This window comes from Sphingomonas sp. 10B4 (assembly GCF_035019905.1).
Classification (GTDB): domain Bacteria; phylum Pseudomonadota; class Alphaproteobacteria; order Sphingomonadales; family Sphingomonadaceae; genus Sphingomonas; species Sphingomonas glacialis.
Genome location: NZ_JASJVC010000028.1, coordinates 1 through 45,081 on the forward strand (window position 1 = coordinate 1; position 45,081 = coordinate 45,081).

Annotated in this window: 52 protein-coding genes; 31 read left to right on the plus strand and 21 right to left on the minus strand. The window is 66.1% G+C overall.

Features of this window, described 5'->3' with window-relative positions; translation table 11 throughout:
• Positions 1-48 precede the first annotated feature (48 nt).
• Complete coding sequence (locus QN347_RS10150) at positions 49-198, plus strand: hypothetical protein (protein WP_322163198.1); 150 nt, start codon at positions 49-51, stop codon at positions 196-198.
• Positions 199-323: 125 nt separating this feature from the next.
• Complete coding sequence (locus QN347_RS10155; protein WP_322163200.1) at positions 324-542, plus strand: helix-turn-helix transcriptional regulator; 219 nt, start codon at positions 324-326, stop codon at positions 540-542.
• Here QN347_RS10155 and QN347_RS10160 read toward each other — a convergent pair.
• Entirely contained in the window at positions 530-1,822 is a 1,293-nt protein-coding gene (locus tag QN347_RS10160; protein WP_322163201.1) for a tyrosine-type recombinase/integrase, read from the minus strand. The two genes, QN347_RS10155 and QN347_RS10160, sit on opposite strands and share 13 nt — an antisense overlap.
• A 245-nt stretch (positions 1,823-2,067) precedes the next feature.
• On the opposite strand from QN347_RS10160, the gene QN347_RS10165 reads away from it, so the two are divergent.
• The gene (locus tag QN347_RS10165) at positions 2,068-2,451 is read left to right on the plus strand and encodes a VOC family protein (RefSeq protein ID WP_322163203.1); all 384 of its coding nucleotides are present in this window, start codon (positions 2,068-2,070) and stop codon (positions 2,449-2,451) included.
• 103 nt (positions 2,452-2,554) lie between these two features.
• Positions 2,555-2,722, plus strand: a complete 168-nt coding sequence (locus tag QN347_RS10170; RefSeq protein WP_322163205.1) for a hypothetical protein — start codon at positions 2,555-2,557, stop codon at positions 2,720-2,722.
• A 16-nt stretch (positions 2,723-2,738) separates the two neighbouring features.
• On the opposite strand, the gene QN347_RS10175 is transcribed toward QN347_RS10170, so the two are convergent.
• Positions 2,739-4,028: an MFS transporter gene (locus QN347_RS10175; protein WP_189674990.1), complete on the minus strand. Its 1,290-nt coding sequence runs from the start codon at positions 4,026-4,028 to the stop codon at positions 2,739-2,741.
• Positions 4,029-4,165: 137 nt separating this feature from the next.
• On the opposite strand from QN347_RS10175, the gene pgsA reads away from it, so the two are divergent.
• Positions 4,166-4,732, plus strand: a complete 567-nt coding sequence (gene pgsA / locus QN347_RS10180) for a CDP-diacylglycerol--glycerol-3-phosphate 3-phosphatidyltransferase (RefSeq protein ID WP_322163207.1) — start codon at positions 4,166-4,168, stop codon at positions 4,730-4,732.
• A 40-nt stretch (positions 4,733-4,772) separates the two neighbouring features.
• On the opposite strand, the gene QN347_RS10185 is transcribed toward pgsA, so the two are convergent.
• Both QN347_RS10185 and QN347_RS10190 read right to left on the minus strand, forming a co-directional pair.
• Entirely contained in the window at positions 4,773-5,408 is a 636-nt protein-coding gene (locus QN347_RS10185) for a fasciclin domain-containing protein (protein WP_189674988.1), read from the minus strand.
• Positions 5,409-5,486: 78 nt separating this feature from the next.
• Positions 5,487-6,386 (minus strand): hydrogen peroxide-inducible genes activator, encoded by a 900-nt coding sequence (locus QN347_RS10190; RefSeq protein WP_322163209.1) that lies wholly within the window; start codon positions 6,384-6,386, stop codon positions 5,487-5,489.
• A gap of 145 nt (positions 6,387-6,531) precedes the next feature.
• Between QN347_RS10190 and QN347_RS10195 the strand changes: the two genes are divergently transcribed.
• Together QN347_RS10195 and QN347_RS10200 are read left to right on the plus strand one after the other, a co-directional pair.
• Positions 6,532-7,074, plus strand: coding sequence for a peroxiredoxin (locus QN347_RS10195; protein WP_133188907.1), 543 nt, complete (start codon positions 6,532-6,534; stop codon positions 7,072-7,074).
• Positions 7,075-7,224: 150 nt separating this feature from the next.
• Positions 7,225-7,746 carry a carboxymuconolactone decarboxylase family protein gene (locus tag QN347_RS10200; RefSeq protein WP_322163211.1) on the plus strand — a complete coding sequence of 174 codons (522 nt, stop codon included), beginning with the start codon at positions 7,225-7,227 and terminating at the stop codon, positions 7,744-7,746.
• Between the two features lie 3 nt (positions 7,747-7,749).
• Here the strand turns inward: QN347_RS10200 and QN347_RS10205 are convergent, their stop codons facing one another.
• Positions 7,750-8,532 carry a sulfite exporter TauE/SafE family protein gene (locus QN347_RS10205; RefSeq protein WP_133188903.1) on the minus strand — a complete coding sequence of 261 codons (783 nt, stop codon included), beginning with the start codon at positions 8,530-8,532 and terminating at the stop codon, positions 7,750-7,752.
• 133 nt (positions 8,533-8,665) lie between these two features.
• Between QN347_RS10205 and epsC the strand changes: the two genes are divergently transcribed.
• Together epsC and QN347_RS10215 are read left to right on the plus strand one after the other, a co-directional pair.
• Positions 8,666-9,346 carry a serine O-acetyltransferase EpsC gene (epsC, locus tag QN347_RS10210; RefSeq protein ID WP_206365662.1) on the plus strand — a complete coding sequence of 227 codons (681 nt, stop codon included), beginning with the start codon at positions 8,666-8,668 and terminating at the stop codon, positions 9,344-9,346.
• Positions 9,346-9,687 carry a DUF2794 domain-containing protein gene (locus QN347_RS10215; protein ID WP_322163214.1) on the plus strand — a complete coding sequence of 114 codons (342 nt, stop codon included), beginning with the start codon at positions 9,346-9,348 and terminating at the stop codon, positions 9,685-9,687. The genes epsC and QN347_RS10215 overlap by 1 nt, the downstream gene beginning before the upstream one ends.
• Positions 9,688-9,691: 4 nt before the next feature.
• On the opposite strand, the gene QN347_RS10220 is transcribed toward QN347_RS10215, so the two are convergent.
• The 11 genes from QN347_RS10220 to QN347_RS10270 form a co-directional block, all read right to left on the minus strand.
• Positions 9,692-10,810: an ATP-binding protein gene (locus QN347_RS10220; protein ID WP_322163216.1), complete on the minus strand. Its 1,119-nt coding sequence runs from the start codon at positions 10,808-10,810 to the stop codon at positions 9,692-9,694.
• Between the two features lie 124 nt (positions 10,811-10,934).
• Positions 10,935-11,966, minus strand: a complete 1,032-nt coding sequence (locus QN347_RS10225; protein ID WP_322163218.1) for a hypothetical protein — start codon at positions 11,964-11,966, stop codon at positions 10,935-10,937.
• Between the two features lie 98 nt (positions 11,967-12,064).
• Positions 12,065-12,964: an SDR family NAD(P)-dependent oxidoreductase gene (locus QN347_RS10230; protein ID WP_133188895.1), complete on the minus strand. Its 900-nt coding sequence runs from the start codon at positions 12,962-12,964 to the stop codon at positions 12,065-12,067.
• A 167-nt stretch (positions 12,965-13,131) separates the two neighbouring features.
• A complete protein-coding gene (locus QN347_RS10235; protein WP_322163221.1) occupies positions 13,132-13,497 on the minus strand; it encodes a hypothetical protein in 366 nt (121 codons plus the stop codon).
• Between the two features lie 82 nt (positions 13,498-13,579).
• A complete protein-coding gene (gene phoB, locus QN347_RS10240; RefSeq protein ID WP_133188891.1) occupies positions 13,580-14,272 on the minus strand; it encodes a phosphate regulon transcriptional regulator PhoB in 693 nt (230 codons plus the stop codon).
• A 5-nt stretch (positions 14,273-14,277) separates the two neighbouring features.
• Positions 14,278-14,976, minus strand: coding sequence for a phosphate signaling complex protein PhoU (gene phoU, locus QN347_RS10245; RefSeq protein WP_133188889.1), 699 nt, complete (start codon positions 14,974-14,976; stop codon positions 14,278-14,280).
• A 7-nt stretch (positions 14,977-14,983) separates the two neighbouring features.
• The gene (gene pstB / locus QN347_RS10250) at positions 14,984-15,754 is read right to left on the minus strand and encodes a phosphate ABC transporter ATP-binding protein PstB (protein WP_133188887.1); all 771 of its coding nucleotides are present in this window, start codon (positions 15,752-15,754) and stop codon (positions 14,984-14,986) included.
• The gene (gene pstA / locus QN347_RS10255) at positions 15,751-16,965 is read right to left on the minus strand and encodes a phosphate ABC transporter permease PstA (RefSeq protein ID WP_189675570.1); all 1,215 of its coding nucleotides are present in this window, start codon (positions 16,963-16,965) and stop codon (positions 15,751-15,753) included. Before pstA ends, pstB begins: the two co-directional genes overlap by 4 nt.
• Before the next feature lie 91 nt (positions 16,966-17,056).
• Positions 17,057-18,433 (minus strand): phosphate ABC transporter permease subunit PstC, encoded by a 1,377-nt coding sequence (gene pstC / locus QN347_RS10260; protein ID WP_322163226.1) that lies wholly within the window; start codon positions 18,431-18,433, stop codon positions 17,057-17,059.
• 42 nt (positions 18,434-18,475) lie between these two features.
• The gene (locus tag QN347_RS10265) at positions 18,476-19,540 is read right to left on the minus strand and encodes a substrate-binding domain-containing protein (RefSeq protein ID WP_322163227.1); all 1,065 of its coding nucleotides are present in this window, start codon (positions 19,538-19,540) and stop codon (positions 18,476-18,478) included.
• A 74-nt stretch (positions 19,541-19,614) separates the two neighbouring features.
• Positions 19,615-20,850 (minus strand): ATP-binding protein, encoded by a 1,236-nt coding sequence (locus QN347_RS10270; RefSeq protein WP_322163229.1) that lies wholly within the window; start codon positions 20,848-20,850, stop codon positions 19,615-19,617.
• Positions 20,851-20,929: 79 nt separating this feature from the next.
• On the opposite strand from QN347_RS10270, the gene QN347_RS10275 reads away from it, so the two are divergent.
• From QN347_RS10275 to QN347_RS10290, 4 genes are read left to right on the plus strand one after another with little or no spacing between them, the layout of a single operon-like run.
• Positions 20,930-21,322 carry a hypothetical protein gene (locus QN347_RS10275; protein WP_133188879.1) on the plus strand — a complete coding sequence of 131 codons (393 nt, stop codon included), beginning with the start codon at positions 20,930-20,932 and terminating at the stop codon, positions 21,320-21,322.
• Between the two features lie 4 nt (positions 21,323-21,326).
• Positions 21,327-21,614: an HPr-rel-A system PqqD family peptide chaperone gene (locus tag QN347_RS10280; RefSeq protein ID WP_322163232.1), complete on the plus strand. Its 288-nt coding sequence runs from the start codon at positions 21,327-21,329 to the stop codon at positions 21,612-21,614.
• The gene (locus QN347_RS10285) at positions 21,611-22,471 is read left to right on the plus strand and encodes an HprK-related kinase A (protein ID WP_322163234.1); all 861 of its coding nucleotides are present in this window, start codon (positions 21,611-21,613) and stop codon (positions 22,469-22,471) included. The genes QN347_RS10280 and QN347_RS10285 overlap by 4 nt, the downstream gene beginning before the upstream one ends.
• Positions 22,471-23,481, plus strand: coding sequence for a nucleotidyltransferase family protein (locus QN347_RS10290; protein ID WP_322164194.1), 1,011 nt, complete (start codon positions 22,471-22,473; stop codon positions 23,479-23,481). Before QN347_RS10285 ends, QN347_RS10290 begins: the two co-directional genes overlap by 1 nt.
• Here QN347_RS10290 and QN347_RS10295 read toward each other — a convergent pair.
• Entirely contained in the window at positions 23,473-24,159 is a 687-nt protein-coding gene (locus QN347_RS10295) for an HAD hydrolase-like protein (protein WP_322163236.1), read from the minus strand. The two genes, QN347_RS10290 and QN347_RS10295, sit on opposite strands and share 9 nt — an antisense overlap.
• A 61-nt stretch (positions 24,160-24,220) precedes the next feature.
• On the opposite strand from QN347_RS10295, the gene glmU reads away from it, so the two are divergent.
• The 7 genes from glmU (at position 24,221) to QN347_RS10330 (ending at position 32,926) form a co-directional block, all read left to right on the plus strand.
• Positions 24,221-25,582, plus strand: a complete 1,362-nt coding sequence (glmU, locus tag QN347_RS10300) for a bifunctional UDP-N-acetylglucosamine diphosphorylase/glucosamine-1-phosphate N-acetyltransferase GlmU (protein ID WP_322163238.1) — start codon at positions 24,221-24,223, stop codon at positions 25,580-25,582.
• Between the two features lie 25 nt (positions 25,583-25,607).
• Entirely contained in the window at positions 25,608-25,988 is a 381-nt protein-coding gene (locus QN347_RS10305; protein ID WP_322163240.1) for a ribbon-helix-helix protein, CopG family, read from the plus strand.
• Positions 25,985-26,350, plus strand: coding sequence for a type II toxin-antitoxin system VapC family toxin (locus tag QN347_RS10310; RefSeq protein ID WP_133188869.1), 366 nt, complete (start codon positions 25,985-25,987; stop codon positions 26,348-26,350). Before QN347_RS10305 ends, QN347_RS10310 begins: the two co-directional genes overlap by 4 nt.
• Positions 26,351-26,364: 14 nt before the next feature.
• Positions 26,365-28,188: a glutamine--fructose-6-phosphate transaminase (isomerizing) gene (glmS, locus tag QN347_RS10315; RefSeq protein WP_322163242.1), complete on the plus strand. Its 1,824-nt coding sequence runs from the start codon at positions 26,365-26,367 to the stop codon at positions 28,186-28,188.
• Positions 28,185-29,075, plus strand: a complete 891-nt coding sequence (locus QN347_RS10320) for an ROK family protein (protein WP_133188865.1) — start codon at positions 28,185-28,187, stop codon at positions 29,073-29,075. The genes glmS and QN347_RS10320 overlap by 4 nt, the downstream gene beginning before the upstream one ends.
• Before the next feature lie 93 nt (positions 29,076-29,168).
• Entirely contained in the window at positions 29,169-31,064 is a 1,896-nt protein-coding gene (locus QN347_RS10325) for a putative bifunctional diguanylate cyclase/phosphodiesterase (protein ID WP_322163244.1), read from the plus strand.
• Entirely contained in the window at positions 31,064-32,926 is a 1,863-nt protein-coding gene (locus tag QN347_RS10330) for a CHASE4 domain-containing protein (RefSeq protein ID WP_322163246.1), read from the plus strand. Before QN347_RS10325 ends, QN347_RS10330 begins: the two co-directional genes overlap by 1 nt.
• Positions 32,927-32,933: 7 nt before the next feature.
• Here QN347_RS10330 and QN347_RS10335 read toward each other — a convergent pair whose 3' ends face one another.
• Positions 32,934-33,356 (minus strand): copper chaperone PCu(A)C, encoded by a 423-nt coding sequence (locus tag QN347_RS10335; RefSeq protein WP_322163248.1) that lies wholly within the window; start codon positions 33,354-33,356, stop codon positions 32,934-32,936.
• A 182-nt stretch (positions 33,357-33,538) separates the two neighbouring features.
• Here QN347_RS10335 and dnaK point away from each other — a divergent pair, with 182 nt between their 5' ends.
• From dnaK to QN347_RS20980, 3 genes are all read left to right on the plus strand, one after another.
• Positions 33,539-35,449 carry a molecular chaperone DnaK gene (gene dnaK / locus QN347_RS10340; RefSeq protein WP_322163250.1) on the plus strand — a complete coding sequence of 637 codons (1,911 nt, stop codon included), beginning with the start codon at positions 33,539-33,541 and terminating at the stop codon, positions 35,447-35,449.
• 131 nt (positions 35,450-35,580) lie between these two features.
• Positions 35,581-36,696, plus strand: a complete 1,116-nt coding sequence (dnaJ, locus tag QN347_RS10345; protein WP_322163252.1) for a molecular chaperone DnaJ — start codon at positions 35,581-35,583, stop codon at positions 36,694-36,696.
• Positions 36,697-36,895: 199 nt separating this feature from the next.
• On the plus strand, positions 36,896-37,021 hold the full coding sequence (locus tag QN347_RS20980; RefSeq protein WP_416194496.1) for a (2Fe-2S)-binding protein: 126 nt from the start codon (positions 36,896-36,898) through the stop codon (positions 37,019-37,021).
• Positions 37,022-37,245: 224 nt separating this feature from the next.
• On the opposite strand, the gene purB is transcribed toward QN347_RS20980, so the two are convergent.
• Positions 37,246-38,562, minus strand: a complete 1,317-nt coding sequence (gene purB / locus QN347_RS10350) for an adenylosuccinate lyase (protein ID WP_133188855.1) — start codon at positions 38,560-38,562, stop codon at positions 37,246-37,248.
• A 167-nt stretch (positions 38,563-38,729) separates the two neighbouring features.
• On the opposite strand from purB, the gene QN347_RS10355 reads away from it, so the two are divergent.
• A complete protein-coding gene (locus QN347_RS10355; RefSeq protein ID WP_322163254.1) occupies positions 38,730-39,191 on the plus strand; it encodes an EF-hand domain-containing protein in 462 nt (153 codons plus the stop codon).
• A 3-nt stretch (positions 39,192-39,194) separates the two neighbouring features.
• Here QN347_RS10355 and radC read toward each other — a convergent pair whose 3' ends face one another.
• Positions 39,195-39,878, minus strand: a complete 684-nt coding sequence (radC, locus tag QN347_RS10360) for a RadC family protein (RefSeq protein WP_322163255.1) — start codon at positions 39,876-39,878, stop codon at positions 39,195-39,197.
• A 192-nt stretch (positions 39,879-40,070) separates the two neighbouring features.
• Here radC and QN347_RS10365 point away from each other — a divergent pair, with 192 nt between their 5' ends.
• From QN347_RS10365 to QN347_RS10390, 6 genes are all read left to right on the plus strand, one after another.
• Positions 40,071-40,355: an AtpZ/AtpI family protein gene (locus QN347_RS10365; RefSeq protein WP_133188849.1), complete on the plus strand. Its 285-nt coding sequence runs from the start codon at positions 40,071-40,073 to the stop codon at positions 40,353-40,355.
• A complete protein-coding gene (locus tag QN347_RS10370; protein WP_133188847.1) occupies positions 40,352-41,134 on the plus strand; it encodes a F0F1 ATP synthase subunit A in 783 nt (260 codons plus the stop codon). Before QN347_RS10365 ends, QN347_RS10370 begins: the two co-directional genes overlap by 4 nt.
• A gap of 59 nt (positions 41,135-41,193) precedes the next feature.
• A complete protein-coding gene (locus QN347_RS10375) occupies positions 41,194-41,406 on the plus strand; it encodes a F0F1 ATP synthase subunit C (protein WP_010164404.1) in 213 nt (70 codons plus the stop codon).
• 16 nt (positions 41,407-41,422) lie between these two features.
• Positions 41,423-41,917 carry an ATPase gene (locus tag QN347_RS10380; protein WP_322163258.1) on the plus strand — a complete coding sequence of 165 codons (495 nt, stop codon included), beginning with the start codon at positions 41,423-41,425 and terminating at the stop codon, positions 41,915-41,917.
• Positions 41,910-42,464, plus strand: coding sequence for a hypothetical protein (locus QN347_RS10385; RefSeq protein WP_133188843.1), 555 nt, complete (start codon positions 41,910-41,912; stop codon positions 42,462-42,464). Before QN347_RS10380 ends, QN347_RS10385 begins: the two co-directional genes overlap by 8 nt.
• Before the next feature lie 135 nt (positions 42,465-42,599).
• On the plus strand, positions 42,600-42,926 hold the full coding sequence (locus QN347_RS10390) for a hypothetical protein (protein WP_322163260.1): 327 nt from the start codon (positions 42,600-42,602) through the stop codon (positions 42,924-42,926).
• A 40-nt stretch (positions 42,927-42,966) separates the two neighbouring features.
• Here QN347_RS10390 and QN347_RS10395 read toward each other — a convergent pair whose 3' ends face one another.
• Positions 42,967-43,296, minus strand: a complete 330-nt coding sequence (locus tag QN347_RS10395; RefSeq protein ID WP_322163262.1) for a hypothetical protein — start codon at positions 43,294-43,296, stop codon at positions 42,967-42,969.
• Positions 43,297-43,388: 92 nt separating this feature from the next.
• Between QN347_RS10395 and uvrC the strand changes: the two genes are divergently transcribed.
• The coding region (gene uvrC / locus QN347_RS10400; protein WP_323494022.1) for an excinuclease ABC subunit UvrC at positions 43,389-45,081 on the plus strand (1,693 nt) is incomplete at its 3' end.

Consider the following 45,081-nt stretch of genomic DNA (forward strand, 5'->3'; position numbering starts at 1 on the left):
ACCGGTGACCGTCCGCCTCTCATAACATCTTCAAGTAAAAGCGCGGTTATGCTCTCGCGACGTTATGCAACAAAGCCGGTCGGCGATCGTCTCTATGTGCGCGAGCACTGGAAGACCTCGATCGTCAACGACGGCGTCGCGCCGCGCGATCTGACCTTGCGCGTCGTGCGCGCGAACATCGATCGACCACCACCCTGATCAGATCCGGCCAGGGGGTTCGATCTCAACCCTAGCCAGATGCCCGAACTCGGGGCGCGGATTTAGTCGCCCGCCAAGAGTGACCAGCCGGGAAAGCGGCAGCACCAGATCAACAGGACAGCACCATGAGCCTTCCCGCAAGCAATCCGAAAGACCGCCGCGCCGATAGCCTTCTGCGCATCGCCGACGTGAAGCGTCGCACCGGCCTGTCGACCGCCACCGTCTATCGCCGCGGCGACGCCGGGACCTTCCCGAAGCGGCAGCAGATCGGGCCGAAGATGGTCGCGTGGTACGAGAGCGACATCGCCGACTTCGTCGCTGACCCGATGGGCTACCGGGCTTGACCGCGCAGCAACTCGAACGGCTCATCGAGGCCCGGGGTGATCAGGGCAGCCCACGCCGAGGCAAGCTCGCGCCTGCGCGTCGAGTAGCGGGCGCGGTTGTAGGCGAACTCGCTGGCGCTCATCCCCTTCGGCGCGTGCGCGAGCATCAGGTCGAGCACGAGACGGTCGCCCTCGCGGTCCATCTCGACGGCGCGCTCGTTCATGATCGTCGAGAACGCCGCGCGCCAGCCGTGCGGCACATGCTTTCCCCGATAGCCGCGTCGCTTGTAGAGCGTGCTCAGCGCGGCGTCGGACATCGGTTCGCGCGTGGTTCGCTGGCTCGGAAAGATGAATCGGCCCCGACCGGTCAGCACGCGCATCGCGCGCAGCACCGCGACGGCTTCCGGGGGCAGGGGGACGTCATGGTCGTATCCGGCCTTGCCCTTCTCTTCGACCTCGAGCTTCATCCGCTCCGCCGAGATACGCCACAGCGCGGCGGGCGCGGGCGCGTCGGGATCGTCCCAGTCGATGCCGGTGAACTCGTCCCAGGTCGCGGCGCGCAGCACCCCGATTCGGACGACGGTCAACGCGAGCAGCCGGGACGCCAGCTTGACCGCCGGCCCGGAGGTGGATCGGTCGATCGATTGCTGGAGCGCGATCAGGCCTTCGGGATCGACGATCGCCGGTTGCTTCGCGCCCTTGACCGTGCGGCGCAGCGCGTCGGCGATGTCGGCTGCAGGGTTCACAGCGACGAAGCTCTCGGCTTTCGCGCGCTTGAAGGCGCCGGAGACGTAGCCGCGCACGCGCTTGGCCGTCTCGATCGATCCGCGCGCCTCGATCTTGCGCAGCATCGCGATGATGTCCGGTCCGGTGATGTCGGCTACTGGACGATCGCCCAGGACCGGGAGGACGTCGCGTTCCAGCGCGCGCAGCACCAGCGCCGCTTGTCCCGGCGACCAACGCGGCCGCTCCGCCTCATGCCAGTCGCGTGCGATCGGCTCGAACGTGCGCTTGCGCGAGACCTCGGCCTCGTCCTTCTGTCGCCCCCGCTCGACGCCGGGGTCCTTGCCTTGGCGCAGCAATTCCTTCGCCGCCTCGCGCATCGCGCGGACCTCGGCCAGGCCGACGTCGGACGCAAGCCCGAAGGTCAGCAGCTTCTCCTTTCCGCCGAAGCGATACTTCATGCGCCAGGACCGAGCACCGGTCGGCGTCACGTAGAGATAGAGGCCACCACCGTCGGCGAGCTTGTAGGGCTTTTCACCCTTCCGGGCGTTGCGCACCTCCGCAGCCGTCAGAGCCATTTTGTGCCTACCACAGTACGAATGGGGGTATCCATGGGGGTATCGTACGGTATAGTCTTAGTCACAACAACGCATTTCTGCGCTGGAATGGGAGTAGTTCGATTGCTGCGGCGCGAAGCGTAGCGACCGTAGGAGCCCAGCCGCTTCGACGACATTCGGGGCGGGATACGACGCCAGGTGCCGCGAGGCGCACCTTGCGACGCGACGGCTTGGCCCCGAGGATCCGCCCGCGTAGAGCCACGCGCATGCTCGACTCGCTCCACCATGTCGCCCTGATCTGCACCGATTATGATCGCTCGCGGCGCTTCTATATCGAGCTCCTCGGGCTCGAATTGATCCGCGAAGTGTACCGCGCCGAGCGGCAATCGTGGAAGGCGGACCTGCGGATCGGGACGGCGCAGATCGAGCTGTTCTCCTTCCCCGCACCGGCACCGCGGCCGTCCTATCCCGAGGCGACCGGGCTGCGGCATCTGGCGTTCAGCGTCGCCGCGCTCGACCCGGTCGTCGCTCGGCTCGAGGCTGCGGGAGTTGCTGTCGAGCCGATCCGGATCGATCCCTATACCGATCAGCGCTTCACCTTTTTCAGTGACCCCGACGGATTGCCGCTCGAGCTTTACGAAGCGCACTGACCGGCGGGCGCGGCGCGGGCGGGTAGGGGGCCGTCCCGGATTTAGACATTGCTAACCATAAGAATCGTGCGTCAAAATCGTAAACGGCGCGTTAACTAGCGTCATGCAGGACACGATTTCGCTCAAGGCGCCAAGCGCACGTCACCCGTTCCGCCAGGCTTTCGTCGAATCGCGGATCGCGCGCGCGCGCGATCGCGATGACAGCGACGTGCGGTTGTTCGCGCTGAGCTTCGCGGCGTTCTTCATCTGCTTTTACACCTTCATCTTCTGAAGGCGCCGCGCGCCACTCAGTCGCAGGCGAGGTGGAGCTTATAGGCGAGCCACGCCGAGATCGGGCACATCGCCGCCACGACGAGCAAGGTGTTCTCAGGCGAGACACCCGCGATCGCGAGCCCCTGCACGCCGATCGCACCGATCGTCATCGCGCCGGCATTGACGACATTGTTCGCCGCCACGGTCCGCGCGGTCTCGTCCTTTGCGACGGTCGTCGTAAGGAAAGCGTAGAGCGGCACGACGAACATCCCGCCGGTCACCGCGATGCCGATCAGCGAAGCGATGACGAGCGCGGCGCGCGGCGTCTCGATAAAGGTCATCACGTCGTACAGCGTGCCGGCGGGCGCCGCGGGCCATGAGCGGCACAGGAACGAGAAGGCGACGATAAAGCCGCCCATCGCGAGCACCGAGGCCGGGCCATATCTTGCCGAAGTGTGCCCTTTCAGCAGCGCATTGATCAGCACCGAGCCGATCGCCACGCCGATCGAGAACAGCGCGATCATGAGGGTGAGGACATGCTTGTCGGCGGTCAGCACGTTCTTGGCGAGCGGATTGAAGACGATGATCAGCACCGCGCCCATCGTCCAGAAGAAGCTGATCGCGCAGATTGCAAGGAACAGCCGGCGGATGTGCATCGTGCCCGAAATGAGCCGCCACGACGAGGTGAAGGGATTGTAGCTGACCACCAGCTCCTTGCCTTCGCGCAAGGCGGGCGGAACCTGGAGCGAGACGACCCAGCCGATGACCGCGACGACCAGCACCACGATCGCGGCATGCTGCACCGCCATGAACCCGCCGAGCACGGTGCCGATCAGGATCGCGATATACGTTGCCGATTCGACCAGCCCGGTCCCGCCGAGCACTTCGTCCTCGTGGAGATGCTGCGGCAGGATCGCATATTTGATCGGGCCGAAGAACGCCGAGTGCACGCCGAGAAACAGCACGGCGGCAAGCATCAGGATCAGGCCGGGGACGGTATAGCCGCCCCACGCGATCATCAGACCCGCCGCGCCGACGATCATGATGCCGATCTCGGCCAGCTTGACGATCCGGATGATCTTGGCCTTGTCGTGCGTATCCGCGAGCTGCCCGGCCAGCGCCGAGAGCAGGAAGAAGGGCAGGATCCCGATCGCGGTCGCGAACGCGGTGAAATTCTGTTCGAGCTTGGGGTCTGCAAAAATCTTGTAGATCGCGAATTGCACCATCACGGTCTTGAACAGATTGTCGTTGAACGCGCCCAGGAACTGAGTGACGAACAATGGCAGAAATCGGCGCTCTTTCAGCAAGCCGAGCGCGTTGAGCATGGTGTGTTCACGGCCTCGAAATGGCAGAATAAGGGCTGCCCATAGACTAGGCGGTATGCCGCCAGCAACCTGCTTCTCGATTGCGCGCAGTTCGGATGGGGTTTCACCAAGCCGATCGGACGGTTAGAGCGTAAGGCGTGCTCACCTTGCCCAACCTGCTCACCATGTCGCGGATCGTCGCGGTGCCCTTGCTCGCCTGGTTCCTGTGGTGGCCGGGCTGGTCAGATGGCTATGCCGCCGGGTTCGCTTTGTACTGCCTGATGGGCATCACCGACTATTTCGACGGCTATCTCGCGCGCGCGCAGGGGACGGTATCGAAGCTCGGCGTTTTCCTCGATCCGATCGCCGACAAGATCATGGTCGCGGCGGTGATCCTGTTGCTGGTGGGGACACGCGACGGCAATCCCGCGATGATCCAGGGCGTGCACCAAATCGCGGCGCTCGTCATCTTGCTGCGCGAGATCGCAGTGTCGGGATTGCGCGAGTTCCTCGCGCAATTGCAGGTCTCGGTCCCGGTGTCGAAGCTGGCGAAGTGGAAGACGACGATCCAGCTCGTCGCGCTCGGCGGGTTGATCCTCGGCGGCGGGGTGCCGGCCTATCCGGTCGTGGGTCAGATCGGACTGGCCCTGCTGTGGGTGGCCGCCGCGCTGACCGTCATCACCGGCTGGGATTATCTTCGCGCCGGCCTGAAATATATGGATTGAAGCAAACGCGGGCGGCACCGGAGTGCCGCCCGCGAGAGGCTTAGTTGAGCTTGGGAAGCACAACGCCGTTGACGACGTGGACGACGCCGTTCGACTGCTTGACGTCGGCGGTCTCGATATAGCTCTTGTTGCCGTTGACGTCGGTCAGCTGCACCGCGCTGCCGACCGTTTCGACGACGAGCGGATCGCCCTCGACCGTGACGAGCGAGGCCTTGCCGCCGCCCGCGGTCACCTTCGCCTGAAGATCAGCCAGCGTCAGCGTGCCCGGCACGACATGGTACGTCAGCACCTTGGCGAGCGTCGCCTTGTTTTCCGGCTTCATCAGCGTGTCGACCGTGCCGGGGGCGAGGCGCGTGAAGGCGTCGTTGGTCGGCGCGAACACGGTGAACGGACCGGGGCCCGAGAGTGTCGTCGCGAGGCCAGCGGCCTTCACGGCAGTCACGAGCGTGCTGAGGTTCGGTGCGGCCGAAGCGTTGACGGCAATCGGCTTGGTCGCGTCCATCACGGCGCCGCCGACGGTCGGGTTGGCGCCGGCTGCGGGGGCGGCCGCCATCGGCGCGCCGGCCATCGGGGTCGCGCCAGCGGCGGGGGCGGGCGCGGTTTGCGCGGTCGCTGCGGCACCGATGATCATGGCACCGGCCATCGCCGAAAGATACAGGTTGGTCTTGAAGGTCATCGCGATTCTCCACTCGATTGGGACGCGCGCTCGATGAACGGCGTGTCACAAATACGGTTCAGAGCCGAAATGGTTTCGTCACACCGCTTCGGCGAGTGCAGTGGCAAGCAGCTTGAAGTCCTTTTCGCGCGGAGATCCGCGTCGCCAGACGAGCGCGATCTTGCGCGACGGATTGGCCGCGTCGAGCGGGCGCGCGACCAGGCTGGTATGATCGAGAATGCCCGCCTTGAGCGCCATTTCGGGCAGCATGGTGAGCCCAAGGCCGTTGTCGATCATCTGCACGATCGTGTGGAGCGACGTCCCGAGCATCGTCGCCTCGGCGCGCAATTCGGGACGCGCGCAAGCCGACAGCGCATGGTCCTTCAGACAATGCCCGTCCTCGAGCAGCAGCAGCCGAGTCTCGTCGATCTCGGATGGCGGCATCGCCCGGTCGATATTGCCCATTTCGGCGGGCTGCCCCGCGACGAACAACCGGTCTTCGAACAGCGTCTGCGATGAGACTTCGCCGCACGCGAAGGGCAAAGCGAGCAGCACGCAATCGGCGCGCCCGTGATGCAGCCCCTCGCACGCCGGCCCGCTCGGCTCCTCGCGCAGGAACAGCTTGAGGTCGGGATAATCGCGCCGCAGCCGCGGCAGGATGCGCGGCAGCATGAACGGCGCGATCGTCGGGATGACGCTCATCCGCATCTCGCCCGACAGCGGGCGCCCGGCAGCACGCGCCATGTCGCCCAGTTCCTCGGCCTCGCGCAGCACGCGCCGCGCCTTGTCGGCGATCCGGTCGCCGAGCGGAGTGAAGCGCACGACGCGCCGCGTACGCTCGACCAGCGTCACGCCGATCAGCGTCTCGAGCTCGCGAATCCCCGCCGACAGTGTCGATTGCGTCACGAAGCACGCCTCGGCCGCGCGGCCGAAATGGCCGTGGTCCTGCAGCGCCGCGAGATACTGCAATTGCTTCAAGGTCGGCAGGTACGTTGCCATTTATCGCTCCAATCGATCACACGGCGACAAATAACCCATTGGATCGATAAGAACAGTCCCTATATGGGCCCTGCAACGAGACGGCGTTCAGCGCCGCGCATGAGGATGTCCGACGAGGCCCCAATTTTTCCAGGAGGCCCACAACATGTTGACCATCGGCGACAAGCTCCCCGACTTTACCGTTCCCGTCCAGCAGGGCGTATCCGCGCTCCCCGCCGGTGAGACGCTCAGCCAGGACGCGTTCCCGGGCAAGTGGAAGGTGCTGTTCTACTGGCCGAAGGATTTCACCTTCGTCTGCCCGACCGAGATCGTCGGCTATGCTGGCCTCAAGGGTGACTTCGAGGATCGCGACGCCGTGCTGATCGGCGCATCGACCGACACCGCGCACGTCCACCTCGCCTGGCGCAAGTCGGATCCCGATCTGGCGGCTGCCGACTTCCCGTGGCTGGCCGATAATGGTGGCGTGCTCGCCGCGCAGCTCGGCATTCTCGACAAGGACGAGCATGTCGCGTTCCGTGCGACGTTCATCATCGATCCCGACAACGTGATCCAGGCAGTCCAGGTCAACGGCCTCAACGTCGGCCGCAACCCCGCCGAGACGCTCCGCGTGCTCGACGCGCTGCAGACCGACGAGCTCTGCCCGTGCAACTGGAACAAGGGCGACGACGTCCTCCAGATCGCCGCGTAAAATTGGACGCGCGGGCGCGGCCTGACGGTCGTGCCCGCCATCATCGTCACCCCAGCGTAGGCTGGGGTCTTTATGGGGCGGGCGTGACGCTCGCCCTCGAGAGACCCCAGCCTGCGCTGGGGTGACGTGTTTGTGGATAGGGAAACATCAATGTCGCTCAAGGATTTCGCCGGGACGCTCCCGGATTTCGCCAAGGACATCCGCCTCAACGTCGGCTCGCTGCTCAACGAGGCGCATCTGCCCGACCAGCAGAAGTTCGGCCTGTTCCTGTGCTGCGCGCACGCCACCGGCTATAAGCCGCTGGTCGACGTGACCGAGGCCGAAGTCGCCGCCAAGCTCTCGCCCGAGGCTGCCAACGCCGCTCGCGCCGCCGCTGCGGTGATGGCGATGAACAACGTCTATTACCGCTTCACGCATCTCGCCGGGAACGCCGAGTATCAGACGATGCCCGCCAAGCTGCGCATGAACGTGATCGGCCAGCCGGGAATCGAAAAGGTCGATTTCGAGCTGTTCAGCCTGGCGGTCTCGGCCATCAACGGCTGCGGCATGTGCATCGACAGCCATGAGCAGATCCTCAAGAAGGCCGGCGCCACGGCCGAGGCGATCCAGACCGCGGTGCGGATCGGCGCGGTGATGAAGGCCGTTGCCACGGTGCATTCGGCGATCAACTGACGTTCAGGTGGCGAGCGCCGACCATATCGAATAGGCGCTCGTCACCGTCAGCAGGATCCCGACCATCGCCATCAGCTTGCGCGCCGGGACGCGCTTGGCGACGACCGCGCCGATCGGCGCGGCGATCAGCCCGCCGATCAGGATCCCGAGCGTCTGCAAGGTGAACGCCTTGAGCCCGAGCGTCGCGATGAACGTCGCCGAGATCGTCGCGGTGAGGAAGAATTCGGAAGTATTGACCGTGCCGATCGTGGTGCGCGGCGCCGCGCCCTGGACGAGCAGGTTCGACGTCACCACCGGCCCCCAGCCGCCGCCGCCCGCGGCATCGAGGAAGCCACCGACGAGACCGAGCGGCTCGATGATTTTGGGCTGCCTGGGCGTCACCGGTCCACGATAGGCCCGGTAGAGCAAATAGAGCCCCATCAGCGAGAGATACGCCATCACGAACGGCCGCGCGACCGCGCCGTCGATGTTGCTCAGCACATAGGCACCCAGCGCACCACCGATCATCCCCGGGATCACCAGCCGCCGGAACAGCCGCCAGTCGACGTTGCGATGCACGATATGGCTCACGCCCGAGGCCGCCGTGGTGAAGGTCTCGACCGCGTGGACGCTTGCCGAAGCGAGCGCCGGCGGCATCCCGAGCAGCACGACGAGCAGCGTATTGTTGATCACCCCGAACGCCATGCCGAGCGCACCATCGACCACCTGCGCGGCAAAGCCGATCAGGATGAAGGGCAGCATCGCCGCGAAAATCGCGGGGAAATCGATGGTCGAAACCTCTGGCATGCTAAGCAGATCGCGCCTTTTTTGAAATCCCACAAGAAAGATGGGGTTTTGTTCGATGAAGTTAGCGACCGGACGCGCCTTTAATTCGACCGACCGAAGGACTAGATATCGCGCAGATGAAGGGGAAACCGCAATGATGGGACGATTGATCGCCTATCTCGATTCGATCAAGGCTCGTGATCCCGCCCCGCGTTCGCGGCTCGAGATTCTGACATATCCTGGCGTGTGGGCGCTTGGTTATCACCGTATCGCGCACCGCCTGTTCAAGGCGCGTCTGTTCTTTCTCGCGCGCGCGGTGAACCATTTCTCGCGCTTGATGACCGCGATCGACATCCACCCCGGTGCGACGATCGGCCGCAATTTCTTCATCGATCATGGCTTCGTCGTCATCGGTGAGACGGCCGAGATCGGCGACAACGTCACGATCTATCAATGCGTCACGCTCGGCGGCACGAGCCCGGACAATGGCATTGCCGGCAAGCGCCACCCGACCTTGTGCGACAATGTCATCATCGGGTCTGGTGCTCAGGTGCTCGGCCCGATCACGCTCAACAAGGGCTCGCGCGTCGGCGCGAACGCCGTCGTGACGCGTGACGTGGTCGAGGGCGCGGTCATGGTCGGCATCCCGGCGCGCGCGACGATGGTCGAAGGCGGGCAGAAGCCCGTCGAGTTCCTCGCATACGGCACGCCGTGCAGCGAGATGTTCGATCCTGCGACGCAGAAGGTCGAACTGCTGCGCTGCGAACTCGAGACGATGCGCAAGCGGCTCGACGCCTTGCTGGTGGAAAATCACGACCTGCGCGATCGGGCTTGATGGGGACGATAACACCCTTTCCGGCGCCACGCGGTACGCTGCTGCAGATCGGCTTCGAACGGCTCGAACTCAACCGCATCCTCGATCTCTATGGGCGGATGGTCGCAGCCGGCCTTTGGCGCGATTACGCGATCGATCTCGGCTATGAAGCCGCGGTCTTCGCCGCCTTCCGCCGCGCCGCCGAACGCCCCGAATTCCGGATCGAGAAGCGTCCCGCGTTGCGCCACAAGCAGGGGATGTGGGCGCTGATCGGCGAACATGGCATGGTCCTCAAGCGCGGCCCCGAACTCGGCCCGGTCCTTGCCCCGGTCGAGCGGCGCCTGATGAAGGTGGTCGACTGAGCGCTTAGGCTATACCCGGCACGGTAAAGCACGCGATCGCTCCGCAGGTGGCGCGGTTGCGCAGCGTGATCACCCCGCCTTGCGCTTCGATAATCGCCTTGCAGATCGACAGGCCGATTCCCAGGCTGTCGGCCTTGGTCGTGACGAACGGCTCGAAGACATTGGGGAGCAGCATCCGGTCGACCCCGGGACCCGAATCCGCCACGCAGACCTCGACGACTTGCCCCTTGTCGGACGCGGTGACGAGGATGTCGACCGGCGTGCCGGCGGCGGCCTCGACGGCATTCTGCAAAAGGTTGAGCAGCGTCTGCTGGAGCAGGATCCGATCGCCGAGCACGATAAGCGAGTGCGGCAGGTCGAGCGTGATCCGCGCGTCTGGTCGCCCCAGCGTGACGATATCGGCGGCGTCGCGCAGCGTGTCGGTGAGCGCGACCTGTTCCAGCCGTGCTTCGGGGCGGGTCGTCAGCGATTGCAGGGTGCGGATGATGTGGCCCGCCGTGCGGCTTGCCTCGATCGCTGCCTGCAGCGACTCGAGCACCAGCGCGGAATCCCCCCGGCTTTCGACGACCGCACGCGCGACGGCCAGGTAATTGCCGATCGTCGTCAGCGGCTGGGTGAGTTCGTTGGCGATCGTCGTCGCCATCATCCCCATCGCATTGCGGCGTGATCCGTGAATCAGGTCGTTTCCCAGCGGACCGAGCCGCGCGCGCGCGGTGCCTGACGGACGTTCGCCATGCGGCTCGCCCATCGCTTTCTGGATGCTTGCCGGGCGGCACAAAGCGAGGAAGGCCGCCGTGATCTCGATGGGATCGGACGTCGGCGCATAGACCACGCTGTCCGGGACACCTGACGCTGCCCAGTCGCTGGTCCCCCGCGTCGACAGATAGCCGATCGCGACCGCCGGGTTGGCAGCGCGGGCCTGGCGCGCCACGTCCCACCCGCGCGGCAGCGCATCGTCATCGATTCGAACCAGGACTCCGTCACGGTCGAGTGCCGCGCTCGATACGGCGTCGTCCGCTACGAATGGATCGAGCGTCGCGCAGGCGCCGCCGTCGCGCTCGAACGCCGCTTGGAGCGAAGTGCGCAGGCTGGAATGGCGGTCGACGATCAGAATCGAGGTCACCCGGTGCCTCTTTCGTTGCGTTGAACGGCGCAAACGGCGCAAATATCCGCCTGCGTTCAAAGGAATACGCGAGATTCCGGTTTGCAACAAGGCGCACGACGAACGCCGCCGGGCGAGTCGGCCGCTAGGCGGCGACCAGCGTCGCGACCGGGGGCAGGCGCTCGCCAAGACCGCCGAGCAGGCCGACCACGATCCGCCGCATTGCCGGCCAGAAGGCGGAGAGCGTCAGCAAGGCCGAGCCGATCGCCAGTGCGGTGAACGCCCACGCCAGTTCGACCGCGCCCGCCGTCTGGAACAGCGCGTACAGCGCATAGAGGACATAGGCGAGGCTCGAGACGAGCAGCGCGCGCCGGTCGACCGCGAGCGCGACGAAGGCGAAGGCGAGGTAAAGCGCGAGCACGATCAGCGCGGTGCCGATCGCGATTGCCCCGCCGAACACGCCGAGCATGTGGAACACGGGATGCGCGATCATCGGTGCTGCGGCGAGGTGGAGCCAGAAGGCGACGTCGGCACGCCGCGTGCGGCGCTCGCGGTCCGACAGATCCCACGTCATCGCGAGCGCGAACATGCCGAGCCCACAAATGAAGACGAGTGGATAGACCGCTTCCTTCACCAACGGGATCGCCGCGATCACCAGCGCGACGACGACGCCGACCAAGGCCGATGCGCCGGCGGCGACGGTGATCGGCACCATGAAGCGCCGCCAGTGCAGCCATGCGGCGCCCGCCATCAGCAGGCCGATGCCAGCGCCGATCGCCGCGCCGGCGTGGTCGCTCGAATTGGCGTGCAGCGCGACGAGCACGCCGACCGGCGTCGCGCCGACACCGCCGACAAAAGCGAGCAGCAGCAGGATGCTCGGCAGCGCCATCCGCCGAATGCGCGTGAAATATTCGGCGAGCCCCCAGGCCGCGACCGCGACCAGCGCGCCAGCGAGCGGGGGGGTGATCGACTCGCCGATCCAGCCGACCGCGAGGAGTACCAGCACGATCGCGATCGAGACGAAAATGTCGTTGAAGCCCGACAGCAGCCGGAAGCTCTCTTCATCGACCGCGGGCGCGGCGTTGCGCGCGGCGATATGATTGCGCAGCGCGGCCGCCGCCTCGCGCGAAATCGCGCCTGCCGTTACCGCCCCGTCGATATCGCTTTCGCTGTACATGATCGTCTCCCTGTCGATGGGGAGAGTATCACGCGTGTATCAGTGTAGCAACACAGCAACTATCGTCGCCCCCGCACAGGCCGGGGCGACGCGCGAGGTCAGCCGCCCTGGAGTTTCTTGAGGATGCTCATCGACTGTTCGGCACCGTTCTGCGGGGTCATCTCGCCGGCACGGTCGGTGATCTCGGCCCAGTGCGCGGCGATGCCCTCGGGCGAGAGATCGTCGCCGCTCAGCAGCTTGCCCTGCGTCAGCGTGACATAGGCTGCCTGGAACACGCCGGCGCCCGCGCCGATGATCATGTTGGTCGGCGATTCTTCCGACACGAGATAGAGCGCGGCCGGCGCGACCTTCTCGGGGGCGAAGGCGGCAAACGCCTCGGCCGGGAAGAGGTCTTCGGTCATCCGCGTGCCCGCGGTCGGCGCGATCGTGTTGACCTTGATGTTGTTCTTCGCGCCCTCGATCGCGAGCGTCTTGGTCAGGCCGGCAAGGCCGAGCTTGGCCGCGCCGTAATTCGCCTGGCCGAAATTGCCGTAGAGGCCGGTCGACGATGCGGTCATCAGGATGCGGCCATAATTCTGCGCGCGCATCGTCTCCCACACCGCCTTGGTGACGTTGGCCGAGCCGTTGAGGTGGACGTCGATCACGAACTTGAAATCGGCCGGCTCCATCTTGGCGAAGCTCTTGTCGCGCAGCACGCCGGCATTGTTGATGAGGATGTGGACGCCGCCCCAGGTTTCCTTGGCCTTGGCGACCATTTCGACCATCTGCTCATATTCGGTGACGCTGCCGCCGTTCGAGATCGCCTCGCCGCCAGCCGCCTTGATTTCCTCGACGACCTTCAGCGCCGCGTCGCTATGGCCGGTGCCATCACGCGAGCCGCCGAGATCGTTGACCACGACCTTCGCGCCGCGCTTGGCGAGTTCGAGCGCATAGGCGCGACCGAGACCGCCGCCGGCGCCGGTGACGATGGCGACCTTATCATCGAAACGGATGGACATGGATGGACTCCTCTAGGTGGTTTGAGGCGCGTCCTAGGCAATTGCGCGCGGCGTGCAAGCCGCGATCGGCATACTCCCGATACGAAAAAGCCGGCGTGCAGGGCTTCTGCACGCCGGCCGTAACGGCAAGTCTCGAAGGCTGCGGCCGGAAAAAATCCGGCGCTGCCTCAGCGCTTGTGCATGCGCTTGCCCGAGTGCATCCGCGCGCCGGCAGCGTTCGACCGCTCGGTGCAGCCATCCTTCAGCGTGCGCGAGCAAGGCGGGTAGTCGCCGGTCGCTGCCATCGGTGCCGACGGCGTCGCCATCGATGCATTGGCGGCAGGCGTCGTGGCCGGCTGCGCCATTGCCGGATCAGCGGCGGGGGCGGCGGGCTGTGCCATTGCGGGGTCTGCTGCCGGGGCGGGCTGAGCAGGCATGGTTTGCGCCGGGGCCGGCTGGCTCATCGCGTCGGGGGTCGCCGATGCGGGCGTGGTCTGCGCCAGCGCGGGCATTGCGACGGCAGCGGCGAGCGCCGCAAACATCATGATTTTCATAAACAGTCTCCTGCGAACGGGCAGCATTGTGTGCTGCTCGTCGGGTCAAACGCACATTGTGCCGCATGGGTCCCAATATTCTTTACGCACCCGAATCGAGTGCATAGCCCGCCGAACGCACCGTGCGGATGATATCGGGGCGGTCGCCGCAGTTGATCGCCTTGCGCAGCCGCCGGATGTGCACGTCGACGGTGCGGCTCTCGATGTCGCTGTCATGGCCCCATACCGCATCGAGCAACCGCTCGCGCGAGAACACCCAGCCGGGATGTTCGAGGAAGTGTTTCAGCAGGCGGAACTCGGTCGGCCCGAGCGGGATGACCTCGCCCGAACGGCGGACCTTATGGCCGACGGTATCCATCTCGATGTCCGAATAGGTCAGCTGTTCGCCAGCGAGCGCCGGGCGCACCCGCCGCAGCACCGCGCCGACGCGCGCGACGAGTTCGCGTGGGCTAAACGGCTTGGTGACATAATCGTCGGCACCGGTCTCGAGCCCGCGGACACGATCCTCTTCCTCGCCGCGCGCGGTCAGCATGATGATCGGGACGTTGGCGGTCTCGGGCATGCGGCGCAGGCGGCGGCACACTTCGATCCCCGACAGGCCCTCGACCATCCAGTCGAGCAGCACGATGTCGGGGGTATTCTCCTTGGCCAGCAGCAGCGCCTCCTCGCCGTCGGGCGTCTGCGCGATCTCGAAATCCTCGCGCTTGAAGTGCCAGATCAGCAGCTCGGCGAGCGCGGCGTCGTCTTCAACCAGCAGCATTTTCGCGCGTGCCATATCGTTTACTCCGTCAGGCTGAGAAGGGTGCCGCGGTCACGTTCGACCATGTGCGTACCGGTTGCGGCATAGTAGATCATCTCGGCGATGTTCGTTGCGTGGTCGCCCACGCGTTCGAGATTCTTGGCGATGAAGAGCAATTGCGTGACCTGGCCGATCGTCCGCGGGTTCTCCATCATGTGGGTGACGAGCACGCGGAACAGGCTGTTGTAGAAATCGTCGACCTCGCGGTCGCGCTGGCACACTTCGACCGCGGCGTCGGCGTCGCGCGCGGCGAAGGCGTCGAGCGCGTCGTGCACCATCCGCACCGCGAGCGCCGACATGGCGGGGAGCACCGACAGCGGCTCGATCTCGCCATGGCTGTCGATCGAGGGGACGCGCTTGGCGATGTTCTTGGCATAGTCGCCAATCCGTTCGATCACCCCGGCGATCTTCAGCGCGGCGACGACTTCGCGCAGGTCGTCGGCGAGCGGCGCGCGCAGCGCGATGATGCGGACCGCGAGCTGCTCGACCTCGAGCTCGAGCGCGTCGAGCTTCTTGTCGCCCGCGATGATGAGCTGCGCGCCTTCGAGGTCGTGGCGGCGCAGCGCTTCCATCGCGCCGGCAATCGCGTGTTCGGCCATTCCGCCCATCTGCGCGATGAGGCCGCGCAGCTGGCCGATATCGGCGTCGAACGCCTTAACTGTATGGTCGTTCAATGGCATGTCCTGTTCACCCGTAGCGGCCGGTGATGTAATCCTTGGTGCGTTCCTGCCGAGGATTGGTGAAGATGTCCGAGGTCGCGCCATATTCGATCAGCGTGCCCAGGTGGAAGAAGGCGGTGCGTTGCGACACGCGCGCGGCCTGCTGCATGTTGTGCGTGACGATCACGATCGCGTAGCGGCCTTTGAGCTCGTGAATCAGCTCCTCGATCTTGGCGGTGGCGATCGGGTCGAGCGCCGAGCACGGCTCGTCCATCAGGATCACCTCGGGGTCGACCGCGATCGCGCGCGCGATGCACAGCCGTTGCTGCTGGCCGCCCGACAGCGCAGTGCCGCTGTCGGTGAGGCGGTCCTTGACCTCGTCCCACAGCCCGGCGCGGCGCAACGAGCGTTCGACGATCTCGCCGAGCTGGGTCTTGTTGCCGGCAAGGCCGTGGATGCGCGGGCCGTAGGCGACGTTCTCGAAGATCGACTTGGGGAAGGGGTTTGGCTTCTGGAACACCATGCCGACGCGCGCGCGGAGCTGCACGACGTCCATTTCGGGGGCGTAGATGTCCTCACCGTCGAGCGTGATGTCGCCCTCGACCTTGGCCGCAGGAATTGTGTCGTTCATCCGGTTGAGCGTGCGCAGGAAGGTCGATTTGCCGCAGCCCGACGGGCCGATCAGCGAGGTGACGTGGTCCGAACCGAAATCGAGCGACACGTCGTCGATCGCTTTCTTGGCGCCGTACCAGACGTTCACGTGCTGCGCCGAAATCTTGTGTTGGTTGGGAATGCTCACCAGCGGGTCTCGAATTTGTTACGGAGGTAGATCGCGAAGCCGTTCATCGCGAGCAGGAAGACGAGCAGGACGATGATCGCCGCGCTGGTCTTTTCGACAAAGCCGCGATCGATCTGATCGGACCATAGGAAGATCTGCACCGGCAGCACGGTCGCCGGATCGGTCAGCCGCGCGGGTGGCGAGGCGATGAACGCGCGCATCCCGATCATCAGCAGCGGCGCAGTCTCGCCGAGCGCGCGCGCCATGCCGATGATCGTGCCGGTGAGGATGCCGGGCAGCGCGAGTGGCAGGACGTGGTGGAAGACGACCTGGATCGGGCTCGCCCCGACGCCGAGCGCGGCATCGCGGATCGACGGCGGGACGCCCTTGATCGCATTGCGGCCCGAGATCACGATCACCGGCATCGTCATCAGCGCGAGCGTGAGACCACCGACGATCGACGCCGAGCGCGGCAGCCCGAAGGTGCCGAGGAAGACCGCGAGCCCGAGCAAGCCGAAGATGATCGAGGGCACCGCGGCGAGATTGTTGATCGAGACTTCGATCAGATCGGTCCAGCGGTTCCGCGGCGCATATTCCTCGAGATAGAGCGCCGACAGCACCCCGACCGGGAAGGCGATCAGCAGCGTGACCAGCATCGTGAACAGCGAGCCCTTGAACGCGCCCCAGATCCCCGCGCGCGTCGGATCGTTCGAGTCCGATGCGGTGAGGAAGGGCAGGTTGAAGCCGGTCGAGATCGCCTGGCGCGCCTTGAGTTTCGCGACGATCGCCTCGGAGGCCGGATCGCCCTGGCGCTTGGCGGCGACGTCGATCGCATCGGCGGCGGGCACCCAGATCGTCGCGCGCGCGCCGAGCAGCGCGGGGTCGCGCTTCAACGCTTGGCGCACGCGCAGCCAGCCGCCGTCGGACACCCAGCGATCGCCGTCGGTCCCGAACGCGGCCTTGGCCGACGAATCGGTCAAGCCTTCGATATTGGCGGTCGACAGCGCGAGATCGGCGCCGGGTCCGCGCAGGTCGGCGGGCGTCAGCAACAGCCCTGAATGCGCGAAATCGACCGGCAGCGCGATCTGCGTCTGCAGGAATCCGCTGGCGCCGTTATACACCATCGTCACGAGCAGCACCGCGAGGAAGCCGGCGGAGAGCACGACCGCGCCGAGCCCGAGCCAGCGGAAGCGCCGCTCGGCGGCATAACGCTTGCGGATGCGGCGCTGCATCGACTGCGTCCGCCAGTCGGTCGGCGCGCGCTCGGCCGGGCCGGTCGCGGTGGTCGCGACACCGGGGACGAGCCCGCTCAGGATAGGGGCGTCACTCATAAGCTTCGCGATACCGTTTCACGACCGTCAGTGCGACGATGTTGAGGAGCAGGGTGATGACGAACAGCGTGAGCCCGAGCGCGAACGCGGCGAGCGTCTTGGGGCTGTCGAACTCGGCCTCGCCGGTGAGCAGGTCGACGATCTGCTTGGTCACGGTGGTCGCGCTGGCGAACGGGTTGAGCGTGAGCGTCGCGACGCCGCTCGCCGCCATCACCACGATCATCGTCTCGCCGATCGCGCGGCTGACCGCGAGCAAGACGCCACCGACGACACCGGGAAGCGCCGCGGGAAGCAATACGCGGCTGATCGTCTCGGACGAGGTCGCGCCCATCGCCAGGCTCCCGTCGCGCATCGCACCCGGCACCGCCGCCAGCGAATCGTCGGCCATCGAGGAGACGAACGGGATGATCATCACCCCCATCACCAGCCCCGCGGCGAGCGCGCTCTCCGAGCTCGCCCAGGTAATGCCGAGCGACACCGCGACATCGCGCACCGCCGGCGCCACCGTCAGCGCGGCGAAATAGCCGTAGACCACGGTCGGCACGCCTGCGAGGACTTCGAGGATCGGCTTCATCCAGCGCCGTGCGCGCGGCGTCGCATATTGCGTGAGGTACACCGCGCTCATCAGCCCGAACGGGATCGCGACGAGCATGGCGATCACCGCGCCGATGAAGAAGGTGCCCCAGAACAACGGCACCGCGCCGAGTGTCTTGCCCGGGTCGGCCGGGTCGATGACTTGCGGGCTCCAATGCGTCCCGAACAGGAAGTCGCCGATCGGCACGACGCTGAAGAAGCGCCACGATTCGAACAGCAGCGACGCGACGATCCCCATCGTCGTGACGATCGCGATCAGCGAGGCGGCGAGCAGGCACGCCATCACGACCCGCTCGATCTTGCTGCGCGCGCGGAAATCGGGGCGGACGCGGGTATAAGCGAACCCGCCGGTCGCAAAGGCGAGCAGCAAGGCGACCGCCGAGCCGATCCAGTCGTTGCGGTTCTGCGCCGCAGCATAAGCGGGCGCGAGCTTTTGCGACAGTGGGTTGAACGCGCCGAAGCTGTTGCCCGCGGCGAGGCTGCGCGCTTCGGAGAGGATCGCCGCGCGGTCGAACCCCGGCGGCGGCAGCTGCGCGGCGGCGGGATCGCGCAGCACGCGGTCGGTCACCAGCGCTGGCGAAGTCGACGCCCAGACGCACAGGAAGAGAGCGGCGGGCAACACCGTCCACAAGGCGACATAGCCACCGAAATGCGACGGCAGCGAGCTGAACCGCGCGGTGCTGCCGCGGCGGAAGCCGACGGCACGCATCCGCGCCGTCAGCCAGCCGATCAGGCCGAGCCCGGCAATGACGAGGGAGAGAGTAAGGATCGACAAAGCGGGTGGTTCGATTTCGTGTTCGAGGTGTGGGAAAGGCGGTCAGAGCAGCTTGGACGGATCCAGCGACGCTTCGGCCTTGATGATGGCTGCGCTGCGCTTGCGCACGTCGTCGGGCGCGGCGATCAGCCCCTTGGCGACGAGCGGCCCCTTGGGATCCCACGATTGCGCATAGACTGCGAGGAATTCGCGCAGCCCCTTGATCGCGGTGAGATGCGCCTTCTTGACGTAGAGGTAGAGCGGGCGCGACCCGGGATAGGCGCCGCGCGCGATCGTCTCATAGGTCGGCTCGACGCCGTTGATCGGCACGCCGTTCAACTTGTCCTTGTTCTGCTCGAGATACGAATAGCCGAAGATCCCGATCGCATTGGGGTTCGACTGGAGCTTCTGGACGATCAGATTGTCGTTCTCGCCGGCATCGACATAGGCGCCGTCCTCGCGGATCGCGGTGCAGCCCTTGGCATAGCCGGCGGCGTCGGTCTCTTTCTTGTCGGCGAGCGCGGGATTGATCGCGTCGCAGCCCTTGGCGAGGATCAGCTCGGCGAGCGCATCGCGCGTGCCGCTGGTCGAGGGCGGGCCGTAGACCTGGATCGGGATCGCGGGCAAAGCCGGGTTGACGTCCTTCCACGTCTTGGCGGTGTTGGGCTGGCCCATCGGCGTGGCGGCGAGTGCCTTGTACAGGTCGACCGCGGTCAACTGCAGCTTGGGGCCGCTCATCGATTCGGCGAAGGCGACGCCGTCGAGCCCGATCTGGACCTCGATGATAGTGTCGACGCCATTGTCCTTGCAGGTGCGATATTCGCTCGCCTTCATCCGGCGCGAGGCGTCCTCGATGTCGGGATGCGCCGCCCCGACGCCAGCGCAGAACAGCTTCATCCCGCCGCCCGTGCCGGTCGATTCGATCGCGGGCGACTTCATCCCCGGCGTCTTGTTGATGAGCTGCTCGGCGACGATCGTGGTGAAGGGGAAGACAGTCGACGATCCGACGACGGTGATATGGTCGCGCGAGCCGGCGCCCCCGCCATTGGCCTGGTCCTGGCAGGCACTGAGTGCCAACGCTGCCGCACTGCTGGCGGCAAAGGCGACGATCGCGCGTTTCCGGTTCATGGATTCTCCCCTCGGACCGAAGGGTCCGTAGAATCGCAATACCATCGCGACGGACTGCCTGTGTGACACTGTCGTTACCGTTTGATGACAGCGCCCGTCTGGCCGTGCGCTGGAAGCAGAATTGTCACCGTGGTTCCCTTGCCCACGGTGCTCGTCACATCGAACCGACCGCGGTGGCGCTCGATGATATGCTTGACGATCGCGAGCCCGAGCCCGGTTCCGCCCGCCGCGCGGCTGCGGCCCGGGTCGACGCGGTAGAAGCGCTCGGTCAGGCGCGGGATGTGCTCGGGCGCGATCCCTTCGCCCTCGTCGGTTACGCTGATCCGCACCATTCCCGCCGGATCGCGCCACAGCCGAACCGTCACCGGCGTACCGGCGCGGCCGTATTTCATCGCATTGCCGATGAGATTGTGGAGCACCTGGCTCAATTGCGCGCGGTCGCCGGCCACGGGCGGCACCCCGAGGTCGAGGTCGGCGACGATATCGGCGCTGCGCGTGTCCTGCGCGTCGAGCAGTTCGGAGCGGACTTCGCCGATCAGCGCGCCGACATCGACCGCGCGATCGGGCAGGCGATATTTCTCCGCCTCGATCCGGCTGAGCGAGATCAGGTCCTCGACCAGCCGCTGCATCCGCCGCGCCTCGTCGAACATGATCTTGAGGAAGCGCCCGCGCACCTGCGCGTCCTCGCCCGCCTTCTCGTCGCCGAGCGTCTCGATATAACCGAGGATCGAGGCGAGCGGGGTGCGCAATTCGTGGCTCGCGTTCGCGACGAAGTCGACGCGCATCCGCTCGGCGGCGTAATTGCCGGTGCGGTCGACGAGTTGCACGATCCGCTGACCACCCCCAGCGCGGCTGACATGCATTTCCCAATGCTGGTCGAGCGCGCCGAGCCCGACGAGATTGGTCGGGCCCTGCAGATTGCCCGTCGACGGACCGGCGAGGCGTTCGGCGGCGCCGGGGTGCCGGATCGCGACGCGCACGTCCTCGCCGACGATATGCTTGCCGAGCAGCCCGAGCGCGACGGCATTGGCATGCGTCACGCGCCCTTCGGCGACGATCAGCACCGGCTCGACGATCGCCTCGATCACGTCTTGCGTCTCGGGCGGGGCGAGCGCGGCGGCAGCGGGGACGGGGCGGGGCAGCTCGATCGGGCCGTCGCCGGTGCCCGTCGCGACGAGCGCCGCGGCAATCCCGCCGACCAGCGTGACCAACGCGGGCTGCAGATCGCCCGCAAGCAGGAATACTGCGATCGCCGCGACGACGATGAGACCGATCGCCGTGATCGTCCGAGAACCGAAACCCTGGAGCATTTCGCCGCCTTAGCCCAAAGATGCTTAAGCTCGATAGCCTTGCTTGCCAGCGATTTGCGAATGTGAAATGGCTGTCACCATGACCGACGTTCCGCCAGAGACCCCGAACGCCACGCGCCGCCGCGCGCTCATGCTCGGCGCGGCCGGCGCCGCCGCGGTCGTCTCGATCCGCCCGGCACTCGCCGCGACCACCGCGTCGATCTCGACCTGCGAGATTCCGGTGCCCGATCCGGGGCGGGCGGGGAGCTACATCGCCGCCGACGGCACCACCGTGCCGCGTGGGACGCTGGGTGCGTTCGCGCCGCCCGGAAGGCCGTTCAAGGGCGAGGAGGTGAAGACCGCGCTGGCCGGCGGACAGCTGCCGGGAACGAGCTATCAGCAGAGCCGCGCCTACACCAATTACATCCGCCGGCTGCAATCGGGGACGAGCGGCTTCACCTGCTTCGCGTCGTTGCAGATGCCGCGCGGCTGAGCCGGTGGCCCTGGCGGACGACACCGTCCTCTACCGCATGGCGCGGGCCGAGAGCCTGAGCATCGTTCATCTCGACAGTTTTTCCGCAGTCTATCACCGCGCCTCGGGCATCACGCACCTCATCACCGCGCCAGCGCCGGAGATTCTCGCGACTTTGGGTGAGGCGGGAATGACGCGCGCCGCGCTGCTGCAGCGGCTCGCGCGCGACTATGCACTGGGCGATGCGGATGCGGATGTGCTGCGCGAGCGGCTCGAAGAGCTCGTCGCGACCGGCCTGGTGTCGCGCGCATGAACCACCAGTTCAGCGTCGCGATCGGGCCTGTCGGTTTCCGCATCGGCTCGGACTGGCGCGCGCCGATCGCGCAGCTCGAGACGCTGTATCGCGCCTATCCCAAGCCCGCCGATGGTGTCCCCGATTTCACCGTGCGCCTCTTCGCCGCGCGGCCATGGCGGCGCGTGCTGCGCCCCTCCGTGATGATCGGCGGCGATTTCGTGCTGCCCGATGCGGCGCCGCTGCCGCTCGCGCAAGGGCTGCTCGCCGCCGAGATGGGGATGAACCTGCAGATGGCGCTCGGCCAGCGCCGTTACCTGCTGCTCCACGCTTCGGTCGTCGAGCGGGACGGCGAGGCGCTGATGATGACGGGCGTGTCGGGCGCGGGTAAATCGACGCTCGCGGCGCTGCTGTCGCTGCGCGGATGGCGTCTGATGGGCGATGAATTTGCCTTGCTCGATCCCGAAACGGGACAGCTCCATGCCTTTCCGCGGCTCGTCAGCCTCAAGAATACGAGCATCGCGACCGTCGCGGCCGAGGCGCCAGCCGATCGGTTCGGGCCATTGCTCGAGGGCACACCCAAGGGCACGATCCGCCATTTCGTCCCCGATGCGCACGCGATCGCGACGATGATCCAGCCGGCGCGCCCGGCGCTGATCCTGTTCCCGAGTTTCGGCTTCGAACCCGCGGCGCGCGACGTCGCGGCGAGCGAGGTGTTCGTTCGGCTGACGCAAGCCTCGACCAACTATGTCGCGCTCGGCGAGCGCGGCTTCGATGCGCTGACCAAGCTCGTGACCTCGGTCCCGGCGCGCGCGATCGACTATCCCGATACCGCCAGCGCGATCGCGCAAGTGGAGGCGGCATGGGCGGCGCGATGATGCGCCGCGCGCCAGACGGCTGGCTGCTGGCGCGCGCGCTGCGCTTGCCCGAAAGCACGCTCGCGCTCGACGCGGAGGGCTGGACCGCCTTGCTCGCGATCGCCCGCGCGGAGCAGATGCTGGGCACGCTCGCATGGCGGCTCGATGGAATGGCGGTTCCACCGAATGTCGGGCGCATTCTCGAAGATGCGTGGCGCTCGGTCGAACAGGGCCGGGTCGTCGCCTTGTGGGAAGCCGAGGCTGCCCGCCGCGCAATCGCGCCGATCGACGAGCGCGTCGTGCTGCTCAAGGGCACCGCCTTCGTCGCCGCCGATCTGCTGGCGGGGCAGGGGCGGTCGATCGGCGATCTCGACATCCTCGTGCCACGCGCATCGCTGGATAGGGTCGAGGCGGCGTTGCTCGACGCGGGGTGGGAATGGGTCAAGCCCGATCCGTATGACGACGCCTATTACCGCCAGTGGATGCACGAGCTGCCCCCGCTGATCCACCGCGACCGCGACCGGATGATCGACGTCCACCACACGATCCTGCCACTCACCGCGCGGATCACCCCCAACGCTGCGGCGTTGCTCGCCGATGCGGTCGAGGTTGCGCCGGGGCTGTGGGCGCTGTCGCCCGAAGACATGGTCGTCCATGCCGCCGCCCATCTGTTTGCCGACGGCGATCTGGCGGGCGGGATGCGCAATTTGTGGGACGTCCACTGTCTTGTCGAGCAAGACGGTGTCGCGGGATTGGCCGAGCGAGCCGCAATGCACGGATTGAACCGCGACGTCGCGCGCGCGCTGCGGCTTGCGGCCGCGCTGTATGGCGACGGCGCCGGTTCAAGGCTTGTCGACCGCCTCTATCTCCGCCGCGTCACCGCACGCGATGGTTGGGGGCGCACCACCCGCCCCGTGACGCGGATGGCGTTCTACATCCGCTCGCACTGGCTGCGGATGCCGCCCGCGATGCTCGCGCGGCACTTATGGACGAAGTGGCGCAAGGGCGGCGCCGGGCCCGCCTCAGGCTGAGAGGCGATCGAGCGTCGGCAGCAGATCGTCGAACGAATCGATCACCGCGTCGGCGCCCATCTCCTCGACCGGCTCAAGCAGGAAGCCGAAGCTCACCGCGATGCCGGGGATTCCGGCATTCTTCGCCGCCATGATGTCGTAGATCGAATCGCCGACGAACGCCGCGCGGGTCGCGCCGATCTCGCCGCCGCAGCGTCGGATCATCTCGTCGATCGGCGCGCGGTTGGGCTTCGAAAGGCCCGGCCCCATCGTGTCGCCGCCGATGATGCACGCGAAGCGCTCGGTCAGCCCGAGATCGGCGAGCAGCGTGAGCGCCAGGCTCTCGAACTTGTTGGTGACGACCGCGCTCTTGATGCCGCGCGCGTCGAGCTGGTCGAGCGCCGCGATCACGCCGGGGAAGGGGCGCGTATGGACCGAAAGGTGCGCGGCATAATAGGCCAGCATCCGCTTGTAGAGCGGGCGGAATTCCTCCGGCGTGCAACCGCCGGTCACCTCCAGCCCTTGCGCCAGCATGTGCTTGGCGCCGCCGCCAACCATCGTCTTGACTTGCGCCACCGTCAGCAGCGGGCGCCCAGCGAAGTCGAGCGTGTCATTGACCGCGGCGGTGAGATCGCCGCTGCTGTCGACCAGGGTGCCATCGAGGTCGAACCCCACGATCTGGAATGAATTCGTCGTCATGCGGCCCCGCCTGGCAGGGTTGCTATGGAATTGGCAAGTCCGGCGTGGCAGGGCTGGCGTTATGGAAAGCCCGTCTCGCCCCCCCATCGCCGCCATCGTCCTTGCCGCGGGCAAGGGGACGCGCATGAAATCGGATCTGCACAAGGTGCTGCATCCGATCGCCGGGCGGCCGATGCTGCTGCATCTGGCGGCGAGCGTCGCGGCGCTCGACCCGGCGCGCACCGTCGTCGTGACGGGCGCGGGGCGCGATCAGGTCGAGGCGGCGGTCTCGCCGCTCGGGATCGCGACCGCGCTGCAGGCCGAACAGCTCGGTACCGGGCATGCCGTCGCTCAGGCCGAAGCCGCGCTCGCTGGCTTCGACGGCGATGTGCTGATCCTCTACGGCGACGTCCCGCTCGTCTCGACCGCTACGATGCAGGCGATGCTCGATCGGCTGAACGCGGAAGACGCGCCGGTGGCGGTCGTCCTCGGCTTTCGTCCCACCGATGCCGGCGCCTATGGCCGGATCATCGCCGAGGATGGCGTCATCGCCAAGATGGTCGAGTTCAAGGACGCGACTCCCGCCGAACGCGCGGTCGATTTGTGCAACTCCGGCCTGATGGCGGTGCGCAGCGCCGATCTGTTCGCGCTGCTCGCGCGTGTCGGCAACGACAACGCCGCGGGCGAATATTACCTGCCCGACATCGTCATGCTCGCCGCCGCTGACGGTCGTCGCTCGGCGGTGATCGAGACCGACGCGGTCGAGGTCGCCGGCGTTAACAGCCGCGGCGAACTCGCGGGCGTCGAGGCATCGTGGCAAGCGCAGCGCCGCGCGCAGGCGATGGCCGACGGCGCGACGCTGATCGCCCCCGAGACCGTCTGGTTCGCGCACGACACGGTGATCGGCCGCGACGTCGTGATCGAGCCCAACGTCGTCTTCGGCCCCGGCGTCACCGTCGGCGACGGCGCGCTGCTTCACGCCTTCAGCCATATCGAGGGCGCGCAGATCGGCGCCAAGGCCGAGGTCGGCCCGTTCGCCCGCCTGCGCCCCGGCGCGGTGATGGGCGAGAAGTCGAAGATCGGCAATTTTGTCGAGATGAAGAAGGCCGTGCTCGGCGCGGGCGCCAAGGCGAGCCACCTGACCTATCTCGGCGATGCCGAAGTGGGGGCAGGCGCCAACATCGGCGCGGGCACGATCACCTGCAATTACGACGGTTTCTTCAAATACAAGACGATCATCGGCGAGGGCGCGTTCATCGGGTCGAACTCGGCGCTGGTCGCCCCGGTGACGATCGGCGCGGGCGCGATTGTCGGCGCAGGATCTGTGATCACCGCCGACGTCGAAGCCGACGCGCTCGCGCTGGTGCGGCCGCAGCAAGTCTCCAAACCCGGATGGGCCAAGCGCTTTCGCGACGCGATGACGGCGAAGAAAGCTGGCAAGTGATATCACCCGGTGATATCAGTCGATAATGGCTAGCAGGACCCTGGTTTCGCTCGGCGACGATCGCATTGCGCGGCTCGATCAGATCGCGGCCGAGCACGGTCAGTCGCGCGCGGCGGTGATCCGTGACGCGGTCGATCGGCTGATTGCGAGCGACGCAGAAGAGGGGGACCGGCAACGGCGACTGGCGGCTCTGCGCGCCGGTTTCGGAGCCTGGAAGGATCGCACCGACATTGGTGACGCCGTCGCATGGCAGCGGCGCGAACGCGCGAGCTGGACCCGTCCCTGGGACGACGATTACGAAGACGTCAAAGCCGAGTTTCCCGATCTCTTCGACGCGGAAGATGATCGTCAGCGCGCGATCTATCTCGATCAGCTTCGGGGCGTGCAGCCGTCGCCAAAATCGTGAGCGCCACGTCGTTCGACAGCAATATCCTGATCGATGCGCTTAACGGCAACGTGTCAGCGCAGCTCGAGCTCGAGTCGGTTGACGATCGCTGGATCAGTCGGGTGACGTGGATCGAGGTCATGTCCCGCGTCGACCAGATCACGATGCCGCGAACGAAATCGCTGTTGGCGGGGTTCCTGATCGATGAGCTCGATATACCGATTGCGACGCGCGCGGCGGAACTGCGCAACGAGTGCCGCCTGAAGCTTGCGGACTCGGTCATCCTCGCGTCAGCACAAGTTCACGGACGCATTCTAGTGACCCGCAACACCAAGGATTTCCCGGCGACCATGCCGGGCATCCGCATCCCCTACACCCTTTAAGGTCGAGACATTCCATGTGTGGCATCGTTGGCATCCTGAGTACCGAAGACGTCGCCGATCGTCTGCTCGACGGTCTGAAGCGGCTCGAATATCGCGGCTATGATTCGGCCGGCATCGCCACCGATTTCGATGGCGCGATCGAGCGCCGCCGCGCGTCGGGCAAGCTGATCAACCTCGCCAACGAACTCGCCGCGCATCCGCTGCCCGGCAAGACCGGCATCGCGCACACGCGCTGGGCGACGCATGGCGGGCCGACCACCAACAACGCCCACCCCCACGCGACCGGCGAAGTTGCGGTCGTCCACAACGGCATCATCGAGAATTTCAAACCGCTCCGCGACGAACTCATCGCCCGCGGCCGGACTTTCACCAGCGAGACCGACACCGAGGTCGTCGCGCATCTCATCAGCGAGAAGGTCGAGGCTGGCCTCGCGCCCGAGGACGCCGTCCGCGAAATTCTGCCGCGGCTCCACGGCGCCTTCGCGCTCGCGATCCTGTTCCGCCAGCATCCCGATCTGCTGATCGGCGCACGGCTCGGTTCGCCGCTCGTCGTCGGCTATGGCGAGGGCGAGATGTATCTCGGCTCCGACGCGCTCGCGCTCGCGCCGCTGACGCAGCGGATCGCCTATCTCGACGAAGGCGACTGGGTCGTCCTCACGCGTGAGGGCGCGCAGGTCTATGACCGTGCCAATACGCCGGTCGAACGCGCGATCACGATCTCGGGCGTCACCGGCGACCTCGTGTCGAAGGGCAACCACAAGCATTACATGCTCAAGGAAATCTACGAGCAGCCGATCGTCGTCGCGCAGACGCTGCGCTCGTACCTGCAGCGGATGGAAGAGCGCGTCACGCTGCCGATCCCCGAATTCGACCTGTCAACGATCAAGCGCGTCACGATCGTCGCCTGCGGCACCAGCTTCTACGCCGGCATGGTCGCCAAATACTGGTTCGAGCAGTTCGCGCGCGTGCCGGTCGACCTCGATGTCGCCAGCGAATTCCGCTACCGCGCGCCGGTGATGGAGGAGGGCGGCCTCGCGCTCTTCATCAGCCAGTCGGGCGAGACCGCGGACACGCTCGCCGCGCTGCGCCATGCGCGCGCCGAGGGGCAGATCATCGCGGTCGTCGTCAACGTGCCGACCAGCTCGATGGCGCGCGAAGCCGATCTGCTGCTGCCGACGCATGCCGGCCCCGAGATCGGCGTCGCCTCGACCAAGGCTTTCACGTGCCAGCTCGCGGTGCTCGCAGCGCTTGCTGCCAACCTCGCGCGGGCCAAGGGCAAGCTCAGCCCGGCCGAGGAGAAGATGATCGTCAAGCATCTCGCCGAAGCCCCCGCCGCGCTCAACGGCGCGCTCGCCTATGACGAGGCGATCGAGGCGATGGCGCACCACATCGCGGGCGCGCGCGACGTGCTCTATCTCGGCCGCGGTACCGATTATCCGCTCGCGCTGGAAGGCGCGTTGAAGCTCAAGGAAATCAGCTACATTCACGCCGAAGGCTATGCCGCCGGCGAAATGAAGCACGGGCCGATCGCCTTGATCGACGAGAACGTCCCCGTCATCGTCATCGCGCCCTCGGGCCCGTTGTTCGACAAGACCGTCAGCAACATGCAGGAAGTCCAGGCGCGCGGCGGCAAGGTCGTTTTGATCTCGGATTATGACGGTATCCAGGCGGCGGGCGACGGCTGCATGGCGACGATCACGATGCCAAAGGTCCACCCGCTGATCGCGCCGCTCGTCTATGCGGTGCCGGTGCAGCTGCTCGCCTATCATGTCGCGGTCATCAAGGGCACCGATGTCGACCAACCGCGCAATCTCGCCAAGTCGGTGACGGTAGAATGAGCGCGCCCCTGATCGCCGGCGTCGAGCTGGGTGGAACCAAGGTCATTTGCGTCCTGGCAAGCGGACCCAACGATGTGCGCGAGCGCGTCCAGATCCCGACCACCACGCCCGACGAAACGCTCGGCGCGGTCGAGGACGTGCTGCGGCGCTGGTCGGGCTATGACGCGCTCGGCGTCGCGAGCTTCGGCCCGGTGTCGCTCGACCGCAGCGACGCCAATTACGGTTTCATCACCGCGACTACCAAGCCAGGCTGGTCCGATACCGATGTCGGGCTTCGGCTCGCGAAGATTGCGGGCGTGCCGTTCGGCTTCGACAGCGACGTCAACGGTGCCGCGCTCGGCGAAGGGCGCTGGGGTGCGGCGCATGATGTCGAAGACCATGCCTATATCACGGTGGGGACGGGCGTCGGCGTCGGGCTCGTGCTGCACGGCGCCCCCGTCGCGGGGATGACGCATGCCGAGCTCGGCCATATCCGCCCGGTGCGGATGACGGGCGACGCCTGGCGCGGAAGCTGCGCCTTTCATGGCGATTGCGTCGAAGGGCTGGTGTCGGGAACTGCGATCCGCGCGCGCACCGGAACGGCCGCGCAGGATTTGGCGGCGAACGACCCTGCATGGGAAACCGTCGCGCATACCCTTGCGCAGCTCTGTCACATGGTGGTGCTGACCGGCATCCCGCGGCGGATCGTGATGGGCGGTGGCGTGATGGTCGGCGTGCCGCAGCTGCTGCCCGAAATTCGCGCCCGCTTGGTCGCGAGTCTCGGCGGCTATGTCGCAGCGCCCGGGCTGATGCCGATCGACCGCTTCGTCGTTCCGGCCGAGCTGGGCGGAATGGCGGGGCCGCTCGGCGCGGTCCAGCTCGGGGTCCTGGCACTCGAACGCGACTGAGTTTTGGCATCGTCGTTTACGACGCATTAACCGCCTTGGCATACGAGTTCGCAACGGGCTTTGATGCCCACTATCTTACGGGCGGGTGTGGGTATGCGAATTCTGATCGTCGATGACGAACCGGCCATGCACGACAGCTACCGGCGCAGTTTCGCGCCGGCGGCCGTCGACACCGGCGCGCTCGAGGCGATGGCTGCCGAACTGTTCGGCAAAGACGACGACGCTGCCGACCCCGCGCCCGATACCATGATCGACTTCGCACTGACGCACGCGATGCAGGGGCTCGACGGCGTTGCGGCGGTCGAGGCCGCATTGGCGTGCGACGAACCCTATGCCGTCGCCTTCATCGACGTGCGCATGCCGCCGGGGATCGACGGCAAGGAAACCGCGACGCGAATCCGCAAGCTCGACCCCAACATCAACCTCGTCATCGTCACCGGCTATTCCGATTTCTCGCCAATCGAGATCGCCAAGGCGGCCGGCCCCGCCGACAAGATCTTCTACATCGCCAAGCCGTTCGAAGTCGCCGAGGTCACGCAGATGGCAAGCGCGCTCGCGCACCGCTGGCGCGGCGACCGCGAACTCGCCGAAGCCCGCGAGACGCTCGCCGCGCAAGTCGTCCAGCTCCAGGAGCAAGGCCATGAGCTCGCCGCGAACGAAAGCCGCGCGATCCACATGGCGAACCACGATTCGCTGACCGAGGCGCCCAACCGGCTCGCCTTCCGCCGCGCGCTGACCGACCGCGCACAGCTTTCGGGGCAATTCGCGGTGGCGATGGTCGATCTCGATCGCTTCAAGCTCGTCAACGACACGCTCGGCCATCTCGCCGGCGACGAGCTGATCCGCACGATCTGCGACATCCTGCAGACCTCGATCCCTGCGGGCGGCCTCGTCGCGCGGCTCGGCGGCGACGAATTCGGGCTGCTGTTCGATACGCCCGGCGCCGAGGCGGCCGAAATGGAATGCCAGCGCATCCTGAAAGCCTGCACCGGGACCTTCAAGGTGCTCGGCAATTCGGTCCAGGGCGGCGCGTCGTTCGGGCTGATCGTCACCGAGCCCGGCGAGACGCGCGACCCGACCGACTTGATGCGCCGCGCCGATCTCGCGCTCAACGACGCGAAACGCGAAGGCCGCGGCGTCGTGCGCCTGTTCGACGAGGGCATGGACGAGAACATCCGCTTGCGGCGTGCGATCGAGGGGGGCCTGTCGCAAGCGATCGCCAAGGGCGAGCTGAGCCTCGTCTATCAGCCGATCGTCGCGCGCGAGGAGCTCGAGGTCATCGGTTTCGAGGCGCTGCTGCGCTGGAACACCAACGAGCATGGCCCGATCAGCCCGGCGGTGTTCATCCCGATCGCCGAGGAAACCAACCTCATCCACGAGCTCGGCGACTGGGTGCTGGGCGAATCGCTCAAAGTGCTCGCCGAATGGCCGGGCCAATATGTCTCGGTCAATTTCTCGCCGCGCCAGTTCCGCCGTCACAATTTCGTCGCGCGCCTCGTCGAGACCGTCCAGCGCGCCGGGATCGACCCGCGCCGCGTCCAGATCGAGATCACCGAGACCGCGATTTTCGACGATGCCGATCGCGCCGCCGACACGCTCTACAAATTGCGCCAGATGGGCTTCCGCATCGCGCTCGACGATTTCGGTACTGGCTATTCGAGCCTCTACAACATCCGCAAGTTCGCGCTCGATTGCCTCAAGATCGACCGCAGCTTCATCGACGGCATGGGCCGCGAGCGCGAGAGCGCTGCGATCGTCCATTCGATCATCCATCTCGGCCATGCGCTCGGGCTCGGCGTGATCGCCGAAGGCGTCGAGACCGAGGCGCAGTTGCAGGCGCTGCGCGTCGCCGGCTGCAGCCACATGCAGGGCTATTTCTTCTCGCGGCCGGTCGTGCAGGACCGCGCGCGCGAAATCGCCCAGGCGCGCTACATGCTCGATCCCGCGGCGGACGACGCGGTCGAACCGGGTAACGGAACCCACGGCTGATGCCCGCGCCCCCGCCGCCGTCCTCGCGCACTGCGCGCGGCCGGATCGAGGCGCTACGCGAGCCGAGTTCGCTCGGCGCCAAGCTCGTCGTGATCCTGATGGGGATCGGCCTGATCGGCTCGGTCGCGCTGACGGCGTTGCTCGCGGCCTTGATCGTGCCGAGCTTCAACCAGCTCGAGGACAAGTCGGTCGCCGCGCATATCGAGCGGACGCGCGCCGCGCTCGGCGATTTCGCGACCAAGGTCGAGGGCGCGGTGCGCGACTATGGCGACTGGACCGCCAGTTACGATTATATGGTCCACCCGACGCCCGAGTTTGAGAAGGAGAGCTTCTCGACGCTCGCGATGGTCAATCTCAACGTCGATGGCATGGCCTATGTCGGCAAGGACGGCCGGATCGTCATCGCGCGCTGGCGAACGCCGCCGGGTCGCAGCGAATTCGTCGCCGCGCTTGGCCAGACAGATTTCAAGCGCGTGCTCGGCCAGAAGAACTCGGGACATTATTATCTGCGGCTCGGCAACGAGCTCGTCGCGGTCGGGGTCGCCGAAGTGCGGCGCAGCGACGGCACCGGCGATCCGCGCGGCTATGTGCTGATGGCGCGGCGGATCACTTCGAAGACGCTGTCCAACGTGCTTCAGCTTCCCGCGACGATCGACCTCGCCAACCGCCCCGATACCGATGCGATCGTCTCGGCGCGCTCGACGCTGCGGATCGCGGTGCCGATCCGCGGCGCCGACGGCCACGCCGTCGCCAGCGCGGCGTTCAGCGTCACGCGCGATCTCTCGCTGCTCGGCCAGCGCATGTTGCTGCTCGCGGTCGCGGGGTCGACGCTGTTGCTGCTGCTCGTGCTCGCGATGCTTCGGCGGATGATTTCGATGCTCGTGCTGCGCCCGCTCGCGCGCGTCGAAAGCCATATGCAGATGGTGCGCACCTCGGGCTCGCTCGGGCTGCTGCCCGATGAGCCGCGGAAGGACGAAATCGGATCTTTGCGCAACAGTTTCAACGCGATGCTCGAGCAATTGAAGGATCTGCGCGAACAGGTCGAAGTGCAGAGCTTCGCGCTTGGCAAGAGCGAGAGCGCGGTCGCGGTGATGCACAACGTCCGCAACGCGCTCAACCCGATCAGCACGATCCTGAGCAAGGGGATCGCGCAAGCACCGCCCGTCGAGCGCAGCATGCTCGACCGCGCGATCGCCGAGCTCGGCAAGGACGATCTGCCCGCGGCGCGGCGCGCCAAACTGCTCGCCTTCGTCGCGGCGGCGATCGAGGCCGAAGCCAAGGATCGCGCCGACCGTCACGGCGAATTGCAAATCGGCCGCGAAGCGATGAGCCATGTGCTCGAGATCATCGGTGCCCAGCAAAGCGCGGCGCACGAGCGGCCCGAGGTGGCGCCGTGCGACGTGACCGAGATCCTCGCCAAGAATGCGACGATCGCGCGCTATTCGGGCAGCGTGTCGATCGCGTTCAGCTTCCCCGCGCAAGCGTGTTACGTGATGGCGAGCCGGATCATCCTGAGCCAGGTGATCGGCAATCTCTTCTCCAACGCCGCCGACGCGATCGCCGCGACCGGCACCGACAGCGGATCGATCACCGTCACGATCACCGAGGCCGACGGCCGCGCCGTCATCGCGATCAGCGACGATGGCGAGGGGTTCGCCGCTGAGAACACCCCAACGCTGTTCCAGCGCGGCTTTTCGACCCGCCGCCACAAATCGGGCGGGCTGGGGCTGCACTGGTGCGCCAATTCGATGGCGGCGATGCACGGCTCGCTGCGGCTCGAGAGCGAAGGCGTGGGGAAGGGGGCCTATGCGCTGCTGACGCTCGACCTCGCGCCCACGATCGAACAAACGCTCGCGGCGTGACGCGCGCTTAGAATGCGGGGGCGGGGGTGCCCGCCGCGATCGTCGGCGCGTCGAACAGGATCCGCTGGTTGTTGGCAAAGGTGAAGGTCAGCGTGACGACGCGCCCGGGCTTGATCCCCGGGTTCATGTCGAACAGCATCAGATGCTTGCCGCCGGGCGCGAACGCGACGGTCGCGCCCGCGGGGATCGGCACATCGCCGAGCGGCTTCATCGACACCATGCCGCCCGACTGCATCGATTGGTGAAGCTCGTTCTTGATCGACACTTCGCTGCTCACCGCGATCAGCGCAGTATCGGCGGTGCCGCCATGGATCGTGAAATAGGCGACCGCCGGACTGCGCGGCGCCGCGGCGAGGCGGATATAGCCCTTCTCGACCGAGAGCTTGGGCGGCCCACTGCCGCACGCGCCCAGGGCCAGGGCAGCGATCAAAACCAGACGATTGCGCAAACGACGAACTCCCGCTTTGGGAACAACTTGTCGCGCCATACGTGCGGTGAAATCTTGCGACAAGCGAAAGCCCCCCTATATCGCCGGAGTGAAGTGTCGCGCTGCTTATTCTAAGGGCGCGATGGAATGGCAATTTTTCTAGCGATGGGGGCCCCAGAGGACCAATGGCAAAAGTAATCGGAATCGATCTCGGCACGACCAACAGCTGCGTCTCGGTGATGGAGGGCGGCAAGCCGAAGGTGATCGAGAACGCAGAAGGCGCGCGCACCACGCCGTCGATCGTCGCGTTCGCCAAGGATGGCGAGCGGCTGGTCGGCCAGCCGGCCAAGCGCCAGGCAGTGACCAACCCCGAGAACACGATCTTCGCGGTGAAGCGCCTGATCGGCCGTCGTTTCGACGACCCGATCACCAAGAAGGACACCGAGCTGGTCCCGTACAACATCGTGCGTGGCAACAATGGCGACGCCTGGGTCGGCGCCGGCGGCAAGGAATATTCGCCGTCGCAGATCTCGGCGTTCACGCTGCAGAAGATGAAGGAAACCGCCGAGGCCTATCTCGGCGAGACGGTCACGCAGGCGGTCATCACCGTTCCGGCGTATTTCAACGACGCGCAGCGCCAGGCGACCAAGGACGCCGGGCAGATCGCCGGCCTCGAAGTGCTCCGCATCATCAACGAGCCGACGGCTGCTGCGCTTGCGTATGGCCTCGACAAGGACACCAACAAGACGATCGCGGTCTATGACCTCGGCGGCGGCACCTTCGACATCTCGATCCTCGAGATTGGCGACGGCGTGTTCGAAGTGAAGGCGACCAACGGCGACACCTTCCTCGGCGGCGAGGATTTCGACAACAAGCTGCTCAACTTCCTGTCGGAAGACTTCAAGAAGGCCGAGGGCATCGACCTCACCAAGGACAAGCTGGCGCTCCAGCGTTTGAAGGAAGCGGCCGAGAAGGCGAAGATCGAGCTGTCGTCGGCAGCGACGACCGAGGTCAACCTGCCCTTCATCACCGCCGACCAGAACGGCCCGAAGCATCTCGTCAAGGCGATCACGCGCTCGGATCTCGAGCGTCTCGTCGAGGACTTGATCCAGCGCACGCTCGAGCCGTGCAAGAAGGCGATGAAGGACGCCGGCATCCAGACCAGCGACATCTCGGAAGTCGTCCTCGTCGGCGGCATGACGCGCATGCCCAAGGTTCGTCAGGTCGTGAAGGACTTCTTCGGCAAGGAGCCGCATTCGGGCGTCAACCCCGATGAGGTCGTGGCAATGGGTGCGGCGATCCAGGCCGGCGTGCTGCAGGGCGACGTCAAGGACGTGCTGCTGCTCGACGTGACCCCGCTGTCGCTCGGCATCGAGACGCTGGGTGGCGTGTTCACCCGCATGATCGATCGGAACACGACGATCCCGACCAAGAAGTCGCAGACCTATTCGACCGCGGACGACAACCAGCAGGCTGTCACCATCCGCGTGTTCCAGGGCGAGCGCGAAATGGCGGCCGACAACAAGATGCTCGGCCAGTTCGATCTGGTCGGCATCCCGTCGGCACCGCGCGGCGTGCCGCAGATCGAAGTCACCTTCGACATCGACGCCAACGGTCTCGTCAACGTGTCGGCTAAGGACAAGGGCACCGGCAAGGAGCAGCAGATCCGCATCCAGGCCTCGGGTGGCCTGTCGGATCGCGACATCGAGCAGATGGTCCGCGATGCCGAGCAGTTCGCTGAAGACGACAAGGCGCGCCGTGCAGCGGCCGAGGCGAAGAACAACGCCGAATCGCTGATCCACACGACCGAGCGCCAGCTTGCCGACAATGCCGACAAGGTCGATGCCGCGCTGAAGGGCGAGATCGAAGCGGCGATCGCCGAGACCAAGACCGCGGTCGAAGGTGGCGATCCCGAAGCGATGAAGACCAAGTCGGAGGCGCTCGCGCAGGTCGCGATGAAGCTCGGCCAGGCGATCTACGAGAAGCAGGCGCAGGCCGATGCCCAAGGTTCTTCGGGGCCCGCCGCCGAGGCCGAAGCCCCCAAGGAAGACGTGGTCGACGCGGAATTCTCCGAGGTCGACGACCACAAAGCGTAAACTGGAATGAGCCCAGCCCGTCATTCCCGCGCACGCGGGAATCCCGCTTCTTCTCCCGGCCTTTGCGGTTCGGCGGAGAGGCGGGACCCCCGCTTTGGCGGGGGTGACGGCGGAGAGGCGGGGGCTGAAACGTGACCACCGACATCGATTTCTACGAACTGCTGGAATGCGAGCGCACCGCCGACGATGGCACGCTCAAATCCTCGTATCGCCGCCTGGCGATGCGCTATCACCCCGACAAGAATCCGGGCTGCGGCGACTCCGAAGAACGTTTCAAGGCGATCAGCGAGGCGTATGATTGCCTCAAGGACCAGCAGAAGCGCGCGGCGTACGATCGCTACGGCCACGCTGCGTTCAAGCAGCAGGGCGGCGGCGGTGGCGGCGCACAGGATTTCAGCGGCTTCTCCGATATTTTCGAGAACATCTTCGGCGAATTCATGGGCGGCCAGCGCGGCGGATCGCGCGGACCGCAGCGCGGCGCGGATTTGCGCTACGACATGGAGATCACGCTCGAGGAAGCCTTTCACGGCAAGGCGAGCGACATCACGATCGACGTGTCGGGCGTGTGCGACGTGTGCGACGGTTCGGGCGCGACCAAGGGCACCGCCGCCAAGACCTGCCAGATGTGCAAGGGCCACGGCAAGGTCCGGGCGCAGCAGGGCTTCTTCGTCGTCGAGCGGACGTGCCCGACGTGCCACGGCGCCGGCCAGACGATCGCCGATCCGTGCGGCAATTGCCACGGCGAAGGCCGCGTCGAGAAGACCAAGACGCGCACCGTCAACATCCCGCCCGGCGTCGACGAGGGCACGCGCGTTCGCTTGACCGGCGAGGGCGAGGCGGGCTTGCGCGGGGCTCCCGCGGGGGATCTCTACATCTTCCTCCACGTCGCGCGGCATCCGCTGTTCGAGCGTGAAGGCACGACGCTGTTCGCGCGCACGCCGATCAGCTTTACGTCGGCGGCGCTTGGCGGCGAGGTGCATATCGCCGGGCCCGACGGCGTCGATCACCAGATCAAGATACCGGCGGGTACGCAGAGCGGTCGTGAGCTGCGTCAGCGCGGCGCGGGCATGCCCGTGCTGCAAGGGCGTGGCCGCGGCGATCTCGTCATCCAGATCGAGGTCGAGACGCCGACGCATCTCACCTCGCGCCAGCGCGAGCTGCTCGAGGAATTCCGCGCGACCGAAACGGGCAAGGAATGCCCGCAGACCAGCGGCTTCTTCAAGAAGATGAAGAGCGCCTGGGGCTGAGCAGTTTCCAGCCCCTCCCCGTCAGGGGAGGGGCTGCCATGCTGGGTGCGCTGCCCCGAATTTTCTTGAAACCTGCTCTCGACCCCACGGCCCTGGCCGCCCCGTCAAAAGAAGGGGCGGGTGGGCCGATGGGTCAGAGGATGAGAACCTCGACCACCAGCGCGACGCCTGCAACAGCGAACAGGCCGCCGGCAAGGCTTTGAAGAATGCGCATGGTAGGTGTCTCCGATACCGGGTTCGTCCCGGCGAGGAGGCATGTGGAGATTGTTGCTTATTCGCGCAATTTTATTACGAGCATTCGCAGGTGCAGCATTTGCACGTTTAACTGTGCAAAATCATCGATGAAGGGTTTCAGGCGGACGCGGAGCGCTCCGTCTCAGGCGGTTTCGAAAGCGCGCTGTCCTACAAGGGCCGATTCGGGTATACCGATCCGGCTCTTTGAAATCGTCGGGTTTACGCGTCGTATCGGTGCAGAAACCGAAACGATCGCCCCCGAACATCGCGCGTCCGGGGGTCAATCGAGTCAAGCTACCTGCGAGTCCGTCGCAATCAGGCCTGTCCGAACACGCGTGCGAAGATCGTGTCGACGTGCTTCAGATGATAGCCGAGGTCGAACTTGTCCTCGATCTCCGCGACCGACAGCGCCGCGGTGACCTCGGGATCGGCCTTGAGCAACTCCATCAGCGACAGCGCGCCGTCCGAATCCCACACCTTCATCGCGTTGCGCTGGACGAGCCGATACGAATCCTCGCGGCTGACGCCCGCTTGGGTGAGCGCGAGCAGCACGCGCTGCGAATGGACGAGGCCGCCCATCTTGTTGAGGTTCTTCTCCATCCGCGCGGGATAGACGACGAGCTTGTCCATCACGCCGGTCAGCCGCTGCAGCGCGAAGTCGAGCGTGATCGTCGCGTCGGGGCCAATGTACCGCTCGACCGACGAGTGCGAGATGTCGCGCTCATGCCACAGCGCAACGTTCTCGAGCGCGGGGGTGACATAGCCGCGCACCATGCGGGCGAGGCCGGTGAGGTTCTCGGTCAGCACCGGATTGCGCTTGTGCGGCATCGCCGACGAACCCTTCTGGCCGGGCGAGAAGAACTCCTCTGCCTCGAGCACTTCGGTGCGCTGGAGATGGCGCACCTCGGTCGCGAGCCGCTCGATCGACGAGGCGATCACGCCGAGCGTGGCGAAGAACATCGCGTGCCGGTCGCGCGGGATGACTTGGGTCGAGACGGGCTCGACGCTGAGGCCGAGCTTCTCGGCGACGTGTGCTTCGACCACCGGATCGATATTGGCGAAGGTGCCGACCGCGCCCGAGATCGCACAGGTCGCGACATCCTCGCGCGCCGCGACGAGGCGCGCGCGGTTGCGGGCGAATTCGGCATGCGCCTGTGCCATCTTGAGCCCGAAGGTGACGGGTTCGGCATGGATGCCGTGGCTGCGCCCGATCGTCGGGGTCATCTTGTGCTCGCGCGCGCGGCGCTCGAGCACGACGAGCAGCGCGTCGATGTCGGCGATCAGCAAGTCGCTCGCCTGCGCCAGCTGGACCGCGAGCGCGGTGTCGAGCACGTCCGAGCTCGTCATCCCCTGGTGCATGAAGCGCGCCTGGTCGCCGACATTGTCCGCGACCCAAGTGAGGAAGGCGATCACGTCATGCTTGGTCACCGCCTCGATCGCGTCGATCGCGGCGACGTCGATCACCGGGTTGGTGTTCCACCACGCCCACAGCGCGGCAGCGGCTTCCTTCGGCACCACGCCGAGCTCGGCGAGCGCGTCGGTCGCATGCGCTTCGATCTCGAACCAAATGCGGAAGCGATTCTCCGGGGTCCAGATCGCGGTCATGTCGGGGCGGGAATAGCGGGGGACCATGGGAATTCCTCGATGAGCTTGAGATCGGGCGGGCACGGAATCGCCGCGATCGACGATGAGGCGCGCGTTAGCAGGGACCAGCCGCCCCTTCAAATGCGCGCGCGTGGAGCGTCGCGTGGTCCGGTGCGTTGGGGAACCGACGCGATCGATTCGCACAGGAGATACCGATGGTGAGATTTACCCTGCTCGCGAGCGCCATCGCGCTTGCCAGCCCCGCTCTCGCGCAGGACGCGCCGCCAGCGACATCGCCCGCACCGCAATCCGCGCCGACCACGGTCGATCAAGCCGGGCCCCCGCAGAGCAGCGCGGCGCGCGACGCGGCGATCCCGGCATCGATCGTCGCCCCCGAAGCCGAGGCTGCCGCCAAGCCCGCAGCGGCGGGCACGCCGGCGGCCGACATCATCAACGCCGAGTTTGGCAGCTACGACAAGGACGGCGACGGCGTCCTCAATGCAGCCGAGTTCGGCGCGTGGATGGTCGCGCTCAAGAAAGTGAGCGACCCGACGACCGATTCGGCTTCGCCGGCAATGAACACCTATCTCGCCCAGGCCCTTGTGCAGGCCGATGCCGACAAGAGTAAGACGGTCTCGAAGGCCGAATTGACGGCATTCCTCTCGCAGCAAGGGTGACGCTCAGAGCAGCCCCATCGCGCGCAAGCTCGAATGCCCGTTCGCGCCAATGATGATGTGGTCGTGGAGCGTTATGTTGAGCCGCCGCCCCGCCTCGGCGACTTTCCGGGTGACGTCGATGTCGGCGCGGCTCGGGCTCGGGTCGCCGCTCGGGTGGTTGTGCACCAGGATGATCGCCGATGAGCCGAGATCGATCGCGCGCCGGATCACCTCGCGGACATAGACCGCGGCTTCGTCGATCGACCCGTCGCTCATCACTTCGTCGCGGATCAGCATGTTGCGCGTGTTGAGATGGAGCACGCGCACGCGCTCGGTGCCGCGATGCGCCATGTCGGCGTGGAGATAATCGATCAGCGCCTGCCAGCTCGCCAGCACCGGCTGCGCCTTGGCCTCGACCTGCAACAAGCGCAGTGCCGCGGCTTGAACGATCTTGACGGCGGCGGCGGTTGTCTCGCCCATTCCGGGGACTCGCATCAGCGCGGCGGCATCGGCGCTGAACACGCCGCCGAATCCCCCGAACTCGGCGATCAGCGCCTTCGCCAGCGGTTTGGTATCGCGCCGCGGGACCGCCAGTGCGAGTAAATATTCGACCAGTTCGTAATCGAGCAGCCCGTCGCCGCCTTGCTCGATCAGCCGCTGTCGCAGCCGCGCGCGGTGTCCGGCGTGGTCGGGGAGGGGCGCGTTCATCGTACCATTGGATAATCCTCGCGCGCCACCCGCGCAACGCCGCAGCAGGACCGGGGTGGCCACAAGAGTTGACACTCTCAAGACAGCTTCCTAAACGGCGCGGGAAGCGGGGGCGTCGGTCTCCAACTCTCCGCATATCATCGTCGCGGTGCTGCACGCACGGCGGCGTTTTTCTATCAGGATACACGCCGCTTGGCCGAGAACCGCCCTAACGACGATCTGGACGCCCGCATTGCTTCGGCAAAGGCGGCTGGTCAGGCGCGTGGGTCGGGGCCCTTGCCGCAGGCGAAGGGCTATGGCCAGGGATCGAAGGTCCTGGCGCTATTGCTCGGCGCCTTGTTCGGCGGCGGGATCATGGGCTGGGCGCTTGATCAGTGGCTCGGCACGTCGCCTTGGGCGCTGTTGATCGTGCTTACACTTGCGATCATCGGGGCGTTCCTCAACATCATGAAGATTTCGAAGGAGCGCGCAGAGTGAGCGCCGGCAAAATCGATCCGATGGAACAGTTCATGGTGGAGCCCGTCCTGGGCCGCCATCTGAACCTGTTCGGCTATGACGTATCCTTCACCAACTCGGCGCTGTTCATGGTCGTCGTGTTCGTGCTGCTCGCGCTCTTCATTTCGGGCGGCCTCAAGCGCCAGCTCGTGCCCGGTCGCTGGCAGGTTGCCGCTGAGGACGCGGTAAGCTTCATCGACAATATGGTGTCGGTGAACATCGGCAGCGGCGGCAAGAAGTTCGCGCCGTACATCTTCTCGCTCTTCTACTTCATCCTGTTCGCCAACCTGATCGGCGTGATGCCGCTGGCGATCCTGCCGGGGCTCCACACCTTCGCGGTGACGAGCCACATCACGGTGACGGCGATCCTCGCTTTCCTGTCGTTTGCGATCGTGCTCGCGGTCGGCTTCTGGAAGCATGGCCTCAAGTTCTTCACGCTGTTCGTGCCGCACGGTGCGCCAGCGTGGCTGATGCCGGTGATCATCCCGGTCGAGTTCGTCTCGTTCATGGTGCGTCCTTTCTCGCTGGCACTGCGACTTTTCGTCGCGATGACCGCGGGGCACATCCTGCTCGAAGTGTTCGGCAGCTTCGTTGTCCAGGGCTTCACCGCCGGCGGCGGTCTCGGCTCAGTGGTTGGCGTGCTCAGCTTCATCATGATCGTCGGCGTCAGCGCGCTCGAGCTGCTGGTGTGCGCGATCCAGGCCTATGTGTTTGCCCTGCTAACGTCGCTGTACCTGCACGACGCAGTGCATCTGCACTAGAATTTCCATAACCCAATCTACGTATTCCTAGGGAGCTTATCATGACTGATCTTGGTGCAATGTACATCGGTGCCGGCCTGGCAGCGATCGGTGTTGGTCTTGCCGCACTCGGCGTGGGCAACGTGTTCGGCTCGTTCCTCGAAGGCGCACTCCGTAACCCGGGCGCAGCAGACGGCCAGCAGGGCCGCCTGTTCATCGGCTTCGCAGCATCGGAGCTGCTCGGCCTGATCGCGTTCGTCGTCGCGATCCTCATCCTCTTCGTCGTCAAGTAAGAAGAGAAACCAGCCAATGCCGCAGCTATCCCAAATCGGCGAGATCTACGCGTCGCAGCTGTTCTGGCTCGCGATCGTCTTCGCGCTGATCTATTTCGGGATCGGCAAGGCGATGGTCCCCAAGATCGAGGCGACGATCGACGATCGTAACGGCCGGATCGCGGGTGACCTCGCCGCGGCGGAGGCGGCGCGGGCGACCGCGCTGGCGTCCGAGCGCGATTATCAGGCGGGGCTCGAAGCAGCCCGGTCGCAAGCGATGATCGCGGTCGGCGAAGCCAAGGCGCGGGCGACCGCCAGCACCGAGGCCAAACTTAAGACGAGCGACGAAGGTCTGGCCGCGCAATTGCACGCGGCCACCGGACGGATCGAATCCTCCAAGACCGAGGCGCTCGCCGAAATCGAGACCGCGACGACCGACGCGGTCGAGAAGATCGTTGCCAAGCTTTCGGGCGTGGCGGTCGATCGTGCGACGATCGAAACGCAAGTGAAGGCGGAATTGGCGCATGGCTGAGTCCTCGACAGTCAAGACCGTGGCGCAGACCGGCGTCGCCGAACTGCACCACGAACCGTCGGTCTTCGGGATCACCGCTCCGGGCTTCGTCGCTTTGTCGATGTTGGTCGTGATCGGCCTGATGATTTGGAAGAAGGTCCCGAAGATGATCGCGGGCGCGCTCGATTCGCGCATCGCGACGATCCGGACCCAGCTCGACGAAGCCTCACAGCTGCGTGCCGAAGCCGAGGCGCAGCTTGCCGAAGCCAAGGCCCGCAATGCGGCAAGCGCCGGCGATGCTGCCGCGATCGTGGCGCATGCGCAGGCCGAAGCAGCAGCGATGCTTGCCAAGGCCGAGGCCGATCTTGCCGATTTGGTCGCGCGTCGTCAGACGATGGCTGAAGACAAGATCGCCGCCGCTGAACGTGGCGCCATCGCGGAAGTCAGGGCGCTTGCGGCTGAAGCTGCGACTCGCGCCGCGGCGACCATCCTGGCCGAGCGTCACGGCGTCGATGCCGACAAGGCGCTGGTCGATCGTACGATCGCTGGGCTTGGACGTCTGAACTAAAGGCGTCCGGCGCTCACATGCGGGGCAATTCCGCAGCGTTTCACTTGATCCAGTCCATTTCGTTTCGCCACTGGCCGGGGTAAACCCTGGTCAGCGGCGATTCGCGCCGCTTTCGCTTTCGAAAGAGGCTCTCCCATGACGTCTGTCCTTCTGCCCGTGCTCGTCGCTTTGACCGCGGCGCCGCTCGCTGCCCAGACCGCACCTGCGCCCGCCGTAACCACAACCTCGACGACCACTACTGCCTCCACCGCCAAATTCACGCTCGAAACCCAGATCGAGACGATCGCTGCCGATCCCAAGGGCAAGGCGGTGCTCGACACCGACCTCCAGAACATCACCGCGCACCCGATGTACGACCAGTTCAAGTCGATGTCGCTCGCGCAGGTTCAGCCGATGTCGCAGGGCGCGTTGACCGACGCTGCGCTCGCCAAGGTCAAGATCGACCTCGAAGCGATCAAATAAGTGCGTGCGGTGGCGGTGCCGGTGCACCGCCACCATCGCATCAGATGATACGGCCATTCGCTCGGAGCAACGCCGGTACATCGGCCCAGTCGGGCGCCGCTTCGCTTTCATAGCCATGGACCGCACCCGTGCCGATGCTGCGCGACGCGCGCATGGCGTCCCGATGTGCACCGGCAGCCAGATAGGCACACATCGCCCTACGATCCTGCCAAAGCGACATCGTATGGTGCGTCCCGGCGATCGTCCGCGCCGCGACCGACAGATTGCCCGGCGCGCGCTGCGCCTGCTGCATCGAACGGATGGCGTGCCACCAGAAGCGCGGCACCTGGAACAGGCTTTTCGGCTTCAGGCCGGTGATCGAAACATACATCGCGGGTCTTCTCCATCGCGGGCGCGCGCGCGGTGTGCGCGTGGATGCGCATAACCGTGGCATCCGCCGCGCGGACTCCCTAGATCAATCGCATGTCCTCGCCCAATGCGCCTGATCGTTTCAACGAAGAGAAATCCACCTTTGCCGTCCGCGGCGCCGGCGAGACGCCCGATCTCGCAGCGGGCGTCGCCGCGATTCGCAACGTGCTCGCCACGCTCCCGATCCGTCCCGGCGTCTATCGCATGCAGGATGCGCGCGGCGACGTGCTGTATGTCGGCAAGGCCAAGGCGCTCAAGAACCGTGTGACCAACTATACGCAAGTCGATCGCCTGTCGAAGCGGCTGCAGCGGATGGTCGCGCAGACGCGTTCGATGACGATCGTCACGACCAACAACGAGGCAGAGGCGCTGCTGCTCGAGGCGCAGCTGATCAAGCGGTATCGTCCGCCGTACAACGTGCTGCTGCGCGACGACAAAAGCTTCCCGTTCATCCTGCTGCGCGCGGATCACGAATTCCCGCGGATCCAGAAGCATCGCGGTGCGCGGCGCGCGAAGGGCAATTATTACGGGCCGTTCGCCAGTGCAGGATCGGTCAACAATACGCTCAACGCGCTGCAAAAGCTGTTCCTGCTCCGCTCGTGCACCGACAGCTTCTTTCGGAACCGCGACCGGCCGTGCCTGCTCTACCAGATCAAGCGCTGCTCGGCGCCGTGTGTCGGGCGGATCGACGAGGCGGGCTATGCCGATCTTGTGAACGACGCGAAGGCGTTCCTCGGCGGCAAGTCGACCCAAGTGCAGGCCAAGCTCGGCGGGCAGATGGAAACCGCCGCTGCGGCAATGGATTTCGAGCTCGCCGCGATACTGCGCGATCGGCTCCGTGCACTGACCTTTATCCAGGGCAGCCAGGCGATCAACGCCGAGGGCCTTGGGGACGCCGACATCTTCGCGATGGCGAACAAGAACGGCGTGATCGGGATCCAGGCATTCTTCATCCGCGGCGGGCAGAATTGGGGGCACCGCAGCTTCTTCCCGCAGCACACCGCCGATGTGCCCGAGGACGAGATCCTCACCGGCTTCCTCGCGCAATTTTACGAGGAAGTGCCGCCGCCCAAGACGATCTTCCTTGATCGTGAACTCGAGGAAGGCGAATTGCTCGGCGAGGCGCTTGGGGCAGGGGTGGGCTTTAAGGTCTCACTATCGATGCCCCAGCGCGGCACGCGACGGCGGCTGCTCGATCAGGCCAAGCGCAATGCCGAGGAAGCGCTCGACCGCCGCCTCGCCGAGAGCACGACGCAGGCCAAGCTGCTGCGCGAGGTGGCCGAACTGTTCGATCTGGCCGAACCGCCAGACCGGATCGAAGTCTACGACAATAGCCACATCCAGGGGACCAACGCGGTCGGCGCGATGGTCGTCGCGGGGCCCGAGGGCTTCCGCAAGGGGCAGTATCGCAAGTTCAACATCAAGCACCCCGACACGATCCCCGGCGATGACTTCGGCATGATGCGCGAGGTGTTTCAACGCCGCTTCGCGCGCGCGCAAAGCGAAGATCCCGATCGCGATGCCGGCGATTGGCCCGATCTCGTATTGATCGATGGCGGGCGTGGCCAGCTCAACGCTGCCAAGGCGGTGCTCGAGGAAATGGGGATCGAGGACGTATGTCTGGTCGGCGTCGCCAAGGGGCCGCTGCACGGCCGCGACGGACGCGAGGTGTTCCACTTGCTCGACGGGCGCGAGTTCCAGTTGCCCGTCAACGCGCCGGTGCTGTTCTACCTCCAGCGCTTGCGCG

Bases quoted from the DNA above. Each gene is read 5' to 3' on its own strand.
- QN347_RS10150 (WP_322163198.1), top strand. From the start codon at position 49: ATGCTCTCGCGACGTTATGCAACAAAGCCGGTCGGCGATCGTCTCTAT.
- QN347_RS10155 (WP_322163200.1), top strand. From the start codon at position 324: ATGAGCCTTCCCGCAAGCAATCCGAAAGACCGCCGCGCCGATAGCCTT.
- QN347_RS10160 (WP_322163201.1), bottom strand. From the start codon at position 1,822: ATGGCTCTGACGGCTGCGGAGGTGCGCAACGCCCGGAAGGGTGAAAAG.
- QN347_RS10165 (WP_322163203.1), top strand. From the start codon at position 2,068: ATGCTCGACTCGCTCCACCATGTCGCCCTGATCTGCACCGATTATGAT.
- QN347_RS10170 (WP_322163205.1), top strand. From the start codon at position 2,555: ATGCAGGACACGATTTCGCTCAAGGCGCCAAGCGCACGTCACCCGTTC.
- QN347_RS10175 (WP_189674990.1), bottom strand. From the start codon at position 4,028: ATGCTCAACGCGCTCGGCTTGCTGAAAGAGCGCCGATTTCTGCCATTG.
- QN347_RS10185 (WP_189674988.1), bottom strand. From the start codon at position 5,408: ATGACCTTCAAGACCAACCTGTATCTTTCGGCGATGGCCGGTGCCATG.
- QN347_RS10190 (WP_322163209.1), bottom strand. From the start codon at position 6,386: ATGGCAACGTACCTGCCGACCTTGAAGCAATTGCAGTATCTCGCGGCG.
- QN347_RS10195 (WP_133188907.1), top strand. From the start codon at position 6,532: ATGTTGACCATCGGCGACAAGCTCCCCGACTTTACCGTTCCCGTCCAG.
- QN347_RS10200 (WP_322163211.1), top strand. From the start codon at position 7,225: ATGTCGCTCAAGGATTTCGCCGGGACGCTCCCGGATTTCGCCAAGGAC.
- QN347_RS10205 (WP_133188903.1), bottom strand. From the start codon at position 8,532: ATGCCAGAGGTTTCGACCATCGATTTCCCCGCGATTTTCGCGGCGATG.
- epsC (WP_206365662.1), top strand. From the start codon at position 8,666: ATGATGGGACGATTGATCGCCTATCTCGATTCGATCAAGGCTCGTGAT.
- QN347_RS10215 (WP_322163214.1), top strand. From the start codon at position 9,346: ATGGGGACGATAACACCCTTTCCGGCGCCACGCGGTACGCTGCTGCAG.
- QN347_RS10225 (WP_322163218.1), bottom strand. From the start codon at position 11,966: ATGTACAGCGAAAGCGATATCGACGGGGCGGTAACGGCAGGCGCGATT.
- QN347_RS10230 (WP_133188895.1), bottom strand. From the start codon at position 12,964: ATGTCCATCCGTTTCGATGATAAGGTCGCCATCGTCACCGGCGCCGGC.
- QN347_RS10235 (WP_322163221.1), bottom strand. From the start codon at position 13,497: ATGAAAATCATGATGTTTGCGGCGCTCGCCGCTGCCGTCGCAATGCCC.
- phoB (WP_133188891.1), bottom strand. From the start codon at position 14,272: ATGGCACGCGCGAAAATGCTGCTGGTTGAAGACGACGCCGCGCTCGCC.
- phoU (WP_133188889.1), bottom strand. From the start codon at position 14,976: ATGCCATTGAACGACCATACAGTTAAGGCGTTCGACGCCGATATCGGC.
- pstA (WP_189675570.1), bottom strand. From the start codon at position 16,965: ATGCAGCGCCGCATCCGCAAGCGTTATGCCGCCGAGCGGCGCTTCCGC.
- QN347_RS10265 (WP_322163227.1), bottom strand. From the start codon at position 19,540: ATGAACCGGAAACGCGCGATCGTCGCCTTTGCCGCCAGCAGTGCGGCA.
- QN347_RS10270 (WP_322163229.1), bottom strand. From the start codon at position 20,850: ATGCTCCAGGGTTTCGGTTCTCGGACGATCACGGCGATCGGTCTCATC.
- QN347_RS10275 (WP_133188879.1), top strand. From the start codon at position 20,930: ATGACCGACGTTCCGCCAGAGACCCCGAACGCCACGCGCCGCCGCGCG.
- QN347_RS10285 (WP_322163234.1), top strand. From the start codon at position 21,611: ATGAACCACCAGTTCAGCGTCGCGATCGGGCCTGTCGGTTTCCGCATC.
- QN347_RS10290 (WP_322164194.1), top strand. From the start codon at position 22,471: ATGCGCCGCGCGCCAGACGGCTGGCTGCTGGCGCGCGCGCTGCGCTTG.
- QN347_RS10295 (WP_322163236.1), bottom strand. From the start codon at position 24,159: ATGACGACGAATTCATTCCAGATCGTGGGGTTCGACCTCGATGGCACC.
- glmU (WP_322163238.1), top strand. From the start codon at position 24,221: ATGGAAAGCCCGTCTCGCCCCCCCATCGCCGCCATCGTCCTTGCCGCG.
- QN347_RS10305 (WP_322163240.1), top strand. From the start codon at position 25,608: ATGGCTAGCAGGACCCTGGTTTCGCTCGGCGACGATCGCATTGCGCGG.
- glmS (WP_322163242.1), top strand. From the start codon at position 26,365: ATGTGTGGCATCGTTGGCATCCTGAGTACCGAAGACGTCGCCGATCGT.
- QN347_RS10320 (WP_133188865.1), top strand. From the start codon at position 28,185: ATGAGCGCGCCCCTGATCGCCGGCGTCGAGCTGGGTGGAACCAAGGTC.
- QN347_RS10325 (WP_322163244.1), top strand. From the start codon at position 29,169: ATGCGAATTCTGATCGTCGATGACGAACCGGCCATGCACGACAGCTAC.
- QN347_RS10330 (WP_322163246.1), top strand. From the start codon at position 31,064: ATGCCCGCGCCCCCGCCGCCGTCCTCGCGCACTGCGCGCGGCCGGATC.
- dnaK (WP_322163250.1), top strand. From the start codon at position 33,539: ATGGCAAAAGTAATCGGAATCGATCTCGGCACGACCAACAGCTGCGTC.
- purB (WP_133188855.1), bottom strand. From the start codon at position 38,562: ATGGTCCCCCGCTATTCCCGCCCCGACATGACCGCGATCTGGACCCCG.
- QN347_RS10355 (WP_322163254.1), top strand. From the start codon at position 38,730: ATGGTGAGATTTACCCTGCTCGCGAGCGCCATCGCGCTTGCCAGCCCC.
- radC (WP_322163255.1), bottom strand. From the start codon at position 39,878: ATGAACGCGCCCCTCCCCGACCACGCCGGACACCGCGCGCGGCTGCGA.
- QN347_RS10375 (WP_010164404.1), top strand. From the start codon at position 41,194: ATGTACATCGGTGCCGGCCTGGCAGCGATCGGTGTTGGTCTTGCCGCA.
- QN347_RS10380 (WP_322163258.1), top strand. From the start codon at position 41,423: ATGCCGCAGCTATCCCAAATCGGCGAGATCTACGCGTCGCAGCTGTTC.
- QN347_RS10385 (WP_133188843.1), top strand. From the start codon at position 41,910: ATGGCTGAGTCCTCGACAGTCAAGACCGTGGCGCAGACCGGCGTCGCC.
- QN347_RS10390 (WP_322163260.1), top strand. From the start codon at position 42,600: ATGACGTCTGTCCTTCTGCCCGTGCTCGTCGCTTTGACCGCGGCGCCG.
- QN347_RS10395 (WP_322163262.1), bottom strand. From the start codon at position 43,296: ATGTATGTTTCGATCACCGGCCTGAAGCCGAAAAGCCTGTTCCAGGTG.